Origin of the sequence: Marinobacter gelidimuriae, assembly GCF_000372805.1 — a bacterium.
GTDB lineage: Bacteria > Pseudomonadota > Gammaproteobacteria > Pseudomonadales > Oleiphilaceae > Marinobacter > Marinobacter gelidimuriae.
On record NZ_KB889930.1, the window covers coordinates 55845 to 103108 of the forward strand.

Sequence of the window (47264 nt, forward strand, 5' to 3'; positions counted from 1 at the left end):
ATGCCGTTTCTGGAAGGCGAAGTGGACATTGGCATGATCTGGAACGGTGAAGCGGTGATGGGCAAAGACGTCCTGGAATCGCTGGAATACGTGTATCCGGAAGAAGGCATTATCGTGTGGCTCGACAGCTTCGTCATTCCGAAGAATGCGAAGAACCCAGATGCCGCCCACAAGTTCATCAGCTTTGTGCTGCGCCCGGAAATTGCTGCCCTGATCAGCACCGATATCGGCTATGCGACACCGGTGCTGCCTGCCCGTGAGCTGCTAGACGATGCGGTTGCCAACAATCGCGCCAGCTACCCCGCGGCGGCAGACATGGTGATGATCTACACTCGAGTGATCGCCACAGCCTGAAGGCCGCTTTCTTCGATGTTCTTGGCATCCCTCCGTCTGTCACTCCCGTGCCTCATTGTTGCTGCCCTGTTTTGGTTGGCGATAGGTTCTTCAGTTGCCTCTGCTGCCAGTCAACTGGTCACCGAAGGCTGGGAATATCGCTGGGGCGACTCCCCGATAGACGCCAACGGTGTCCCTACATGGACAGAAACGTCCGCCCTGGATCAGTGGTCCGCCATCGATTTCCGCTCAAACCCGCCCGACCGGAATGGTCGTAATAACGTGTGGTACCGAGTAACACTGCCGGCCGGCCACTGGCACGATCCGGTGCTCTATATATTCAGTGTTGATCTGATTGTGCAGGTCTGGCAAGGCGACCGGCAGATTTATCAGTTTGGTGAGTTCGATGCCGAGGGCCGTGGTACCTTATATTCTAAAAAAATCTCTGATCGTGGCAGGAATGTGTGCACCATTGGTTTGTTGCAGCTGGAAATACCGGAGGACCCTTCTGCCAACACAACCGAATACGGCATTGCCCGTCTTTACTTTTCAATGGACCAGATTATCCAGAAAATCGGGATTACGCTATCCAGAAAAGCTGATGGGGCTGGCCGACAAGGCGCTTTATCGAGCGAAACGAAATGGCCGCAACCGCGTGGAGGTGTCTTCCAGCGGTTAAGGCCGGGCCAGTCAGACCACCAGCACCGGGCACTTGGCGTGGCTGGTTACCCGGTGCGACACGCTGCCTAATAGTATGCCGTCTTTGTCGCTATGGGTGCCGCGGGTGCCCACCACAATCAAGTCAGCTTCTTTGTCTTGGGCGAACTGTACGATCACTTTGGACGGCCGCCCGCTTTTGACAAAACCGCGCACATGAGCGGCGTTCTGCTCCTTGGCATGTTCTTTGGCGTGATTCACAACCTCCTTGGCGTACTCTGAAAGCACTTTGTCGGGGATGTCCATGCTGTCAGGGCGATTGATGGACAAAGACGCCTCAAACAGGCTGTGGTGCTTGTACACGCACAGCAAAAAGATTTCGACGTCAGGACTCAGCTTTTGCAAACCGATGGCTTTATCCAAAGCGGTCATTGAGTTTTTTGAGCCATCGATGGCGACTAATATGCGTTTGAACATTCCGTTGTCTCCTGATCAGGCCGGAAAGGCCAGGTCGCGCAAGAACAGTGCAATCTGCGGGAACGCGATAATCAATCCAGCCGCAACGATTAACATCGCAATGAACGGCGGTGTGCCACGAATTACATCCATATAGGGCCGTTTGAAAATGGCGATGGCGGTAAATATATCGCAGCCAAATGGCGGGGTGGCGGAGCCAATGGCCACCTGCAAGGTGATTAGTACACCCACTAACACAGGGTCTAGCCCTGTGGCCTGAATGGCCGGCGCAAATATCGGCGTCAGCACCAGAATCACCACAATCGGGTCCACAAACATGCAGGCAATAAAGAACGCGACACAGATGGTAACCAGCACACCAACCGGGCCGGCCTCATTGATTCCCACCGATTCCAGAATGGCCTGAGGGATCTGTGCAAACGACAAAATCCATGAAAAACCATTACCCACGGCCACCAGAATAAACACCACGGCGGTGATCAGGCCGGTGGATTTAGCGATGCGATAAATGTCCGGGAGCTTGAGCGAACGGAAAATCAGGAATTCCAGCAAGAAGGCATACAACACGCATACCGCGGCTGCTTCGGTGGGGCTGAAGATACCGCCGTAGATACCACCAACAATAATAACCGGGAAAAACAGTGGCCACAGAGCATCGCGCACGGCGCGCCCGCGTTCGCCCCAGGTAGCCTTAGGTTCGGTGGGCACGTTGTTCTTATAGGCGTAGAACAGGCAATAGAGTGAAAACATGAACAGAATCATTAGGCCCGGGCCCATGCCGGCGATAAACAGTTCAGCTATAGATGTTTGCGAGACAACCCCGTAAATAATCATGCCAATGCTGGGGGGAATCAAAAACGCAATATCACTGGCGTTAATAATCAGCGCCAGGGTAAAAGAATCGGAATAACCCGCCTTCAACATTTTCGGCCGCAGCGGTGAACCCACAGCCACCACGGTGGCCTGGGTAGAGCCCGAAACCGCCCCAAACAGGGTGCAGGAGGTGGCTGCGCTAATAGCCAGCCCGCCTTTGATGTGGCCAATAAACGCCATCACCATATTAATAAGGCGATCAGCCGACTGGCCGCGGGTCATAATGTCTGCGGCCAGAATGAACATCGGCACCGCAATCAGCGACGCGGGGCGAATGCCACCCATCATCTGCTGAATAAAAGTGCCCATCTGGCCGAAGCCGTCGAACATCATTACAAAGCCAACAACAGCAGCGGTTGTCAGCGGGATCATCATCGGAAAGCCCATTAGCAGGAGCCCGATCATAATGACCATCAGTATTGTTGCCATGATTCTTGCCTTTTGTGGTCTGCTCAGGATCTGGTCTGATTCGGGCTGCTTTAAACTTCGGCTTCGGTCTCTGCATAACCGTCCACCACACCGGTGGATAAGTACACGCCTTTACTGGTTAAGTTTTTGACGGCGGTCAACACATACTGGATGCCGGTAACAGCAAAACCGATGGGTGCCCAAACATAGATCATCCAGATGTCTATGCCCAATGCGGGTAGAATCCGACCGCGATCGTACAAAGTAACGATGTAACCGTAGGAGTGGTAGCACAGAAAGAACATCATCGCGGCGGTAAACAGCGCGATAATAATCATTAGCGCTTTTCGGCCCTTAGCGGGAAAGGCGTCGTAAATTGCAGACATGCGAATGTGGCGTCCGTGGCGGGCGGCGTAGCCAATGCCGGCAAAAGTAACCAGAATGATGAGGATGCGGTTGATCTCGCCCGAGAAAAACATGCCTTCGCCGAGTACAAAGCGGGCAATCACGTTCACGCAGGTGTTCAGTGCCATCAGAATGATGCCAGCGGCAAGCATTACGGCCTCGGTTTTGGCAATCCACTCATCGATGGTTCCCAAGAAACCGGGTAGTCCCGAGTCATAATGGCCAGTGTCGTCTAAATCCGGGGAGTTCTCGGTCATGGGCTATGCTCCGGAGTGGCAAAGTCCCGGCCGGTAGGGGAGATGCCCCGGCTGGGCGGGGTTAGTCTTTGAGCCCCGCAGGCAAGTACCCGCGGGGCCCGGGGCTGCAAAAAGAATAACAATCCGTTATTTTTTGATGTCTTCCAGATCCTGCTTGAACTGGTTCAGCAGTTGTTGACCGCTGTCGCCGGCCATTTCAACAAACTTCGCCTCAACCTGTGGGGCGCGCTTGCGGAACTCGGCAATCTGCTCTTCGTTCAGGCGTGTAACAGTAACTTCGTCGCTGCTTGCCTGGATTTTTGCCAGAGCTTCATCGGCCAGGCCGTCGATATGAACAAGAATTTCTTCAAAGGCGAAGTCAGATGCTTTGTTCACCAGTTCTTTGTTTGCATCTGACAGGCCGTTGTAGAAGTTCTGGTTGGCCATCATTGCGGTAGTGAACCAGCCGTGACCGGTAAAGACCAGGTTAGGTGACACTTCGTAAAGACCGCCGGATTGAATCCAGAAAATCGGGTTTTCCTGGCCCTGAATCATGTTGGTCTGCAGCGCGCCGTACACTTCACCCCAGGGCAGGGGCGTAGGCGTGGCACCAAAAGCGGAATAGGTTTCCGACAGAAGCGGATTGGTCATTACACGAATTTTCTTGTTTTGCAGCTCTGCCGGTGTCGTAAAGGGTTCGTCGAGCGTGACGACCATTTCGCCTTCCGGATACATCTGCAGCAACTTCAAGCCGTTTTCTGCGTAAAGCTTAGGGAAGTCTTCGTTGATAGCCTTACTTTCACGGAAAAAGGTAACCACCGTTCCCATGTCGGTAGGCAACAGATACGGGATAAAGAAAATTTGCGCTTCTGGAATCAGGGCCCCGGTAAAACCGGGCGACTGGTTTACAAAATTCAGAATGCCGGCCTGGGTCTGCTCCATAATGTCATCAGACTCTCCCAGTTCACCGAAGCGATAAACCTGCACCGTATTGTCGGAGTTGTCTTCGATGTACTCTTTAAATTTGTAAGCGAAAACGTCCTGAACATCGCCTTCGTATTCTTCGTGGGCATAACGCCAGTTGGCAGCGTTCACCGAGTTGGCTGCGGTCAGGGCCGCAAACGTCAGCGCGGAAAGGCCCGCCAGTTTCTTGAATTTACTTATGCTGCTCATCGCGTAATCTCCGCTTCTTTTTCTGAATTGGTTTTTCTTGTGCCTTTAGACTGGCAAAATAACGAGTGAAGCGCAAGTTTACAGATAAAAACTTAAGCTTCGCTTGCTATCTTTTTCCTGGTCAATAACTTCTTGGTATTAAGGCGTATTATGGCCTTTCAGGCATGCTTTTAAAAAACGTTCAAACTCTTGGGTTATTCGCTGTACGCTGTTTTCGAGCCGGTGGCCATCGTTCAGCACAAGGGCGCTGATGCCTTGCTGTTGCGCCAACTCCAACACAGGCATTACCGGTACAACGTCGTCTTCCCAACCATGAATAATTTGGCTGAAAGTGGCACAAATCTGCGGCCTGGATTGTGGATAGCCCACGAGTGCCAGCGCAGGGGCTAATAGAAAACAGCCCAGTACCGGGTTCATGGCGCTCGTTTGAGCGCACACCCAGCCGCCCATGCTGGACCCTGCCAAAACGGTGCGCTGAGGGTCAGCTCCAGACCGCTTTATGGCTGTCTGCATCTGCTTCAGGCGGGTTGTCGGGTCTTTACTGCTGCGATGGTCTACCGCTTCGGCCACCACGCCCGGGTATTGTTCCGCGACTGCTTTCATAGCTTTAATCTTGGTACTGCCGGGGCCACTTTCCAGTCCGTGGGACAGAAATACATGAAAAATTGGTAATGTCATTGTTTTTCTCCTGAACGTTTATGGATTCCCCGGCGGCAAAGAACGGCGGCGAAGCAAACCGTTGCGGCTACCATGGCGTAAGTTCGTCTACTATTATCAAGCATAACAGGAGACACATTATGTTCAGATGGCCAGTCAGCGTTGTACTGGTTTTGCTGTGGGGAGCTGCGCCGGTTGTGGCAGATGAAACAGCGGGTTGCCCGGCGGTTTTGGATCACGATCTGCCGAAACTTCATTCTAGCGAAAGCGTTAATCTGTGCGAGCTGGCTGCTGGCAAACCAATGTTGGTGGTGAATACCGCCAGTTTTTGCGGTTTCACTAACCAGTTCAAAGGCCTTGAACAGCTGCATCAGCGCTACGGTAAAGAAGGCCTGGTGGTGGTTGGTTTTGCCAGCAACGACTTCCGTCAGGAGGCGGACACCGAAGAGGAAGCAGCCACCATCTGTTTCAAAAATTTCGGCGTTACCTTCACCATGATAGCCCCCGGGCCGGTCACCGGTGCCGGCGCAACGCCTGTGTTCGCCCATATTAATCAACAGAGCCAGCCGCCGCGGTGGAATTTCACAAAATACCTGTTGAACGATCGTGGCCAGGTAGTGGAGTCTTTCTCAAGTAGCGTGCGCCCCGGCGACAAACAGGTAACGCAGGCGGTGGAATCTGTACTCTGACGCAGAAAATGTCCGCGTCGAATGAAGCTGTTTCCCGGGCATCAGCGTACATTTCCCCCAATCAGTATTTGCCCGCGGGTCATTTTCCTGAGGGTACTTCAGAGCTTAAGGCTAACCCGCTGAAATAATCAGAAATAGAAAGGAATCAGGAGAGAATTGTGACTGAAAAAACCGCTGAATTGGTTGCCGCGCCGGACCCTGCCACCAAGCCGGCTGAGCCGTTTAGCCGCACGGTCAATCTGGCCGAAGGTGACGTGCAGCAAAAGCGCGAGGAAATCGAGCGTTGTTTTTGCGACACTTTTGACACCTACGAATCCCTGTTTACAACATTGGCCGTTGACGACGCTTATTTTAAGAAGTCGATACCTCTGCGCCATCCGCTGATGTTTTATTTGGGCCATACAGCAACTTTCTTTGTCAATAAGTTGGTGCTGGCAAAAATTCTGCCCGAGCGCATTGATCCGGCGATGGAGTCGACCTTTGCGGTAGGCGTGGATGAAATGAGCTGGGACGACCTGAACGAAGACCATTACGCCTGGCCTAAAGTGTCGGCGGTTATGGCCTATCGCCAGAAAGTTCGGGCCATGGTGGTGGATCTTATTCGCACCTTGCCCTTACAGGTGCCGGTGGGCTGGAAGAGCCCGTTCTGGCCGATTTTGATGGGTATCGATCACGAGCGCATTCATCTGGAAACCTCATCGGTGCTGATTCGCCAGCAAAAGCTGGAGTATGTGCAGCCGCAGCCAGAGTGGGCGCCCCATACCCAGAGCGGGCAAGCACCGCAGAACGAACTGCTGCCGGTGGCGGCGGGCGATGTGGCTCTGGGCCTTCCAGTTGACGGTGAATATTACGGTTGGGACAACGAATATGGCCGCCATGAAGCCAGCGTAGACGCGTTTGATGCATCAAAATACCTGGTGAGCAATCAAGAGTTTCTGGAATTTGTTGAAGCCGGCGGCTACAGCGAAGATGCCTACTGGGGCGAAGAGGGCCTGGGCTGGCGTGCATTTGCCAAGGCCAGTCACCCCACTTTCTGGGTGTGGCACAATCAATGGTTTCTGCGGTTGATGACCGAAGAAGTGGAAATGCGGTGGGATTGGCCCGCGGAAGTGAATTACCACGAAGCCAAAGCCTTCTGCGAATGGAAAGCGGTGGATAGCGGCCGCCCTGTGCGACTGCCCACCGAAGACGAATGGCACCGCCTGGCCGAAGTGGCTCAAGTAGCCGAAGTGGGCGCTGAGCCTGCTGCGGCGAACCTGCATCTGGATCATGGCGCGTCTTCGTGCCCGGTTACCCGCTTCCGCCACGGCCAGTGGTTCGATGTTGTTGGTAACGTGTGGCAGTGGACTGAAACGCCGATGTACCCGTTTGCAGGGTTTGAGGTGCATCCGTTGTACGATGATTTCACCACACCCACATTTGATAATCGCCACAACCTGATTAAAGGCGGGTCGTGGATATCTTGCGGTAACGAGGCGCGGCTCAGTGCCCGCTATGCGTTCCGCCGTCATTTCTTCCAGCATGCGGGATTCCGCTATGTGGCTTCGGAGGCCGAATTGAAGCACCCCAGCGCGTATTACGAAAACGATGTAACCCTTGCCCAGTACTCGGAATTCAATTTCGGCGAAAACTGGCACGGCGAAGCCAACTTTCCCAAAGAACTGGCGATGGCGGGCATTGCAGCCCTCGACGAGCGCTCAGCGGCTGACCAAAGTGGTGTAAGCTACGGCCGCGCCCTGGATATTGGCTGCGCTTGTGGTCGCACCAGTTTTGAGTTGGCTACCCGCTTCGAGCATGTGGATGGCATCGACTTTTCAGCCAATTTCATCCAGAAAGGGGTGGAGATGGCAGAACAGAAAGTGATTCGCTACGCCCTCCCGGAAGAGGGTGACCTAGTGAGCTACCACGAGCGCACTTTAGAGGAATGGGGCCTGACCGAGTCCGCCGGGCGTGTGGCGTTCCATCAGGGTGACGCTTGTAACCTGAAGCCGTTGTTCAACAACTACGACCTGATTGTGGCTGGCAACCTGATTGACCGCCTGTACGATCCAGCGAAGTTTCTTACTCGCATTCACGAGCGTCTGAACGACAACGGTGTGCTGGTGATTGCTTCGCCCTATACCTGGTTGGAGGAATACACTCCGCGGGACAAATGGGTTGGTGGTTACAAGAAAGACGGTGAAAATTACAGCACTCTGGACGGCCTAAAAGACCTGCTGGCACCGCACTTCCGTTTGATGAGCGAGCCGCGCAGCCTGCCATTCGTGATTCGTGAAACCCGCAATAAATATCAGCACAGCCTGTCAGAGCTGACAGTGTGGGAGAAGGTCACGCCCTGATACGGGAACCAGGGGACAGATTTCAAATCTGTCCCCGATTTACCATTCCCAAATACCGCCTATTGCCGACCCAAACCGCGCTTTTCCAGAAACTCCTTCAGATGCAGGCGCAGCTTGCTGGTGAACAGGGGCTTAAGCTGCTGCGACCAGTTGCTGGATTTATTACCGCCGAGGCGCTCGCGGTAATAGGTTTCCATAGTGGCATCAAAGCCATCAATCAGCGCGTTGTCCTGTTCGCTGTTGTAACTGTCCGTTTTCACGATGACACTAAGTGGCAGGCGTGGCTTCACCTGGGGATCCTGGTCCGGATAACCCAGACACAGGCCGAATACCGGATACACCTGATCGGGCAGGTCCAGCAGGTCGCTAACAGCAGCCGGGTCATTACGGATACCACCGATGTAGCAAATGCCCAGCCCTTCAGATTCCGCTGCCACCACAAGGTTCTGCGCCATCATTGCTGCGTCTATGCTAGCCACCAGCAACTGCTCGGTGGTGCCGGTAATTATCTCGGCGCCAGCTCTTGCGGCAGCTTCGGTCGGGCGCTTCATATCGGCGCAGAACACGAAAAAGTCCGAGGCGGAAGCGACGTAGCCCTGGCCACCGGTCAGCTCTACCAAACGCTCGCGCTTGGCGGTATCGACGACGTGAATCAGCGTGTAAGCCTGCACGTGGCTGGAGGTAGCGGCGCATTGGCCGGCGTGCAGCAGATTAGACAGCAGCTCGGCCGGAATTTTCCGGTCAGTAAACTTGCGGATAGAACGGTGGCGGCTAAGCAGGTCAAGCACCGGGTTGACGGATGCATTGAACGCTTTGTTTTGAATAGCAGTCATGGGGCCTCTTAGGCTGAAAAATACAACAGTACTATGCCAGATGTGCCTATCTGTCGCATCAACTCTCCCAAAACTTGATGGAGGTCAAATCAAGCCCGGCAGTGAATGTTAGCCTGTTCACCAAATACCTCTGACAGCCTTGACGAACCGCTGGAGAATCCATGGACACCATGCGCCGAGCCCTGCTGGGGCAAATGACCAAGCTCACCGTGGGTGCCGCTCTAGTGCCGCTGAGCAGCATTGCTTCTGCGGGCATTAACGACCAACCCCCAAGGCGCGAAGGCGATCCTGCCAAACGCTACCAACCCCCAAGGCGCGAAGGCGATCCTGCCAAACGCTACGCCATGCTGATTGACCTGCGCGCCTGTATTGGCTGCCAGGCCTGCACTGTGTCGTGCCACATTGAAAACGAGGTGCCATTGGGCAGCTTCCGCACTATTGTGTCCCAGTACGAAGTGGAGCACGAAGACAGCGGCGACATAGCCACATTCATGTTGCCGCGGCTATGCAACCACTGTGACTCACCCCCCTGTGTGCCGGTGTGTCCGGTGCAAGCCACCTTCCAGCGTGAAGACGGCATTGTGGTGGTGGATAACGATGTTTGCGTGGGTTGCGGCTACTGCGTGCAAGCCTGCCCGTACGACGCCCGCTTTATCAACGAACACACCCAAACCGCCGACAAGTGCACCTTTTGCGCCCACCGCTTGGACGTAGGTTTGTTGCCGGCTTGTGTGGAATCCTGCGTGGGCGGTGCCCGCATTATTGGCGACATTCGTGACCCAAACAGCCAGATCAGCCAGATGATTGATGAACACTCAAAAGAACTGATGGTATTGAAACCCGAGCAGGGCACCTCTCCCCATGTGTTCTATCTGGGTATGGATGACCGTTTCATATCACGCCCCGACGCCAAGCCGGCACTCTGGGATGTCCGCGACCCACAAGGTGAGGAGATGGGCTATGAATTCCATGGTCATTGAGGTTTTAACACCGCGCTACGCCATGGCCTGGTATCCCTGGGCGGTGCAGTATTTTTTTATGATCGCCATTTCCTACTCGGCGTTGATGCTGACCGTGCCTGGTTTGCTGCTGGGCAAACAGCGGTTTTTACCGTTGGCTAAAATTGCCCTGCTGGTCAGCGTTAGCTGCACTCTGGTGGGCCCGGTAGCCCTGTTGGCAGACTTGCACCAGCCGCTAAGGTTCTGGCACTTCTACACCAACATCACGCCCTGGTCCTGGATGTCTATTGGCAGTTTATTGTTGCCGTTGTACCTGATGCTAGTGGTGGCTTACGCATGGCTGGCCTGGCGCCCCGCCATGCAGGAACAGGCGCAAGGTGAAGGCTGGATGGCCAGGCTGTCCGGTTGGATTGCCCTGGGCCAGTGGCACGCTCCGCGTTGGTTGCTGGTGCTGGCTGGTCTAGGCGCGCTGGTGTTTTCGTTTGGCATCATGCTCTACACCGGCGCCGAAGTGGCGGTTCTTCAATCCCGTCCGCTGTGGCACACCGAGTGGCTACCAGTGATGTTTGTGATCACCGGGCTGATTGCCGCGGCGGGTTTGGTATTGCTGCTGAACCGGTTGATGACCGGCAACGACGAAGACGTGAACCGCCAGGGCCTGACGGTGATCTTTGTTGGCATGATACTGGCGGCGGTGGTCGCGGCCCTGTGGCTGGCCGAGGGCATTACCGGTTATAGCCCGTCGGTTCAGCAAGCCTTTGCATCCATTAAAAACTCGCCCCAGTGGACCGCCGCCGCGGTGTGGGGCTTGTTGGCCGGTATTGCGCTGGCGCTGTCGGCAGCGGTGGTGCTGAAAAAGCAGGTTTGGCTAGGTGGCGCCTGGCTGGTGGGATTACTGGCGCTGCACGTAGGCTGGACCTTCCGCTGGATGGTGCTGATGGAAGTGCAAACCGTAGCCAAAAACACGGCTGGTTACTACCAATACGCCCTAGAAGCCGGTTCTTACGGATTTATGGGCATTATCGGCACCTTTGGCCTGTGGCTGGCGGTTCTGTTGATTATCGACATTCTGGTGCCGTGGAAAAAAGGCATGCAGGTGCGTGCACACTGATTTTCGGCGCCGGCTGCCGCCGCAATAACGGTCGCAGCCGGCGCCCTGAGGAGTTTAGAAATGGACAAGAATCGTCGTAATCTGATCAAAGGTGCTGCCGCCGCAGGCGGTATTGCAGCGTTTGGGGCCGGTTACTACGGCCCGCTGGAAAAAATGGGTAAAGGCCTGATTAACGGCACCGCCGGTAAAAAAACCGCTGATCGCCTGCATGGCAACAGCCTGGCGCCAGAATACAGCGTAGACCCGCAAACCGGGGAGATTACACTCAATCAGGACCAGCGCATCGCGTTTACCGTGTGCTACGGCTGCACCACCAAGTGCGGCGTGCGGGTGCGTATTGATAACAATGAGGAAAAAGTTCTGCGGGTGTCTGGTAATCCTTACCATCCGCTGTCTGCAGACGAGCATCTGGACGAAGATATTCCGGTGCTGGACGCTTTGAGAGGACTAAGCAGTTTTCAGGATCAGGGCCAGCTGAACCGCTCTACCGCCTGTGCTCGCGGCAACGCAGCCATGGCCCAGCTCACCAGCGACAATCGGGTGTTGCAGTGCCTGAAGCGGGTGGGTCCTCGCGGTAGTGGTCAGTGGCAGACCGTTTCATTCGAGCAGCTGCTGGACGAGATTGTGGAAGGCGGTGACCTGTTTGCGGAAGGCGCGGTAGATGGCCTGCGCGCCATTCGCGACGTTGAAACCCCGCTGGACGCCAACAACCCCGAATACGGTCCCAAAGCCAACCAGCTGCTGATGATGGAGGCCACCGACTACGGCCGTTCCGCGCTGCTTAAGCGTTTCGCCTTTAACGCCTTTGGTACCCGCAACTACGGCCATCATGGCGCTTATTGTGGCCTGGCGTTCCGCATGGGTTCTGGCGCGCTGATGAACGATCTGGCTAAATACGCCCACGTGAAACCAGACCTCGCCAATACAAAATTTGCCCTGTTTATTGGTACCGCACCCAGCCAGGCCGGTAACCCGTTCAAGCGTCAGGGCCGCTTGCTGGCGCAAGCCCGTAGTACTGGCTCTTTGGAATACGTGGTGGTAGACCCGGCCCTGAACGCGGCCGCATCCCACGCCGCCAGCGATCGCAACCGTTGGATTTCCATTCTGCCGGGCACCGACACCGCGCTGGCCATGGGCCTGATTCGCTGGATGCTGGAAAATAACGGCTACGCGGCGGATTACCTGGCACTGCCGGGCAACACCGCGGCCAACGCCGCCGGCGAAGCAGGGCACAGCAATGCCACCCACCTGGTGATTGATGACGACAGCCACCCACGGGCCGGCCACTTTCTGCGTTTGTCTGACCTTGGCCAGGCCGAAGCAGGATCTGAAAGCGATCACCCTGTGGTGGTCAATAACGCCGGCGATCTTGAAAGCGCCGAAGCCGCCAGCCGCGGGCAGTTGTTTGTGGAGCGCCAGGTAGATACCGCGGATGGCACCACCACCGTGCGTAGCTCGCTGTTTAAACTGCGCCAACAGGCCCAAGCGTACAGTATTGAAGAATACGCCGACTACTGTGGCATAGAGGCAGGTACCATAAAGGCCCTGGCTAAGCGCTTTGCCCGTTTTGGCCGCCAGGCCGCAGCGGACGTTCACGGCGGCATGATGTCCGGTTCCGGCTTTTACGCCTCCTGGGGCGTGAATATGCTCAACCTGCTGGCCGGCAGTTACAACCACAAAGGCGGCGTGGCCGTGGGTGGTGGCAAGTACAACGGCATGGGCAGTGGCCCGCGCTACGATCTGGACGGCTTCCCCGGCAAGATCGGCCCCAAGGGCGTGTTTTTGTCACGCTCACGCTTCCCTTATGAAAAGACGTCTGAATACAAGCGCCATGTGGCCAACGGTGAATCGCCGTATCCGGCCAAAGCCCCCTGGCGCAAGCTGGCACCGCCGATTCTGACCGAGCACCTGTTATCCGGTATTGACGGCTACCCGTATCACATCAAAGCGATGATCGGGGTAATGGCAAACCCGTTGTACGGCCAGGCGGGCCTGACCGAGATGATTGAAAGCAAGCTGAAAGATCCGAAAAACATTGGCTTGTACGTGGCTGTGGACGGTTTTATCAACGAAACCAACCGTTACGCGGATTACATTGTGCCGGATTCGGTAATGTACGAAGTCTGGGGCTTCACCGGCGCCTGGAGTGGCACCGTGACCAAAATGACCACCGCCTGCTGGCCGGTGGTTGAGCCACGCCAGGCAAAAACCGCCGCCGGTGAGCCGGTCAGCATGGACAGCTTTTTTATCGAGTTGGCCAAACGGCTTGATTTGCCGGGCTTTGGCGACAACGCCATCACTGGCGCCGACGGCAAGAGTTACCCGTTAAACCGTGCTGAAGACTACTATTTAAGGGCGGCGGCGAACATTGCGCTGGCAGGTAAACCACTGGCAGATGCCTCCGCAGAGGACATCCACGCATCCGGCATTGAGCCGTTAATGGAGCGCTTGCAAGGCACTCTGACGGCAGACGAAGTGGGCCCGGTGGCGCACCTGTACTCCCGCGGCGGTCGCTTCGAGAAAATGGAAAAGGCCTACAATGGGCAGAAACTGGGCAATACCTGGAATCGCCCATTGTGCGTGTACAACGAAGAGGTAGGCACCACCATCGACAGTTACAGCGGTAAACGCCTGGTGGGTACGCCTATGTTTCATCCGCCCAGGTTCTGGGACGGCTCGGCGCTGCGGGATCACTTTACCCAGGAAGACTGGCCGCTGTTGGCGTTCTCGTTCAAGTCCAACCTGATGAACTCTTATTCCATTGGTCTGGAACGGCTGCGCATGATCAAACCTTATAACCCGGTACTGCTGCACTATAAAGATGCCGAAAAATACGGTGTGAAACACGGTGACGCCATCGCCATCGAAAGTCCCGGTGGCAAGGTGATTGCCTTGGCTCTGGTGGGTGAGCACGTACACCAGGGTGCTTTGGGCATTGAGCACGGCTATGGCCATCGCGAACTGGGCGCGGGTACTCATGTGATTGATGGCGAGAAGCGCCCGGGCAATGAATACCTGGGCGCTGGCGTGAACCTGAACGATCTGGGCTTTGCCGACCCCACCCGTAAAAGCGGCACCGCCACCTGGCTGGAAAACGTCAGTGGCGCCTCGGTGCGCCAGGGTTTGCCGGTGCGTATCAGCGTGGTGAACGATCTGATCTGATAGATTTAACGCGGTGCTGGTACAAAAGGCAGAGCTTCGGCTCTGCCTTTTGCATTTTTAAAACGGGTGAGTGCCGTGTTACCGCATGGCTTTCAGGCCTTTGGCCCATTTCTCCAGCTCGGCCAGCAGGTCAGTGGCAGACGGGTCAATCAGCTCGTTGAAATGAAACACTTTGAACCTATCTATCAAACCTAGACTGCTTGCGGATCAGGGGCAAACAACAAGCCGTATCAAAGTACGGCTCACTGACGATAAAACACCACTGCAAAACCATCAGGGCTGGGCGCTTCCCATCACCGCCGGCATGTCTTCAGGGCGGGGTAAGCCTTGCTGCATCTGGATGTCGCCATTTTCGTCTTTGTAATAGGTGCTGGGGGTGGCGCTCAGCCCCAGTTCGCCCATCAAACGGTTATTGGCGGTGATGCGTTTGTTGTTGGCACTGACCAGCTGGCGGTTCACCTCTATGCCACCGTTGTTGTAACTTTGCTGGTTGTCGCGCAGCGCGGCCTGGGGGTCGTCTGCGCCCAGAATAGTAGCGGCTTTGGGCAGGCTATCCTCGCGCAGTATGCCCACCATCACGTGGCGCAGCTGCACCTTGCCGGAATCAATCCAGGGTTCTGCAGCCTGACGGAAGCGGTGGCAGTAAGGGCAGTTGGGGTCGGTAAAGGTATACACGATGACCGGCGCATCGGCGCTGCCATCAAGTACCCAGGCGCTGTCTTCCATTTGTGCCCAGGCCTTTTGATTCAGCGGCCCTTGTACCAGTTCCTGGATTTTTGGCTCTGTGAGGTTGTTGCCGTTGGCGTTCAGCATCGGGCCCACAATAATATGGTCGCCGTCAGGAGTCAGGTAAAACGCGACTGGCCGACCCTGCATATCGCCGGCGTAGCCGGTCAGGCCACCGGGTGCGTCGAAACTGTCGGCAATGGTTACGCCGCGGTCAATCAACAGCTGCACCGCAGGTGGGTAGCTGTCCTGGGCGAAAGCGGTGCTACTAACGCCCAGAGTGGCTGCGGCCAAAGCCGACACTAACAATGGTTGCCAGCGGCCCGATGTCCGCAGTGCAAGTGCGCGAGCTGTATAGGTGGCGCTTGTAGAGGTAACGGGTGAAGCCATGGCGGTTTCTCCTTAAGTGTCAGATAGGTTGGTTACGGCTCAAGGAGCCTTAAACGGCTCGAGCCTGCGGGCCAGCGTGGCATTGGACAACTCGCCCATGTGGGCATTTACCTGGCGGCCTTCTGCGTTATAGAACAGGGTAGTGGGTAGGCCGTGGCTGCCTGTATTGCGGCCCAGACTGCCACCGAAATCGGTCATCAGGTTATTCAGGGTTAAGCCCTGCTCTTGCATGAAACGGCGAATCGTTTCCGGTTGCTCACCCTGATTTACAAACACAAAGGCAACACCGGGATTGTCTTTCTGCGCCTGCTCCAACACGGGCATTTCGCGAATGCAGGGCGGACACCAGGTGGCCCACAGATTCACCACCATGGGCGTGCCCGGCGCCAGTTCAGACAATTGTACGGGCTTGCCGTCAAGCGTGGCGAGGCTGGCCTGGGGCAAGCTGGCGGTTTGTTGTTCCATCAGGGCGATGAGCCCGGCAATGGCGCCCCAGCTGATCAGGCCCGCTGTCATGGCAATGGCCAGTGGGCGGCGTATTCGCGCGTGCCGGCGCATACGCCAGGCGATAAAAACCAAGGCTCCGGCAATACCGGCCAGTACACTGAAACCGCCATCGCGAATATCAATAATGCCCAGCAGGTCATCGCGATAGTATTCAAAATAAAGCGCAACAAAGCCAATGCGCGCGGTCAGCAGGGCCACCAGAAAAATATCCGCTAGAGTGCCGGCGATGGGGACACCTTCTTTACGCCCGGCTATAGCACCGGTTATCAGCGCCACTACGAAGGCGAATATCAGCAGCAGATGGCCCATGGGCAAGCTAAGTGGCCCCAGATTCACGGAAAGCATCCTTACTCCTTAAAAATGACAGCAGTTGGCGCGTTGTGACTCGCAACGGAGCGGGGAGTTCCCTGCTGGATACAGTCGCCTTTAGCTGAAGCACTATTACAATAGTGAAAACACTGAGTTGACGATTCACAGCGCTGGCCCCATATTAGCGATTGAACTTGTGAGACACTCCCATGCACCCACGCCATTCCCAAGCTTTGCTGCCAGCCGCCCGCTTCGGTTACGGGTTGTTAGCGTTGCTGCTGGCGGCTGGCAGCCAAGTGGTGGTTTTTCATCCTGTTGCCGCGTATGTTGTTCGCCATCACCCCAGCTTCTGGCCCCTTCTGCGGGCTCCTCCTCTAGCTTAATACCATAACGACTGTTTTTCGCACTGCCCGAAATTCCCGTTATTACGTCTGCCCGCTGCTGTTAAAGCTGCCGGCAGGGGTCGCCTGTGAGGATGTGCCATGAAATCTTTGAAAGCCCGAGCTCTGGTTTATGGCTTGGTTATACTGTTAGGCCTGTTAGCTGCGCTTACAGCACTATTCTGGATTCCAACGTGACCACGCTGATTGCCATCAGCCTGCTGTTTATGTTCGGTAGCGGCCCGGTCCGCGGTTTTGCCGTCACCATTGGCATTGGTTTGTTGACGTCGATGTTCACGGCCATTGCGGTCACCCGCTTGTTGATGGAATGGCGGGTGCGGGCCATGGGTTGCAATCAGCAGTGGTTACGGTGTCCAATTCCAACGTACTTAAGGTGCAACTTGTGCGCCAAAACCAGCCAGTGATAAGGACATGTTGAATGCCGACCGCCATGAATTCTCTGACCGCTCGTGCTGTGAAAGGAATTAGCTACGGCTTATTGTCGCTGCTGTTATTCAGCGCGGCGGCGACCGCTGTAGGTGCGGAGAAACTGTACATTTTTACTGAAAAATACCCGCCCTATAACGACACCTTTTCTGGCAAAGCGGTTGCCCATAATGAAGACGACATCACCGGTATTTGCACTGACATGGTCAAAGCCGCACTGGCTCGGGTTGATTATGATTACATGATGAAAATGCGGGCCTGGAATTACGCGTACAACTGGGTTCAGGGCCGAAAAAATCACGCTTTGTTTTGTACCGCAAAAACCGACGAGCGTGCCAATCAGTTCCAGTGGGTGGGCCCGCTGGCGTCCATTCAGTGGACTTTGTTCGCGGCTCCGGATTCTGACATAACCCTGAATTCGCTGAACGACGCCAAAGACCTGCAGATTGCCGGTTACAAAGGCGATGTCATGTCGGATTATTTAACCGCTCAGGGCTTTAACGTGATTATGGCAGCCTCGGGTGAGGTTAATACCCGCCGCCTGGTGCTGGGCCAGGCTGATCTTTGGGTAACGGACGGTTTGGTTGGCCCGCTGGTGGCCAAGAAAGAATTTGGTGTTAGCGGCCTGAAGCCGGTTCTTACGTTCCGTGAAACGCCCATGTACCTGGCGTTCAGCAATGAAACCGACCCGGCCATTGTGGCAGACCTGCAGCAAGCGCTGGACGAAGCCCGCGCCGCGGGTGAACTGGAGCGTATTGTACAGCGTTACCAGTAAACAGCAGGATGCCCGGCTGAACGTCAACTGCGGCTATCCTTTGCTGTGATGCGCGCCTGGATAACAACCTTATTCACGATAGCCGAAGCACCGGTTGTTCTGCCCGTAAAACTATAGCAAGCTTTGCATTAGTTTTTTCCTTCACAGGGCTGGGCAATGAACGTTTTCTTCAATGCATTGGTGCCGGTTGTTCTGCTGATTACCCTAGGGCACCTTTTTCGCCGCTGGAATTTCCCCGGGCCTGAATTCTGGCCCCAGGCAGAACGCTTTACCTATTACGTTCTGTTTCCCGCCATGCTGGTGTACAAGCTGGGGCAGGCGCACGTAGCACCGTCGGTTTACGCGGATGTTGCAGTTTTGGTTGGTGTAACACTGGCATCCATGACTCTGATACTGGTTATTATCCAACGCTTCTGGCGCTGGAGTGGCCCAGTATTCTCGTCGGTGTTTCAGGGCGCCACCCGCTTCAATTCCTACGTCGCACTGGCGGCGGGGGGTATGCTGCTGGGCGATGAGGGCCTGGCGCTGACCGCCATCGTGATGGCTATTATGGTGCCCATGCTGAATCTGCTGTGCATCGTTATGTTTTCGCTGACGACTGCTGGCCAGCGGATACAGCTTCTGCCCGTGCTGCGGATGATCATTACCAACCCATTGATTGTCGGATCGCTGTTGGGTATTACCTGGAGTTACTTTGAGTTGGGCTTTCACCCGCTGTTGGCAGGCACCCTTGGGCCACTGAGCAGCCTGGCCTTGCCTATGGGCCTGATGACGGTGGGTGCTGGCCTGCAACTGAACGTGTTGCGCGGCGCTTCGATGCCGTTTGTGATGTCGTCAATTCTTAAGTTACTGGTGATGCCTGTGATTGCCGCGGGCATCGGCTACGTTCTGGGCTTTGAACTCTTGCTGGTGCAGGTCATGATTCTGCTGGCAGCCTTGCCCACAGCCACCTCGGCTTATATTCTTGCGCGCCAGCTGGGCGGTGATGCACCGCTGATGGCCGGTATCATCAGCGGGCAAACCCTGTTGGCCGTGTTGTCTATTCCGCTGGTTCTTAATTTCCTCTGGTAGGATGACGTGGTTTATTTGATGCTGACGATGGTGGCTGACATAGGTGCAGTTTTTGCGTTTTAATGATTTTGTTAGGAGGCGCGAGGCAATGAATACAAAAGCAGACAGTGGTTACACCTTGGTGGATTTTTCTGCGACCTCGCCCGCGCCTGAGTGGTACGCGGTTAACGACGGCGTCATGGGTGGCGAATCCCGCGGGGGACCAGAAATTGTGGATGGCCAGCTGGTTTTTTCCGGACAGATATCGCTGGAGAACAACGGTGGTTTTTCGTCGGTGAAAAGCAGTGGCCACCAGTTTGACGTGAGTGCCTTTCATTCGCTGCGACTGCGGGTGAAAGGCGATGGTCGCAGTTACCAGCTCAGACTTTATATCGACGCCCGTTATGGCCATTCACCCATTGCCTATACCGCCGAGTTTCCGACACTCGCAGGCGAGTGGACGGAGCCGGTTATACCGATTGCCCAGTTGAGCCCGCGTTTTCGTGGCCGCGCGCTTTCCGGCCCACCTCTGGATGTTGAACAGGTAGAAGCCATTGGCTTGCTACTGGGCGACAAGCGCGCGGGTGCGTTCGAGTTACGGGTTGAGTGGATCAGGGCGGAATAAGCCCGCCCACACTATTGTGTGGGCATCATACGGTAAAGTTTTCGATAAACAACTATCGATTGCGTTGCAGCCAGCGGTCCAGTTTGTCCGCAAATTCTTTGCGGTCGCTCGGGCCGAAGGGCGCCGGGCCGCCGGTAACCTGGCCGGCGTTGCGCATCTCTTCCATAAAATTGCGTATTGCCAGGCGTTGGCGAATATTCTCTTTGGTGAATGCCTGGCCTCTGGGGTTGAATACGTCTGCCCCCTTTTCAATGGCTTCTGCGGCCAGGGGGATATCTTGTGTGATCACCAAATCCCCGGCTTTAAGTTGATCCATAATTTCATTGTCTGCCACGTCAAACCCCTGCATTACTTGGCGGGTGTGAACAAACGGACCCGGTGGCAATGGAACAACGTGGTTGGCAATGAACGTGGTTTGTACCTTCCAGCGCGCTGCCGCGCGACAGATAATGTCGCGAATGGGCACCGGGCAGGCGTCGGCATCAACCCAGATGGACATAGCAGGCTCCTGAGTGTGTGAACGTTATAGGTGAGTGGTTTAGATAGATTGCCAAATTTATTCTAATCCGAGGAAGATCACTTTGCAGAAAAATAAACCTGTTCCGGCGTCATACAGCGCTTCGGGCCCAATCTGCAACGGTGCGACTCACAGTAGATTGTGGGAGAAATTCCTGTTCTAGCCGTCCTTTTATAGAATTCGATAGCTGATCATAAAGTCTTACTTCATCGAATGTCAGCCCCGTCGCGGGTATTGTTTCTGCTCGTTGTGGTTCTGGAACTGCTCTCCCATCCGAAAAAAACTCAAATGTGGCCTGGTCCATTAACAAGGCTTGCAGCTCGGGTTGGTGCAGTCTGGCGCGAGCCAGCATGGTTAAACCCCATGTGTCGATGTCTCCCCAGTACGCAATCTTTTTTTTCTTCAGCCACGCTACGCGCATCCACGTTAAATTAAGCCCTGCGCCCAGTATGGCTATTGTGTTTTCAAGCTTTGGGAGTTGATGAAGGCAGCGTTCGTTTTCAATGATTAAAATGGCTGTGCCCGGCAATGCTTTTTGTATGAGTTCCTGTGCTCTGATTCGGAGTTGTGAAAAAGGCAGCAGTTGGCCATCAAGATCGACAATCAGCAGCCAATGGTGACCCTCATCTTCCGCGTTCAGGAAGGCTTCCAGCCCCTGCTCGTTCACTTGGCCATCGAACAGGATATCCAGCATCTGGATAATGAGTTGGCGGTTGCGTTCAAAAAACTTGCTGTCGATTCCAGCCACCGACAATGCCCTGAGAGGTTTGCCTTCAGCGCAACCCGGAGTCAAACGGGAAGTCAGTCTGGCTGCCTGAATTACCTCGTTTTCTGGTTTGTCGAGCACCAGGCGGCGCTTGCGAATGATAGTAGGAAGAAAGCGTTCCTCTATTGTTGATATTTCCGATGCCAGTCTTCTAAGACATTGATACTCAAACCGAACTTCGGAGTTATTTGTTGCCTCAACCCAATCACTGGGTGAATGCAGAATCCAGGTTAGGGGGACGTCAATGTCTTCACTTGCGTTGCGAAAGCGCTGGGGCTGCCACTCAACTTTCCCTGCGCTCACGCTGCGCCAACGCTGGAGGTGCTGGCGTACTTTGTTGAGATCTTCTGTGATTGCCCGACCGCTCGGTTTGCCAATCGAAAGCCGAAGCGGCCAGCTATTAGCGCTGAGGAGGCGCTGTTCCCGAAGGTCGGCGTTTTGCCATTGCCTGGCGAGTTTTATGGCCAGGTCAGCCGGGGATTTCATCGAGTTTCCGAGTCATTTTTTCAGCGGCGGTCTCGAGTTCTTCCCAGCTCAGGGAGGTCAGCGTTGCTTGCATGTCTTTGCGGTGAACCAATACCGCCGAGCGGGTGTGGGCTCGAAGCAGCCGCATTTCTTTGTTGGGTGTCACAAACAGTGGGTGTAAGCCAAACTCGTTGAGCGCTGAGATAATTCGACCAGCTACGGCGTGCGAACTTTTTGAAAATGCTTCATCCAGAACAATAGTGCCAAACAAAGGTTGGGTAGTGCCGTCTGGGCACAGGGCATAACTTAACGATGCCGTCAGGATGTAGCTGGCGATGATTTCTTTTTCACCACCGCTGCCGCCTTGGGAGCCGGTTCGAGTTTCGATAACCTTTGCGGTTTCCCGGTCCAGCACCGAAACGGCAAATTGCAGACGGTAACGCGGGTCTAGCAGGGCGCGCGCGCCGACGGTGCGTTTGTTGTCGCTGGCGTCGCGGAGTAATGCAACCATGTTTTCCAAGGCCAGAAAATGGCTTTCGCCCAGGTCGTCCTTCAAGGCATTAGCCCTTAACTGGCGTTGGGCTTTTTCCAGGGTGCGCAGGGTTTCGTGGGTGACGCGCCTGGGCTCAAGTTTCAGATATCGGCCGGGCTGAAAGTCTACCCGCCTCAAAGTTTCATTAAGATCTGCGATGCGCTCTTCAATAACCGCGACTTCGTTCTGGATGTGGGCAAGTAGTTGAGTAACGCCTTGATCAGATGACTGGTTCAGGTAGTTCAGGAAACGCTCCAGCTTTTCGGGCAAGGCTTCTTCCTCAAGAACCCTCAGCCTTTCCAGATATTCGGGTATATCGCGAATCTCACTGCCGGTTTCCGCGAGCGCGCCGGTGTCGATTGTCTTAGCTTTTTCCATGAACTGGGTAAGGTTCAATTCGTATCCTTGTACCTTTTTGTTCAGGGCTTTGATGTGTTTATCCAGCCGGTCGCGTTCAGCGCGTTCCAGCGGATCCAGTTTTTCATTTTGATCTGATCCGGGCGTGGTGAAGTGTTTGTTGGCCAACGTCTGTTCTTCATTTGTCAGCCCCTTGCCGATTCGCTCCAGCATCTCCGCGCAGCGGGCGATCGCCGTCTTTCGCTTTTCCTCCAGAACGCCGCAATGAACGCGCTCTGCGGCAAGCTCCTGCTGTATGTTCTCGAGTCTGTTATTAACCTGTTCGTATTCTCGCCGGGCCCTTTCAACATCGGAATCGGGCGCTGTCAGCATTTCAAGACGCGCGCAGAGTTCTTTCAGCTCGGCTTCTGCGCTCGGCAGATCAATGTCGTTAAAGCGGGTGTCGGTGAGCCTGGCGTTCAGATCAATGTTCACCTTGGTATCGCGCAGGGTCTTCTGCGCAGCGGTCAAATCATGTTGAGTCTGGAGCTCATTGTGCTTGTTCTGGCTAAGCTCCTGAGCCAGCGCAGCCAGTCGATCCCGATTATCGAAACCGGTCATCCAATCTTTGTCTAGCCGCTGATTGTCGCGCTTTTCAAAAAAGCCGCGTTTGCCGGACATCAAACCTTGTACGGTTATGCCGTGTGGCGTTTCGCGCAAGTCTTCGGGGGCGGCTACGCAGTGACGATCAATGCCCGCCAGTAAGTGCTTAAGCGCTTCGCGATTGGGGTGGGGTTTGAAGTTCAGCTTGTGGGTAAAGCCATCGTCCATAAATTGTGCCGGTGCTTGTGGTGTTCGTGCGTCCAGCAAGCGTACGTGAAGGCGATTGTCACGATGGTTGATCCAGTCCAGCGCTGTTTTCATGGCGGCAGGTGGCACTAAAAGCCGCAGCCGATGGCCCCCGAGAGCACGCTCTATGGCTCCGCGCCAGGCCTTTTGCTCAAGCTTTACTTCCACCAGCTCAGCGACAAAAGGCAGGCTTTCGTCTGGAAGATTCAGCGCCGCTGCTAATTCACTGCGAAACTCCTGAAATCGACCTTCGATGTTGGAGCCGGGGCGGGCCTTGATGCGTTGCATTTCGTTTTCGAGTTCGGTGATGCTATCCGTGGATTTACGGTGCTCTATCCCCAGCTGCAGAACGGTTTCGCCCTGTTCGTCTTGCAAGGAGGCCAGTATTTTTTGCTGTTCTGCGCATGCCTGCTGGTTGGCTGCCAGTGCTTCGGATGTCAGCTGCTGCCGTAGACCAAGGCTTTTTGCCAACTTGAGATAGTCATTGGCGTAGCGTTTGCGTTCGTCTGCCCAGCGTTTCTGCAGGTCTATTTGCTCTTTCAACTGCTCAATGCTGGCACCACCGGCTTGTAAGTATATATCTTTGAGCGTTTCTGCTTTGCTTTTGAGCGTCCAGGCGCTTGTCGCAAGCGCCTGGACGCCAGAGTAGCCCTTATCAACCTGGCCCTTCAGCTCGCTCGCCTTGTTCGTCCAGAGTTGGTAGCCCGCCTGGGCAAACCAGGCTGGCAGCACCTCAAGCAGAGTTTGCTGTGTGCTGAGCTCTTCATGTGCCGCCTGATGGCTCTTGTGCGTCTCAGCAACCGGAGTCAGCGATTGGTACTGGCGCCGAGCTGTTTCCAGTTCGGCGTGAATAGCCGCCAGATTATCAAACTCGCCGGCTACTTCGCCGGCGCGATCGAATGCGGCACGGTCATCCAGCACCAGTTCCCGGAAGATTTCGTCAATACTGTTGAGTTGCTTGAGCCCGGCGGCGCGGTTCAGCAGAGTGAAGGCATTTTCGCCAACCTCGAAGAAACGCCGAACCTGAGCCAGATAGGCCTTCTTGCTCTCGTTGATCTGGATGCCGCTGATGTCTCTGACATGCTGCTTAAGTGCGGGGCCGCCACCTTCATGGTGAATCTTCAGCCAATCGTCCAGCCCATGGTCATCGCGCTCTGAAAAGAGCCAAAGCCGTTTTAAATCGCTGGCGGCGGAGCTGCTGCCCTCAACCCAGAACAGGGCGCCGATACGGACAGCTTTTTCACCATTGTGGAAGCGGGCAGAAACGCCCGTCACGGTTTTACCGGGGCGGGCAATGTGGCTGTTGTCCCCGGAGTTGTTACCGGCACCGGAAACGCCGCGAATATAGGAGATTAGGTCGCGGTCACTCTCATGCCCTCCGGTGGACGCCAGGTTGTAGCGCGGCTGGTGGGTTAGCAGCGTCATTAGCGCATCCACCAAGGTGGTTTTCCCGCTTCCAGTGGGGCCAATAATAGCAGTGCCCCTTGGGTCCAGGTCCGCGCAGTGACGACCGCCAAACGGGCCCCAGTTATAAAGTTCGAGGTGGGTAAGAATGAACGTGGACGAGGGCCTGACCTCAACGGCAAACATGTCATTTTGCGCCAGTGTCATGGGGTTTTCCCTCCGGCGCCAGCGCCCTGGCCCGCTAGCTTGCGAAAGTGATGTAACAGATTCTGCAAGTTTTCAGGATTCGCCAGGTGGGTAATGATGGGCCTGATAATCACTCGCTCGCTGGTGTCGATGTCCGAGACGATGCCATGATTTTTCAGATTATCCAGCAGGTTTCGCAAACGTTTCTGCTCGCGCGCGTCACTGCCTGTGTCGCCAAGGTATAATTGCATCTGGGGCAACAACTCATCCAGCTCGATTACCGCATCGCTGGCACCGATGCCTGATTCTTGCTCATGGGCGATGAAATGCTGCCGCAGAATCGCAATGAGCAGTGATTGTTCCATCGTCAGGCGCTGTCGGCGCATCAGAGGATGAGACCATTCGTCGTTTTCTTCAGAGAAAAGCTGATCCGACACCACCAGAAAAGCCAGGCCGCGTATGTCATCAATTTTTAGATTCAAATCCAGCGGTTCAAGAATGTTATTGATGGCTGCCGTCTGGTTAATGGCTACCTCGTAGAGATTGGGCTTCCGATCCGCCTCGATCAGACCGTATTTGAGCAGTTCCTGCGCGGCTGATTTTAGATTCGTAGAGGTATATCGAGCTGTCGATTCAGGGAGGCTCAGCGGGTCGGAATTGTTGACTGATTTGGACATCGCATCTTGGCCGTGCCCATCAGGGCCTGGATCTTCTGCCTTGGCGGTCAGGCGGTCAAAAATATCAGGCATCGCGTTATAGTTCCCAATCAATGGACTGCACGGCGGCTTGTGTCAGAGCCAGCTTCGGGGTGTAAAATCGCAGCGTTTTGCCACTGCTGTCCGTTATATCGACGGTTTCTTTTTCATCGGAAATCGCCACTTCTGCCTCCCGTGCCATGCTTAACCAAAGCGCGAGCGTTTCCAGGTCATGGGTTGGGGGCATGTGGCTGGCCAGATCGGCTATGCTCATGGGCTTACCAGTAACTTTGAGCAATTCTACGGTTTCCCAAAACAGCGCTTCCCGGTCGAGACCATCGAAGGCACGCCAAAAATCATCGTCTATGTCGTTCAGGTTTACACTCTGTTCTGCCAACTCCAGGCCCTTCGTCTCATCTTCATTCGCGGCTTTGAATCTCAGCTTCTCGACCAGCGGCAAACTGGGAATTGCTACGGCGATAGGGGGTAGGGGTGTTTCACTTTTTCGGATGGAGTGGCTGGACCAGTCGATCTCAAGCGCTGCGTTGAGAATTCCGTTCAGCAATTCCCCAACTCTGTGATTTTCCGCTGCCAACCCCGTTTTCAGAAAGCCTTTTACGTCACGTTCGCTGCGGGCTCGGGCCTTGATAACGGTTGCGGACTCCTGCACCAGGCGAATTACCAGCCAGCGTAAATCATCATGTTGTCGCCGGCTAAGGGCGTTATGTGCCGAGGGATGCTTGAGGATTTTGCGCAACCGCAGTTTCATGTTGTCGAGTTTTGTGGAGCGGCTGAGTTGGTCATGAAAACCGTGAAACACTTTGCCCTCGGCAGTTTCCAAAAGAGTGTCGTGGCCGTCCAGAAGCCGATCCACAATTTCGCCGCGGTGGTGCTGTTCGCTAACAATGGATTTGCGCAGGCGCCGGTCTGCGTCACGATAAGAGTCCTCAACTCGGCGGAAATCCGCGCGCAAGCTAGTGGCCAGGTTAAACACTTCGCGTATGCCTTCGGCTGCTGCAGCGCCTTCCAGCACTTTGAATTGTCCGGCCTCGACCTCGGCAAGTTCGAGCTCAAGATTTTTTATTTTTTGCCGGATGTGGTCGGCACGACTCTGTGCATCGGGGTTGAGCCGGACCTCGAGACTCTCGATTTCCCGCTGAACGGTCGCCAGACGGGATGCAGTTGATGTCATGATGCGTTCATCCAGACCCTCAACAAAAGCAAGCGCCTTTTGCAGTGCGTCAGTAGCGATCAGTTTACCTTCCCGCTCAATAATTAAACCGCGTCGAATCCAGGTGCGTAATTCCCGACGTGCTTCCCCGGCGGGGTCATCGGTTTTCAGACCAAATTCCTCATTATTCGCGTGCTGAGCCAGAATGTCGGTGAGTGCCTGCTGGGCGTCTTCAAAAAGGACATCAGTATGATTTTGCTCAAGCAGGGACTGCAGGCAGCTCAGAACCAGCGGGCCTCTGCTGGCAGACAGCAGCTTCCAGGCTGGGTGCTGGTGCCGGAACACCATGTACGCTTGGGTTCGGGCGTGCGTATTGTCATTCACGGGTATAGCTCCATAACGAGCTGGTATTTGACGTAAATACTAACATTCGAGCACGCTGGTCGCATTTGATAAGTTTATCCTGGGCTAAAAATGAGGTATCCAGCTTTCCTCGCCCCGGCTTTTTTTACGAAACAGGTCGGGGGATTCGACCCGAAACCAGAAAATGCGTAACGGGAAACTCTATGGCCGTAGACGAGCCATCGGGTTCGATCATCAGGATTGAGACTTTTTCTCGCATTGCGGAACCGATTGCCTGCGTAAACCGGTAGTCTGCAGGGCTTACAAGCTGATCGCGCACATCCTGCCAGTCTTGGGATTGCAGTTGCACCCCATTGTTCGTTTTTACAGAAAACTCAAAAATTGTGTGCTGTGATTTCAATGGTTTAGGGAACGGAATCTGCACGTGGTGAATAAACACGAACCGGTAAAAGGCGGTTTCCGCTAGTGCCGTTTTAGTATCCGCAGCTCCGTAGAACAGGCTTTTCTCGAAGGTTCTGCCAAAACGGGACCCATAATCCAGAGAGGGATAGCGGAAGGCGTTTTGAGCAGGTAGTGAAGATGATCAATAAAACTCGCCACCGCCGAGCGGGGCATCCCGATTTTCGTCTAACTCAGTCGAGATCTTAACAGCTTCACCCTTAGGCGAGAACTTGATGGCATTCGAGATTAAATGGGTGAGTGGGTTCTGCGTGAGGCGGGGCGTCAATTGAGTGTCTGGCAGGCTGCGGGGTTCACCGACGCGTGTGTTTCCGTCAATGTCTCCGCGATACAGTTACAGCGCCAAGACCTTGTCACGATTGTTGACCAGGTGTTGAAGGATAACGGGCTTCGCCCTTGGCAGCTGGAGCTCGAAATTACAGAAACCGCTCTGATGAGAATTCGGCCGGAAGTCATCGGCGATTTGAACGCAATGCGTCGAAAAGGTGTCACTATTTCACTGGACGATTTTGGTACCGGTTACTCTTCTTTGAGCCTTTTGCAGGAGTTGCCCATAGGCAAACTCAAAATCGATAAAAGCTTCGTGCGAGACATGCTTGTGGACCCGAAAGATGCAGCCATTGTTTCGGCTGTTCTGTTTATTGCTAAAAGTCTGGGGCTACAGTCAACCGCTGAGGGTGTCGAAACGCCCGAGCAAGCGGCTCGCTTGGCGGAGGAGGGGTGTGATCAACTTCAGGGCTACCTGCTATGCCGGCCGTTGCCGGTGGCAGAGATGACCGAGTTTTTGAAGAGCAGAAAAACCATTGAACTCCGCGAACAATACTGAAGACGCATTGATATTCGTTTGCACATAACAAAGTGGAGGACACTATTTCTAAAATAGTAACCTCGTCTTCAAGGCAGATTCAACGGCTTGAAAGGGAGTCCGGCGAAATTGCCGGTGTGCTCAAGGTAATTCAGTAAATTGCAGGTTAGCGCAATGAGCGGTCTTTCATAATACGCGGCACAACACCCAACAGTTTCGGAGCGGTTGCTTCATAGAGTTTGGCAACGGCAGCACGATCGTGTTTCGCTACGCGGCCAATCAGCGCGTTTCGCTTGGCGTTCGATGAGCTGATGCGTAGGTAATACGTTTAGGCTTCGCTTTTTTCCAATTCGCGCCTGTTGTCCCTGGCGGTAAAGGCCCAACCAACGGCGGCCAGTAACATCAAACCTGTGATGATTGGCGAGACATCGCCGAAGCTGACGACTGCCCCAATAACAGATGCTACAGACAGTATCGCCGATATCTTCCAAGAGTAAACACTGGTGCCACTCCCTCTTTCAGACATGCTCATGTTTTGCCTCCGGGAAAAGTCTCTACTATAGCCGGTTCGCAGCCATTAAGGGCAGCTCTTTGGCATAACGAAAACCGGCCATCACTGAAAAGATGTGATAACCGAATAGTTAATGCTGGAATGGCTTGTATAGGTGCGAGAGCTTAAGTCGCAAGCTCCGCAAGACATGCCTCGACGATTGCCAGGCCTTCGTCTAGCACCTCTTCTTCAATGGTGACCGGCATCAGGAAACGAAGTGTGTTGCCGTAAAAGCCACAGGCAATAAGGATTAATCCCTTCTCGCGCGCCAACTTGCACATGGCCGCCGTCAGTTCCGCGTTTGGTTTATCGGAATGCTGTGACCAGATCGAAGGCCGCCATAGAACCCAGGTGACGCACATTCTCAACACTGGCAAATTGCTCCTGCCATTGTGTGAAGCGCTGCCCAAGCTTCTCGCCCAGAGCCATGCTTCGCGCCAGAATGGCTTCTTCTTCGCTAACGCCAAGAGACGGCACCGGGTAGGGCGCACGGAACACGTTACCCTGCATAGGGAATCACGATCTGACACGTGTGCATCAGGTTTGCTACCTGGGCCTGTACCGCCGCCACATCCCAAATCACAGAATTCTCTGCACGATCCGCAAAGTGTGTGGCGGGGCTGGCCGCGCCGTTAGCGACATATTTGTTTTTAGTTCATTCAATTGCGCGTTGTTCATCAACTTTTTCCTTATCAGTCGGCAGCGGTGCTTAAAGACCGCCCACACACACGTATTTCAGCTCGGTAAACTCGTCTAGCCCGTGACGGGAACCTTCACGCCCAAGCCCAGACTCTTTTACTCCGCCGAAAGGCGCCAGCTCCGTTGAAAGAATACCTTCGTTCACGGCTACCATGCCGTACTCCAGCCCTTCCATAACGTGCCAGATACGCCGGTAATCTTTTGCGTAAAAGTAAGCGGCCAGGCCAGAGTTTGTGGCATTCGCCATAGCGATGGCCTGTTCGTCGGTGTCAAAGCGGAATACCGGTGCTAACGGACCAAAGGTCTCTTCCTGGGCCACACGCATGTCACTGGTGGCATCTGCAATGATGCTCGGCTCAAAGAAGGTGCCGCCCAGGGCATGGGCTTTGCCGCCGCATATTAACCGCCCGCCCTTTTCCAGTGCATCAGCAATATGTGCTTCGACTTTCTCAACCGCGGCCTGGTTGATCAGCGGCCCTTGCAACACACCTGCGTCCAATCCATTGCCAACTTTTAGCTGTTTGACGCGTGCTGCAAGCTTTTCGACGAAGGCGTCATAAACGCCGGACTGAACCAGAAAACGGTTGGTACAGACGCAAGTCTGCCCGGAATTTCTGTACTTTGAAGCAATGGCACCTTCTACCGCAGCATCAAGATCGGCATCATCAAACACGATAAAAGGCGCGTTGCCACCCAATTCCATAGACGCTTTTTTAACGGTACCCGCGCACTGGGCGAGTAGCTTTTTGCCAACCGCCGTAGAACCTGTGAACGAGAATTTGCGTACGCGGGGATCGGTGGTCAAGACATCGCCCACGGCGGCCGGCTGGCTGGCCGTGATCACGTTAATGACGCCGGCAGGAAACCCGGCAAGTTCCGCTAAACGAACAAGTGCCAAAGCTGTCAGGGGGGTCGCTTCTGCGGGTTTGATCACGACTGTGCAGCCTGCGGCTAACGCCGGGGCGCATTTGCGGGTAATCATCGCCAGCGGGAAGTTCCAGGGTGTTACCGCCGCGACCACGCCGATTGATTCCCGAAACACCAGAATACGCTTATCGACACCGTGGCTTTGCAAGGTTTCGCCAGCCATACGCTTTGCTTCTTCAGCGTAGAATTCCACGAAGGAGGCCCCGTAGGCAACCTCACCCCGTGACTCCACAATTGGCTTGCCTTGTTCCAAGGTCATCAGCCGGGCGAGGTCTTCCTGGTGAGCCATGATGGTTTCAAACCAAGCGCGCAAACGCTTTAGGCGCTAAACCACGCCCTTTGTTTTTAGCGCTTCTATCTCACTGGCGGACTTTTGCAGCACACGCTCAAGCACTGCGTCAGTGTCTTCCCCCAGCGTTGGCTGCGCTTTATGGTATTCAATCGTCGTTTTCGAGTACTTGATCGGATTGGCCACCCCTTTCACCGGGCCATGAGCGGAATCGAGTGTTATCTGCATTCCGCGCGCCTGGACTTGCGGATCATCGAATACCTGGGCGATATCCTGAATCGGACCGCAGGGTACGCCAATCTCGTTGAGAAGTACTGTCCACTGTTTGAGCGTGCGTGTTTTGGTTGCATTCTCTAACAGCTGGATAAGTTCGACGCGGTGTTTCACTCGTTCGGAGTTCGTTGCAAAACGCGCATCTTGGGCAAGCTCACTATGATTAATGATCTCGCAGAAGCGCTGAAATTGCCCATTATTTCCGATGGCAATAATGATCTGCTGGCCGTCAGAAGTGGGAAATGGCTGATAGGGCACGAGGTTGGGGTGGTAATCACCGGTGCGTACCGGGGGTTTGCCACTGCAGAAGTAGTTTTGCGCCTGATTGGCGAGCCAGCTCACCTGTACATCAAGCAGCGCTATATCGATATGCTGCCCTTCACCTGTTTGTGTTCGGTGGTACAACGCGCCCAGTATGGCGATGGTGGCGTTCATGCCGGTGGTTAAATCCGCGACTGCCACACCAACGCGTTTGGGGCCGGCGCCAGGCTGATCGTCTGCCGCACCGGTAATGCTCATTAGTCCGCCCTGGGCCTGAATCAGGTAATCGTAACCCGGCATTTCTGCCATAGGCCCGGTGTGCCCGAAGCCCGTGATCGAGCAATAGATCAAGCCTGGATTAAGCGCCGATAGCGTGGCGTAGTCCAACCCCTTCCTCGCAAGACCACCGCTTTTGAAGTTCTCGACCAGGATGTCGCTTTGGCAAGCGAGTTCGCGGATCAGCGCCTGACCTTCAGGTTGACTGATATCCACCGTTAGTGAATGTTTACCGCGATTGGCCGCGAGGTAATAAGCAGACTCGCGGGTTTCCTGACCATCTTCGGCCCGGAGCCAGGGCGGCCCCCAGTGGCGCGTATCATCGCCGCTATCGGGCTTTTCGATTTTGATGACCTCGGCCCCCATGTCCGCCAGAATCTGGGTCGTCCAGGGGCCAGCCAACACGCGGCTAAGATCAAGTACGCGCAACTCTTTTAAGGGACCTGCCATGGTGCACACCTGCCGTTAGAAAAATCAGAAAAAGGCTTGGAGTCCGGTTTGAGCCCGACCCAGAATCAGCGCATGTATGTCATGCGTGCCTTCATAGGTGTTGACCGATTCCAGATTCACCATGTGGCGGATCACGCCGTACTCATCCGACACGCCGTTGCCACCGTGCATATCACGGGACTGACGAGCGATGTCCAGTGCCTTGCCACAGTTATTGCGCTTGATCAGCGAAACCATCTCTGGTGCCCAGTTGCCGCTATCCATCAAGCGACCCACCTGCAACGCTGCCTGCAAGCCCAAGGTGATCTCGGTCTGCATGTCGGCGAGTTTTTTCTGAATCAATTGGTTAGCCGCCAGTGGACGTCCAAACTGCTTGCGGTCCAGGGTGTACTGACGCGCTGCGTGCCAGCAGAATTCAGCCGTGCCCATTACGCCCCAAGCGATACCGAAGCGGGCTTTGTTCAGGCAACCAAACGGGCCTTTCAGGCCGCTGACGTTCGGCAGCAAATTCTCTTCTGGTACAAACGCATTATCCAACACGATCTCGCCGGTAACAGACGCACGAAGAGACACTTTGCCTTCGATTTTCGGCGTACTGAATCCTGTAGTGCCTCGCTCGACGATAAAGCCTTTAATCTGGTTGTCATGGGCAGCGGATTTTGCCCATACCACTGCAATATCGGCAATCGGACTGTTGGTGATCCAGATTTTGGCGCCGGTGAGAGAATAGCCACCGTCCACTTTCACAGCACGGGTAATCATCGAGCCGGGGTCGGAACCGTGGTCTGGTTCTGTCAGACCGAAACAGCCAACGAGTTCGCCGCTGGCAAGTTTGGGCAAGTACTTGTGCTTCTGGTCTTCCAAGCCGTAGGCTTCGATGGGGTACATCACCAGCGATGACTGCACGCTCATGGCCGAGCGGTAGCCGGAGTCAACGCGCTCAACTTCGCGCGCAATCAATCCATAAGAAACGTGATTAACGCCCGAGCCACCGTATTCCGGTGATACCGTTGCACCCAACAAGCCGAGTTCGCCCATCTCGCTCATGATCTCGCGGTCAAAACGTTCCTCGCGAAATGCTGACAGAACACGCGGTTGGAGTTTTTCCTGGCAGTAGTCATGGGCAGCGTCGCGAATCTGGCGCTCTTCATCAGTCAACTGCTGTTCCAGCAATAGCGGGTCGTCCCAATTGAAATGGCTCATCGTCAAAACTCCTAAACAGATAACGGCGGTGGGTGGTGCAAGGAATACTTAAACAAAATATCGACATTTTGTCAAAACGTCAAAATATTTTAAGTGTGCGACATCCGTTTGGCATCCCCACTTTCGAATCGGCATAACATCATCCAGCTCTATTGCCACGGTACTGCAGAAGCGTCCCTTCCCATCTGGAAAGAAGAAGCTGCCCGCTCTGAGCGCAACGCCCGCGCCGTGGAAATCCTGATCCAGAACGCCAAAGTGAAAGGCCGTCTCAGTGAGTAAGATTACCCGCTATCTTCGTTTCCAGGATGGGCTTTCCGAATGGGTCGGCCGAGCCACCTCCTGGCTAACGTTAGGTATCATCGGTGTACTGCTGTATGAAGTTGCTTCTCGCTATATTTTCAACGCCCCCACCGTGTGGGGGCACGAGCTGGCAACGATGTTTTTCGGCGCGTTGAGCATTCTGGCCGGAAGTTATACGTTGCTTCATCGACAGCATGTGTGCAGCGACGTTATCTATCGTTTATTTCCGGTGCGTGGGCAGGCCTTTTGCGACGTGATCGTGTTTACGTTAGGTATTCTCATTTTGGCTGTTTTTTTCAAAATGGCTGCGGAGTTCGCATACCGCTCATGGCTGATAGGCGAGTACTCCAACAGCAGCATATGGCGCCCATTGGTATGGCCCATCAAAGCAACAATCCCTGTTGCTGTTGGACTTTTGATCCTGCAGTCCATAGCAGAGCTTGTTCGTGCCTTAGTCCGCCTTTCGGGCGTGCCTTTTGACGACCCGAGAATTGACACGGGCGAATAGTAAAGGCTCCCTCGGTAAGACAGGCAACGCGATGATGTTAAATTGTGACGCAATAAGAAACACATTCAGGTATACCCTGAAAGGGCTTTTCCGATGACAAATTTAGACCCCATTACCATCACCGCCATCATGTTTTGCTCCATGATCGTGCTGATGGTAATCGGTGCTCCGTTGGCTTGGGCACTCATGATTTCAGGCATGGGCAGTGCCTATTTGATGTTCGGCCCTGGCGGGCTGCAGTTTCTGCTCTCGTCAGCCTTCAGCACTATGGACAACTTTCTGCTGGTTGCACTCCCTTTGTTCATATTTATGGGACTGGTGCTGGAGCGCTCAGGGATCACTGACGATCTTTTTGAGATGATACACAAACTGATGGGCCGGCTTCCTGGCGGTCTTGGTGTAGGTACTGTTTTGATCTGTGCCCTTATCGCCGCTATGGCTGGCGTCTCGGGTGCGGCGACCGTAAGCCTGGGTATCATTGCACTGCCTGCAATGCTTAAACGCGGTTACGACAAAAAGCTGGCTACTGGCACTATTATGGCCGGCGGGGCACTCGGCTTTTTGATCCCCCCGAGCGTGGTGATGATCGTCTATGCTTTCCTTGCACGCGAATCTGTGGGCAAGCTGTTTGCTGCGGGTTTGATGCCGGGCCTGATGCTGGCGGGCATTTACATGGCATACATACTCATTCGCTGCCGCTTGAACCCGGCACTCGGTCCCGCAGCGCCGGTAGAAGAGCGCTTTACCGCTAAAGAAAAATTTATCTCTCTGCGCCACCTCATCTCCCCCGGTATTCTGGTCACAACGGTACTGGGCTGCATTATTGGTGGTGTTACGTCTCCGTCTGAGGCGTCTGCGGTAGGCGCTGCCGGAGCACTCCTCATAGCAGCCATGCACGGGCGACTGAGTTGGAGTTTGCTGCGTTACGTTATGCTAACCACGACAAAAATCACTGGTATGCTGTTGTGGATTGCGATAGCGGCGGTATTTTTCAGCCGGATTTACATGGGGTTAGGTGCTGACATGATTGTCAGTGACTTAATCGATGCGTTCTCGCTGTCGCCCTATGTTGTCATCATTATAATGCTGGCCACCTTCTTCGCGCTGGGGATGTTTCTGGATGACTTTGCCATCCTGTTCATCACCATCCCGATTTACGTGCCAATCGTGCGCGATCTGGGTTTCGATACCACCTGGTTTGCGGTGCTGTTTGTTCTCAGTATGCAATCAGCGTATTTAACGCCCCCCTTTGGCTACAATCTTTTCTACATGCGATCGGTGGCGCCTAAATCCATCACCATTGTGGATATTTATTACGCGGCGCTGCCTTACGTCGGTTTGCAGCTTATTGGCCTTGCACTGGTTGTGGCTTTTCCGGCCATTGCGCTGTGGCTACCCGGTTTGTTGTTCTAACAAACGCATTGTCTGCTCCACAGGTAGTACAAAAAAAGGGGAGAACAATATTGTTCTCCCCTTTTTTTGTACTTGGCCACTGTCTCAAAATGCAGTTTTCAGGCAATATCCTGCTGCCTCATGACTGCAGTAATAATCGGCACAGGCGTCATCAGGTGTTCGCGCATCATCTTCTCGGCCTCTTCTTTGCGGCGTGCAAGAGTAACCTCCACGAGCGCAGCGTGCTCCTGGCGCTTTTTTTCTAAGGCCTCGCTGGAAAAAACGGTTTCTTTCAGCCAGACATGGCGATAGCGCTGAACTTTATCAAAAAGCCCGTCGCGCACTTTCATTAGCTGAGGAGAACGGCAACCGCAAACCAGAGCGGCATGAAACTGGCTGTGGCGGGCATCCCATACTTCCAGCAGTGAGCCGGGGGTATGGGTTTTACTCACTTTCGCGAGCTGATAGTTTCGGGCCAATATGTCCGCTTCCCAGTTGTCATCACCCCGTTCAATCGCCAAGCCAAGCATCATGGCTTCCAGCTCTGCACGCGCATCGTAAATATCATGCAATTCTGCAAGCGACATAGGAGAAACGCGATAGCCTCTCTGACTGATGGCCACGACTAATTGCTCGGCTACCAAGTGCGACAAGGCTTCGCGTAGCGGCCCGATGCCAAGGTCGTAGCGCTCCTTTAAGATGCTCATGCGTAGCTTCTCGTCGGGGTGGAACTGACCCTTGATAATGTCATTCTTTAGCAGCTTGTAAGCGCGGACACCGAGGTTTTCTCTGATATCCGCCCGCTCTTCCTGAGGTGTTTTCGGATTCATGGTTGATTCATGGTTAACAGATTCGAAAAATTGACTTCAAATCATAACATAATTCGATTGAAAGCAATGGAGTGGACTCACCGGTCCAGAAGTTCCACCCAATGCTGCACCGGTACCTGCGCCTTGGTTTCCAAGTGGAGCTGGCAGCCAATGTTGGCGGTTACGATGCGGTCAGGTTGGTCCAGGGTCAGCGCTTCGAGTTTATTTTTCAACAGCTTCTGACTCATTTCCGGCTGCATGATGGAGTAGGTGCCTGCGGAACCGCAGCACAGGTGTTTGTCTTTGGTTTTTGCCAGGTCAAAACCGACTTTGGTCAGCACCTGTTCTACCAGGCCATTTTTCTGCATTGCGTGCTGCAGGGTGCAGGGGCAGTGGAACGCTATTTTGTCGGTGGAAGCCTGCAGATCGAGTTTGCCCAGGTCTTCGGCCAGCAATACTTCACTGATGTCTTTCATCAGTTCACTGACGCGCTTGGCTTTTTGGGCGTACACCGGGTCGTCGCGAAGCAGGTGGCCGTAGTCTTGCACCATGGCCCCACAGCCAGAGGCTGTCATCACAATGGCCTCGGCTCCGGCTTCAATGGCGGGCCACCAGGCGTCGATGTTGTTGCGCATGAAGTTTAAACCTTCCTCATGGGCCGACAGGTGATAACTGACGGCACCGCAACATCCGGCTTTCGGAGCCTCTACCAGAGTAATTCCAAGCTTGTCCAGCACCCGCGCTGTTGACGCATTGGTAGTGGGGGCAGCGGAGGATTGCGCGCAACCGGCCAGCCCCATCATCACCCGAGGGTGGCTGGCCGTGGGCCAGGGTGAGGCTTTGCGTCGCGGCGGCACCTTGGCTTTGAGGGCTTCTGGTAGTATGGGCCTGAACGTTTGCCCAAGCGCCAGCAGCGGCCCGAAACGGCTGCTGTACGGCAGTACTTTGCGCAGCGCCAGCCGCAACATCCGTTCGCTGCGCGGGCGTTCCAGCTTCTCCTCGATCACACCACGGCCAATGTCGACCAGGCGGCCGTATTGAACACCGGAGGGGCAGGTGGTTTCGCAGGCGCGGCAGGTCAGGCAGCGGTCCAGGTGGTCCCGGGTTTTGCTGGTGACTTCAGCGCCTTCCAGCAGTTCCTTAATCAGGTAGATGCGACCCCGAGGGCCGTCACGCTCGTCATTGAGTTCCTGGTAGGTCGGGCAGGTTGCGGTGCAAAAACCGCAATGGACGCATGCCTGCAATATGGATTCGGCTTCCAGGCCTTCCGCAGTGTTCTGAAATTCAGCAACAAGGTTGGTCTTCATTGAGCACCTGCTAGGTTACAACCAGCTGTAGAGCCGCCCGGGATTGAAAAGGGCGTCAGGATCAAAGGAATTTTTCAGTCGTTTCTGGATGGCTTGCAGGGCGGGCTGCTGGTGGTGCATAACTTCGCCAGTGCGGTCACCGCCGCGATACAGGCTGACCTGTCCGCCGGCTTTCTCGGCATGGGCTTCCATGGTGGCCATTTCGCCATCGCCGCGGTACCAGCGCTGGGAGCCCGCCCAATCCAGCAGCCAGGGACCTTTTAACGGTGGCGTTGCCGCGGTGGAGTTTATGGAAAAGCGCCACAGCGGCTGCTCGCCCGCAAAGAATTCTAATTGCTGATTGCGCAATTGCTGCCAGAAGGTGTCGCCGTCTGCCATTACCGGTATATCCCAGTGCTTGGCCGTGGCTTCCACCGCAGACTGGGCGCCGGACAGTCGTAAATACAGCGTACCATCAAGCCAACAGGCGCCGGATAAAGGCTTGGGCTCGGCGGCCCGGGCGTTCATAAAACGTATGGCTTCGGAGTGTTCCATTTCCCGTGACAGGGTCAGGGTGATTGCCGGTCTCGGTAAAACCTTGAGACTGATTTCTGTCATGACGCCAAGCGTGCCCATGGCGCCTGCCTGGGTGCGTGAGACGTCGTAGCCCGCGACGTTTTTCATCACCTGTCCGCCAAAACGCAGCTTTTCGCCTTTGCTGTTAATTAGGTTGACGCCTAGCACCTGATCACGCACCGAGTTCCACCAGGGGCGACCCGGGCCGGACTGGTTGCAGGCCAGGGTGCCACCGATGGTGGAGCGGTCGCCAAAGTACGGCGGCTCGAACGATAGCATCTGGTTTTTCTCCGCCAGCGCGGTTTCGATTTCGCTCAGCGGCGTACCGGCGCGGACGGTTAAAACCAGCTCCAACGGCTGGTAGTCAACAATGCCGCTATGGCCGCCAACGTCCAGTTGCTGGGCGCTGATTTCGCGGCCCATAAACTGTTTGCTGCCACCGCCTACGATGGCCAGTTTGTGGCCCTCGGTACGGGCGTCGTTGATCTGCTGCTGAAGGTGTTTGGTGATATCAGGCATGCTGCACTTCCGGGGCCTGTGGTTTAACGTTAATGGCTCGGTATTCCTGACAATTGCGCAGGGTGGGTACACCCTTGCCCGGGTTTAAGGTTCCCTGGGGGTCGAAGGCGCTTTTGACGGCATTAAGCTGTTCAATTTCGGGGTCCGTAAACTGCAGGGGCATCTGGCGAATTTTCTCCACGCCAACGCCGTGTTCGCCGGTAATGCAGCCGCCCACCTTAACGCAGAGCTCGAGGATGTCGCTGCCGAAGGCTTCTGCGCGCTCCAGTTCGCCCTCTTTGTTGGCATCAAACAGGATCAGCGGGTGCAGGTTGCCGTCACCGGCGTGAAATACGTTGGCGACGCGCAGGCCAAATCGCTTTGACATGTCTTGCATCTCGTTCAGTACTTGACCGAGGTGCGCCCTGGGAATAGTGCCGTCCATGCAGTAGTAGTCCGGAGAAATCCGGCCCATGGCAGGAAAGGCGTTCTTGCGGCCTTTCCAGAGCAGAGCCCGTTCGGCATCGTCTTTTGAGGTACGAACGGAGGTGGCGCCAAAATCCCGGAACAGCGCTTCGGCTTTTTCGATGTGTTCCTGCACTTCTTCCTTGGTACCGTCTACCTCGCACAGCAGCAGGGCGGCGGCTTCCACCGGGTAGCCCGCGCCGGTAAAGGCTTCCACGGCTATGATGGCATGGCTGTCCATCATTTCCAGCCCGGCGGGGATGATGCCCTGGGCAATAATGCCGCCGACGGCGGCGCCTGCTTCATCCACCGTGCCGAAGCCAGCCATAATGACCCGCGCAATTTCCGGGGTTGGCAGCAGCTTTACCTGTACTTCGGTAATGATGCCCAGCAGGCCTTCAGAGCCGGTAATCAGCGCCAGCAGGTCCATGCCGCAGCTGTCCAGGCCATCGCTGCCGATCACCACACGCTCACCGTCTACGGTAACCATCTCGACGCTTAGAATGTTGTGGGTGGTAAGCCCGTATTTAAGGCAATGCACACCGCCGGAGTTTTCACCCACATTGCCGCCGATGGTGCAGGCGATCTGGGAGGATGGGTCTGGCCCGTAGTAGAGACCAAAGTCGGCGGCGGCTTCACTGATGGCCAGGTTACGCACACCGGACTGCAGGCGGGCCGAGCGCGCGAGCGGATCGATATGCAGGATGCGGTTGAACTTGGCCAGCGACAGCACCACACCGCCAGCGTCAGGCATGGCGCCCGCACTCAGGCCGGTGCCTGCGCCGCGGGCAACCACCGGAACCCCGTGCTGGTGGCACAGGCGCATTACCTGTTGCACCTGTTCAACGGTCTCGGGCAGCACGACCAATAGCGGCATTACGCAATACATTGACAGGCCGTCACACTCGTAAGGCTTGAGCGTCTCTTCGTCGGTAATGACGAATTGTGGATCAATGAACTTCCGAAACATCTCTGCCAGTTCGGTTTTGCCAGGCTTGCTGGCGGCAGTGTTTAACGGTTTGCTGTCAGTGTTCATTACGCGACTCCGGCCCTGTGTGGGGCAGTTCTCTTTATATCTACGTCCTGCTCACAATGACGTGCTACGTGCGACCAGCATTAAGGTGATCAATGCCGGCCTGGGCACAATCCATATCTTGTTGCGGTGAACCGGAGCTTAGGCCAATGCCGCCGACCACTTCGCCATCTATAACAACAGGCAGACCGCCACCGACCACGCACAAACGCCCACCCTGCGAGGTATGAATACCGAATACCAGGTTGCCGGGTACGCAGGCGGCGTTGTATTCGTGGGTAGCCTTGCGGGCAGCGGCGGCGGTGTAAGCCTTGTCTTGAGCGACGATGACACTGCTGATTTTGCCGCCATCCATACGCTCAAAAGCGATCAGGTTACCGGACTCGTCGGTGATGGCGATACACATTGGGATGCCGATTTCCCGGGCCTTGGCGGCGGCGCCTTCGATCAACAGGCGGGCGTCTTGCTGGTCCAGTCTTTTCAATGTGATCATTTTGTATTTTCCTTAAACGGTTAAGTTGGCCGCTATCTAGCGGCCTCGATTTTCTTAGGTGCCAGCCGTCAACCGTACACCAGATTCGGCAGATAGGTGACGATGGCCGGGAAGACTATACACAGAAACAGACCCAGTGCCTGTAGCCCCAGGAACACCAGCGCCGACCGGAAGATGGTTGCCATCGAGATTTCCGGGGGGCATACCCCGCGGAGATAGAAGAGCGCATACCCGAAAGGCGGACTCAGGAACGACATCTGCATATTCACCAGATACAACACCCCGAACCAGAGCACCACGTCTGAGCTGTCAATGCCGGGGAAGCCGAACAGACCGTCAAAAGTCAGTGCTTCAACAATCGGAATAAAGATTGGCACGGCCAGCAAAAGTATACCCACCCAGTCCAGGAACATGCCCAGAACCACCAACAGCAGCATCAGCAGGCACAACACGGCGTACGGCGACAGGCCGATGCCCAGAATGGTTTCAGTGATGAATACCTGGCCACCTTGCAGGATGTAGAAGCCTACAAACACCGAGGCGCCGAACATAATCCACAGCACCATGGCAGAAGCTTTGGTGGTGGTAACAGAGGCATCCCGCAGCGCAGCAATAGACAGTGCGCCGTGTTTCCAGGCCACAATCATGGCGCCAAATGAGCCAATACCTGCAGCTTCCACCGGTGTTGCCACACCGCCAAACAATAAGCCCAGCACCAGAAACACCAGCACCAGCGGCGCAATCAGGCTTTTCAGTAGGCGCAGTTTTTCACCCATGGAAACCCGCTCTTCCAACGGCACCGGTGGCCCGAGCTTTGGATTAAGCCAGCTGCGGATCAGTACATAGGCGATGTAGGTCGTTGCCAGCATTAGGCCCGGTATGATCGAACCCAGGTAGAGTTCGCCCACAGATTGCTGAGCGACCACGGCATACAGAATGGCCAGAATTGAGGGTGGGATCAGAATGCCCAGCGTGCCGCCAGCCATGATCGAACCCAGTGCGATCTTGTGATCGTAACCGCGTTTCAGCATGGCAGGCAGGGCAATGATGCCCATGGTAACCACCGCGGCACCGATAACACCGACCATTGCAGCCAGAATGGTAGAGGCCAAAATGGTGGCTACCGCAAGGCCGCCACTCAGGCCGCCCATCCATTTATAGACCACACTGAACATTTCCTCGATCAGCCCGGCTCGTTCCAGCATAGAGGCCATGAAGATGAACAGAGGAATGGCCGCCAGGTCAGAGTTGGTCATCATCGGAAAGATACGGCTTGGCACAATGTTGAGCATTGCCGTGTCGCCAACCAGATACACAAACATCACGCCCAGGCCGCCGGTTACAAACGCCAGTGGCAGGCCCATCATCAGGGCAACCATCAGCGAGCCAAACATCAAATACGTCAGTGGCCCGATTTCAACACTGGCCAGGCTCCCGGCAAGGCGGAACAGAAAAAACTCATCACTGTATGGGTCGAAAAACAGGATGTTGATCATTTCGATACAAATAACAAAGCCGATCCCGACAGTCGCCAGGATCATCAGCCAGGTGCCCAGCTTACCGATAAGAGGGTTTTTCGGTGCAGGGTTGGCGTTGGCAGCTTGAGTGGACATTAAGATGCCTCCCGGCCAAGACGAATAAAGACTGAAATGTCTTTCAGCAGTTTTGAAATACCGGCCAACAGAATCAGCACCGAGCCCAGCAGCATGACGCCCTTGACCGGCCAATACTGGATGCCCCAGGTTTCAACGGTGGTTTCGCCCATGGAGTAAGAGTTGCTGAAGTAGGTCCAGGAGGTCAGTACCAGCACCAACGCAAACATGAAGAAGAACATGGATGTGAAAATATCCATACCCACTCGGCCGCGCACGGGCAAATAGTTGTAGACCACGTCTACCCGCACATGGGAGCCATGCAACAGGGCAAAGCCGCCCGCCAGAAGGTATTGCATGCCCAGCAGCAGATAGCTGGCCTCATGCACCCAGATGGTCGGGGTATTGAAGATGTAACGCATGACAACTTCGAAGAAATAGAAGCACACCGCGTTAACGGTCCAGAATGAAATGAACAGACCGGTTTTGTCACTCATCCAGTCTATGGCACGAGTGAACAAGCTCTCGTCTGAGGGCCGGTAGGCAGATGCGGAAGGATGTTCCTGGAGTTCCCCTCCAACCGGAATTTCCGGTTCTGTCGCGGGTTGTGGGTCGGTATCGCGCCAATGACCCAGTGCAATCATTATAAGCGGCATAAACGCAAGCCAGCCCCAATACAGCCAATGGGGCATTACAAAGCCAAAGCCTTCCAGGTCAGACATGATGAACTACCTCTGGTTATACCCAGATGTTGTAATGGAAAAAAGGGAGAGCACATGCTCTCCCTGGATTGGACGCTAAGGGTGTTACTTCATGCCCTTGATGTCTTCCTCAGTGATGTAACCAACGGTGTCGTTCATCATGTACTTGAGCTGCATGTCGAAGATCTCGCGGGCGTCTTCGCTCTTGTTAGCCCAGCGATACCAGACCGGAATCGCGGCACGACGGAATTCCTGCAGGTCTTCCTGGCTCAGGCGGGTAACGGTGGTACCCGCTGCCTTGAACTTTTCCATCGCCTCAATGTTGCGCTTTTGGATAGCCAGGTAGTGTTTCTGGGAATAGATACGAACTTCGTCTTCCACCGTTTGCTGCAGCTTGGGATCCAGCGCGTTCCAGGCTCGCAGGTTAACGGTCAGGTCCATCAGGTCAACCGGCTGGTAGACCGACATAACGCCGGGAGGCCCCATAAGAATGTATTTGGTAACCTGGGAAAATCCCAGGTCCCAGTTTACGGCTGGCCCTACATAGTCAGCAGCGTCTATGGTGCCTTTCTCCAGCGCCGGGAAGATGTCGGAGCCGGGTAGGCTGACTGCTGCCACACCGAATTTGGCGAATACTTCTGCCACCATGCCGCCGGGCAGGCGCATTTTCAGGCCCTTCAGATCGGCAAGACTGTTAATCGGCTTCTTGGAGTGAATGATATTGGCGTCGTGCTGAATCGGTCCGACGTAGAACAAGCCAAATTTCTTATAAATTTCACGTGTTTTTTCCAGCATGCCCAGGGAATAGAACATGGTGTCCCACTGGTGTGGCTGATCGGGGCCGGCCGGATAAGACGACAGGAATACCGACGCTGGAATTTTTCCCGACCAATACAGGGTAAACGGGTTCATGCCCTGCAATACGCCGTTACGCACGGCTTCGAACAGGCCGTTATTGTCGGCTGCCACCGCTTTGGCAGGGAAACAAGTGAACTTGAGCTCACCGCCCGTTTTCTCTTCCATGCCGTCACACCATTCTTTGAACAGGTCGTAACCGACAGTGCCTGCGTCCCAAACGGACTGGATTTTCCAGGTAGTCGCTGCCTGAACGCTGCTGGCGAGCAGTGTTGCACTTATGGCGGCGGACACCGCGAGGGTTTTCAGGAAGCCACGGCGGCGCGCCGAGCCTTTGTTCTCGATCTTGTAGGTGATGTCAGTCATCGTAGAAACTCCAGATGCAGGGCTTTGTTGTTGTTTATACCACTCTGTACGATTGGCACCGGACGAATTACTCGCGGGTGCAACGCTTTGCAAAGTGACTGTAACCTAATGTTCGATTCGAAGCAGCATTCAAGTCCAGCGCTTTACTTGCTGGTCAGACCAGTTTTTGTAGACAGGCACGCAGGCATCCGCCATATTCTTTGGCAGGCGCGCTATCCGCAAACCTAAATTTTTTTTCATGGAGAGCTGGTCTGACCAGTTAATTTGAGTGATGCAGGAAAGACCTATTTCCATGTCGCGGGCGGTTGCGTATCGCCTTGAACAACTGATTCTCGACGGCAGTCTTGCGCCGGAGCAGATGATTCCCTCCGAACGGCAGTTGGCAAGCCGCTTTGGGGTTTCTCGCGCCATCGTTCGGGAAGCCCTTCATGAGCTTCAGGGCAGGGGCATCATTCGAACACAGCATGGCAAAGGTTCCTTCGTGTCGCATATGGTGCCGGAGCCCGAGGACAACGGCCCTTTGATGCAGATGTTCATGGAGCACTCCCGCACCCTTTATGATCTGTTCGAGGTGCGACAGGAGCTGGAGGGGAAGGCCGCGTATCTGGCGGCAGAACGCGCCACAGAAAAAGACCAGTACCAGATTACCAAAGCCTTCGAAGCCATGGAGAAAGCCGACCCGCTCACCAATGCGGACCTCGACCATGCCTTTCATCGGGCCATTGTGAACGCTTGCCATAACCCGGTGCTGATTCACGTGCTCAACAGCTTGAAAGACCTTATGTTGAACTCGGTGCAGGCGTCGGTGGCCAACCTTAGCCACCGGGATGCATTCAAGCAGCAGATCGACAAACATCACCGCCAGATCTACCATTCAGTCATCAGCCGGCAAGCCAAGTGGGCCCAAAAGGCCGCTATGGCGCATGTGGCTCATGTTGCTGAAGCGCTCAGAGCCATCGAAACGCAGGAGAATGGTCTAATCCGATCTTCAATCACGCCATCCGCCGTTCGCTAATTCTGATATTCCTGGATGACATTTAATGCAGTTAATTAATGGAATCACTTTGCTACTGATCTACCAGCTGGCAGGCGAAGTGAGTGTTCGGTTGCTGGGGTTGCCGGTGCCTGGCCCGGTGATGGGCATGGTCATGCTGTTTATAACGTTGATGATACGGGGGCGGGTGGCCAAGGCCGTTGAGCCTGCGTCTACTGCCCTTCTGGGCCACCTTTCGCTGCTGTTCGTGCCAGCCGGGGTGGGGCTTATTGTTCACTTCAATCGCCTTGGCAACGAGTGGTTGCCCATCAGTGTCACCCTGTTACTCAGCACCATTATCACCATGGCGGTCACCGCTCTGGTGATGCAGTGGGTCACCCGGCTGACGGCCAGGCGAGAACCGAACCATGATTGAACCAGACCTGAACAGGATATGGGTTTATCTGTCTGCGTCACCCCTGCTGGGCTTGACCATGACCTTGGTGGCCTACAGCCTGGCGCACCGTCTTTATCTTCGCTCGGGTTCCAACCCTTTGCTAAACCCGGTGGTGACGTCGGTTACGGCACTTATCCTGTTTCTGCTGGCGACGGACACGTCCTACGATGATTATTTTGATGGCGCCCAGTTCGTTCACTTTCTGCTGGGCCCCGCCACCGTGGCGCTGGCTATTCCTCTGTACCAGCAATTCAACAAACTGAAACAGGTTTGGCTGCCGGTCACCGTGGCTTTGGTAACCGGCGTGGTTGTTGGTGCGTTCAGCTCGGTGGCGATTGCCCGACTGTTGGGCGCCAGCCTTGAAACCCAGTTGTCACTGGCCCCTAAGTCGGTAACGGCGCCGGTAGGCATGGCGATATCGGAACAGATCGGAGGCCTGCCTTCGCTCACAGCGGCTTTGGTGGTGGTTACCGGTATTATTGGCGCCGTTATCGGCTCCAAGCTATTCGATTTGATGGGTATTCGAGACGACAGTGTGAAAGGTATTGCTATGGGCATGACGTCCCACGGTATCGGCACCGCGCGGGCTTTCCAGGTCAGCGCCCAGATGGGCGCATTCTCTGGTCTTGCCATGGCGCTGTCGGCTTTCCTTTACTCGGTTTTTCTGCCGTGGCTGTTGAGTGTTTCCGGTGTGCTTGGATGACTCGTTACTTCATCAAAAGCCAAGGCTACGGACTCAGTTGAGACGAACGGGTGTCCGGAATTATTGAATTACTACAAAAGCTTACTGCTCAGTTGAGTGGCAGCTAACGTCTGACTATTGACCCGGCGAAATCATTGCAAGCTCTGAAAGGCACTTTTCACGTGGGCAGCCAACGCGTCATTGAGGGGATTGGAGCCTCTGCGCACGAGTGCCAGCTGATAACGGCCTATCTCTGGCAGGTCGTCGCTGACAATCTGTTTGAGCGGTAACCGCACAAGGCTCAGGGGNAANGGCGCAACGGCAAGGTCTGCAATCATCGCAGCTTCCTGGCCGGAGCAGTGCTCGCAGGTGTAGGCGATCCGGTAGGGAGTACCAGCGTTCTCCAGGGTGCGTAATGTCATCTGGCGCCATGCGCATCCCTCGTGAGCCACCGCAATCGGCAGGGGCCTGTTCAGATACGCAGACGAACCCTCCTTGCCTGCCCAAACCAGTGGTTCCTCATGCACAACCTCGCCACGAAGGCCCCTAACGCGTTCTGACACAGTCACCAGCACCATATCGAGCTCTCCCGCATCCAGCTTTGTCAGATTCTGCTTGCTTGAGCCGACAACAACATCCACCAACACAGCCGGATAGGAACGCGCAAACTGGGCGAGTATCTCGGGTAGAATCCGGGTGCCAACATCATCTGAGGTACCAAAACCCACCTTGCCTTCCAGCGCGGGTGCGATGAAATGCTCTACCGCTTCCTGGTTGAGTCGCAATAACCGACGGCTGTATGCCAGTAATACCTCACCGTCGTTGGTCAACCGAACCTGACGCGGCTCGCGAACAAACAGACGTTTGCCCAGGGTTTTTTCAAGTTGCTTGATTTGCATGCTCAACGCCGAAGGCGTTCGGTGGACGACTTTTGCCGCAGCGGTAAACGTTCCACACTCTGCAATCGCGACAAACGTTCTAAGCACCTCATTATCGAGCAGCGGCATCGTCACCTGATTACATCTCCTAAAAAAGCATTGGCATCTGACTTAAGTATATCTGAAGACAGAGTTAAATTCTTTTCGTTTGATTGAATGCAGAGAGGCCGCCACTATACTTGCTCAATGCAATGAGGCAGGCGCGTTTGCAGCAATGTCATCAACTTAAGCCCCAAAAGTCCATCATGACCCTCTGAGTCACCAAGATTACCAATCGTGAGACAGCCTATTATTGAATCGACAGGCGATTAAAATCAGAGTCTAACCCGAAATCAGCTCCAAA

General features: G+C 55.0%; 44 protein-coding genes and 2 pseudogenes (1 of these 46 only partly in view). 17 read left to right on the forward strand and 29 right to left on the reverse strand.

Annotated features, from left to right (window positions below):
- Nucleotides 1–354 carry the 3' portion of an extracellular solute-binding protein gene (locus tag A3OI_RS0116440; protein WP_228703019.1) on the forward strand. The gene continues 42 nt to the left of window position 1, outside the view, so only the last 354 of its 396 coding nucleotides appear in the window; the start codon falls outside the window, past its left edge; its stop codon occupies nucleotides 352–354.
- Between the two features lie 15 nt (nucleotides 355–369).
- A complete protein-coding gene (locus A3OI_RS23245; protein ID WP_018405337.1) occupies nucleotides 370–1083 on the forward strand; it encodes a hypothetical protein in 714 nt (237 codons plus the stop codon).
- On the opposite strand, the gene A3OI_RS0116450 is transcribed toward A3OI_RS23245, so the two are convergent.
- From A3OI_RS0116450 to A3OI_RS0116470, 5 genes are all read right to left on the reverse strand, one after another.
- Complete coding sequence (locus tag A3OI_RS0116450) at nucleotides 1024–1467, reverse strand: universal stress protein (protein WP_018405338.1); 444 nt, start codon at nucleotides 1465–1467, stop codon at nucleotides 1024–1026. The two genes, A3OI_RS23245 and A3OI_RS0116450, sit on opposite strands and share 60 nt — an antisense overlap.
- Before the next feature lie 15 nt (nucleotides 1468–1482).
- A complete protein-coding gene (locus A3OI_RS0116455; protein ID WP_018405339.1) occupies nucleotides 1483–2769 on the reverse strand; it encodes a TRAP transporter large permease in 1287 nt (428 codons plus the stop codon).
- Nucleotides 2770–2819: 50 nt separating this feature from the next.
- Complete coding sequence (locus A3OI_RS0116460; RefSeq protein ID WP_018405340.1) at nucleotides 2820–3410, reverse strand: TRAP transporter small permease; 591 nt, start codon at nucleotides 3408–3410, stop codon at nucleotides 2820–2822.
- A gap of 126 nt (nucleotides 3411–3536) precedes the next feature.
- Nucleotides 3537–4562 (reverse strand): TRAP transporter substrate-binding protein, encoded by a 1026-nt coding sequence (locus A3OI_RS0116465; protein WP_018405341.1) that lies wholly within the window; start codon nucleotides 4560–4562, stop codon nucleotides 3537–3539.
- A gap of 138 nt (nucleotides 4563–4700) precedes the next feature.
- Nucleotides 4701–5240 carry a YqiA/YcfP family alpha/beta fold hydrolase gene (locus tag A3OI_RS0116470; RefSeq protein ID WP_018405342.1) on the reverse strand — a complete coding sequence of 180 codons (540 nt, stop codon included), beginning with the start codon at nucleotides 5238–5240 and terminating at the stop codon, nucleotides 4701–4703.
- A 119-nt stretch (nucleotides 5241–5359) separates the two neighbouring features.
- Here A3OI_RS0116470 and A3OI_RS0116475 point away from each other — a divergent pair, with 119 nt between their 5' ends.
- Nucleotides 5360–5908, forward strand: a complete 549-nt coding sequence (locus A3OI_RS0116475; protein WP_018405343.1) for a glutathione peroxidase — start codon at nucleotides 5360–5362, stop codon at nucleotides 5906–5908.
- Between the two features lie 158 nt (nucleotides 5909–6066).
- Nucleotides 6067–8247: a 5-histidylcysteine sulfoxide synthase gene (gene ovoA / locus A3OI_RS0116480; protein WP_018405344.1), complete on the forward strand. Its 2181-nt coding sequence runs from the start codon at nucleotides 6067–6069 to the stop codon at nucleotides 8245–8247.
- A gap of 59 nt (nucleotides 8248–8306) precedes the next feature.
- On the opposite strand, the gene nfsA is transcribed toward ovoA, so the two are convergent.
- Complete coding sequence (nfsA, locus tag A3OI_RS0116485; RefSeq protein WP_018405345.1) at nucleotides 8307–9080, reverse strand: oxygen-insensitive NADPH nitroreductase; 774 nt, start codon at nucleotides 9078–9080, stop codon at nucleotides 8307–8309.
- A gap of 161 nt (nucleotides 9081–9241) precedes the next feature.
- On the opposite strand from nfsA, the gene dsrO reads away from it, so the two are divergent.
- The 3 genes from dsrO to A3OI_RS0116500 are packed head-to-tail and all read left to right on the forward strand — an operon-like array spanning nucleotide 9242 to nucleotide 14312.
- A complete protein-coding gene (gene dsrO, locus A3OI_RS0116490; protein WP_018405346.1) occupies nucleotides 9242–10060 on the forward strand; it encodes a sulfate reduction electron transfer complex DsrMKJOP subunit DsrO in 819 nt (272 codons plus the stop codon).
- On the forward strand, nucleotides 10041–11150 hold the full coding sequence (nrfD, locus tag A3OI_RS0116495; RefSeq protein WP_018405347.1) for an NrfD/PsrC family molybdoenzyme membrane anchor subunit: 1110 nt from the start codon (nucleotides 10041–10043) through the stop codon (nucleotides 11148–11150). Before dsrO ends, nrfD begins: the two co-directional genes overlap by 20 nt.
- A 60-nt stretch (nucleotides 11151–11210) precedes the next feature.
- Complete coding sequence (locus tag A3OI_RS0116500; protein WP_018405348.1) at nucleotides 11211–14312, forward strand: molybdopterin-dependent oxidoreductase; 3102 nt, start codon at nucleotides 11211–11213, stop codon at nucleotides 14310–14312.
- 273 nt (nucleotides 14313–14585) lie between these two features.
- Here A3OI_RS0116500 and dsbG read toward each other — a convergent pair whose 3' ends face one another.
- A complete protein-coding gene (gene dsbG, locus A3OI_RS0116510; RefSeq protein WP_018405350.1) occupies nucleotides 14586–15428 on the reverse strand; it encodes a thiol:disulfide interchange protein DsbG in 843 nt (280 codons plus the stop codon).
- 39 nt (nucleotides 15429–15467) lie between these two features.
- Nucleotides 15468–16280, reverse strand: a complete 813-nt coding sequence (locus A3OI_RS0116515; protein WP_018405351.1) for a TlpA disulfide reductase family protein — start codon at nucleotides 16278–16280, stop codon at nucleotides 15468–15470.
- A gap of 538 nt (nucleotides 16281–16818) precedes the next feature.
- Between A3OI_RS0116515 and A3OI_RS22880 the strand changes: the two genes are divergently transcribed.
- The 4 genes from A3OI_RS22880 to A3OI_RS0116535 all read left to right on the forward strand — a co-directional run bounded on the left by A3OI_RS22880 (nucleotide 16819) and on the right by A3OI_RS0116535 (nucleotide 19521).
- Complete coding sequence (locus A3OI_RS22880; protein WP_177313728.1) at nucleotides 16819–17049, forward strand: hypothetical protein; 231 nt, start codon at nucleotides 16819–16821, stop codon at nucleotides 17047–17049.
- Between the two features lie 14 nt (nucleotides 17050–17063).
- Nucleotides 17064–17846 (forward strand): substrate-binding periplasmic protein, encoded by a 783-nt coding sequence (locus A3OI_RS0116525; RefSeq protein WP_018405353.1) that lies wholly within the window; start codon nucleotides 17064–17066, stop codon nucleotides 17844–17846.
- Between the two features lie 156 nt (nucleotides 17847–18002).
- Nucleotides 18003–18917: an AEC family transporter gene (locus A3OI_RS0116530; RefSeq protein ID WP_018405354.1), complete on the forward strand. Its 915-nt coding sequence runs from the start codon at nucleotides 18003–18005 to the stop codon at nucleotides 18915–18917.
- Between the two features lie 88 nt (nucleotides 18918–19005).
- On the forward strand, nucleotides 19006–19521 hold the full coding sequence (locus A3OI_RS0116535; protein WP_018405355.1) for a CIA30 family protein: 516 nt from the start codon (nucleotides 19006–19008) through the stop codon (nucleotides 19519–19521).
- Between the two features lie 52 nt (nucleotides 19522–19573).
- Here A3OI_RS0116535 and A3OI_RS0116540 read toward each other — a convergent pair whose 3' ends face one another.
- The 6 genes and pseudogenes from A3OI_RS0116540 to A3OI_RS24730 all read right to left on the reverse strand — a co-directional run.
- Entirely contained in the window at nucleotides 19574–20020 is a 447-nt protein-coding gene (locus tag A3OI_RS0116540; protein ID WP_018405356.1) for a YaiI/YqxD family protein, read from the reverse strand.
- Between the two features lie 109 nt (nucleotides 20021–20129).
- Nucleotides 20130–21290, reverse strand: a complete 1161-nt coding sequence (locus A3OI_RS0116545; protein WP_018405357.1) for a Wadjet anti-phage system protein JetD domain-containing protein — start codon at nucleotides 21288–21290, stop codon at nucleotides 20130–20132.
- The gene (locus tag A3OI_RS0116550; protein WP_018405358.1) at nucleotides 21274–24597 is read right to left on the reverse strand and encodes an ATP-binding protein; all 3324 of its coding nucleotides are present in this window, start codon (nucleotides 24595–24597) and stop codon (nucleotides 21274–21276) included. The genes A3OI_RS0116545 and A3OI_RS0116550 overlap by 17 nt, the downstream gene beginning before the upstream one ends.
- Nucleotides 24594–25325, reverse strand: a complete 732-nt coding sequence (locus A3OI_RS0116555; RefSeq protein ID WP_018405359.1) for a DUF4194 domain-containing protein — start codon at nucleotides 25323–25325, stop codon at nucleotides 24594–24596. The genes A3OI_RS0116550 and A3OI_RS0116555 overlap by 4 nt, the downstream gene beginning before the upstream one ends.
- Before the next feature lie 4 nt (nucleotides 25326–25329).
- Nucleotides 25330–26826: a DUF3375 domain-containing protein gene (locus tag A3OI_RS0116560; RefSeq protein WP_018405360.1), complete on the reverse strand. Its 1497-nt coding sequence runs from the start codon at nucleotides 26824–26826 to the stop codon at nucleotides 25330–25332.
- A 124-nt stretch (nucleotides 26827–26950) separates the two neighbouring features.
- Nucleotides 26951–27361, reverse strand: a pseudogene (locus A3OI_RS24730) (RES family NAD+ phosphorylase); the annotation flags it as partial.
- 135 nt (nucleotides 27362–27496) lie between these two features.
- On the opposite strand from A3OI_RS24730, the gene A3OI_RS0116570 reads away from it, so the two are divergent.
- Nucleotides 27497–28090, forward strand: a complete 594-nt coding sequence (locus A3OI_RS0116570) for an EAL domain-containing protein (protein WP_018405362.1) — start codon at nucleotides 27497–27499, stop codon at nucleotides 28088–28090.
- Between the two features lie 307 nt (nucleotides 28091–28397).
- Here A3OI_RS0116570 and A3OI_RS0116575 read toward each other — a convergent pair whose 3' ends face one another.
- From A3OI_RS0116575 to A3OI_RS0116600, 6 genes and pseudogenes are all read right to left on the reverse strand, one after another.
- Nucleotides 28398–28601: a hypothetical protein gene (locus tag A3OI_RS0116575; protein WP_018405363.1), complete on the reverse strand. Its 204-nt coding sequence runs from the start codon at nucleotides 28599–28601 to the stop codon at nucleotides 28398–28400.
- Between the two features lie 143 nt (nucleotides 28602–28744).
- Nucleotides 28745–28900 (reverse strand): hypothetical protein, encoded by a 156-nt coding sequence (locus tag A3OI_RS23470; protein WP_218185847.1) that lies wholly within the window; start codon nucleotides 28898–28900, stop codon nucleotides 28745–28747.
- A 25-nt stretch (nucleotides 28901–28925) separates the two neighbouring features.
- A complete protein-coding gene (locus A3OI_RS23475) occupies nucleotides 28926–29129 on the reverse strand; it encodes a hypothetical protein (protein ID WP_026224260.1) in 204 nt (67 codons plus the stop codon).
- Nucleotides 29130–29328: 199 nt separating this feature from the next.
- Nucleotides 29329–30570 (reverse strand): annotated as a pseudogene (locus A3OI_RS20615) (NAD-dependent succinate-semialdehyde dehydrogenase); the annotation flags it as partial.
- Nucleotides 30571–31794: a CaiB/BaiF CoA transferase family protein gene (locus A3OI_RS0116595; RefSeq protein WP_018405365.1), complete on the reverse strand. Its 1224-nt coding sequence runs from the start codon at nucleotides 31792–31794 to the stop codon at nucleotides 30571–30573. It abuts the pseudogene before it with no gap.
- A gap of 24 nt (nucleotides 31795–31818) precedes the next feature.
- Complete coding sequence (locus A3OI_RS0116600) at nucleotides 31819–32997, reverse strand: acyl-CoA dehydrogenase (RefSeq protein ID WP_018405366.1); 1179 nt, start codon at nucleotides 32995–32997, stop codon at nucleotides 31819–31821.
- 271 nt (nucleotides 32998–33268) lie between these two features.
- Here A3OI_RS0116600 and A3OI_RS0116605 point away from each other — a divergent pair, with 271 nt between their 5' ends.
- A complete protein-coding gene (locus tag A3OI_RS0116605) occupies nucleotides 33269–33805 on the forward strand; it encodes a TRAP transporter small permease subunit (protein WP_018405367.1) in 537 nt (178 codons plus the stop codon).
- Nucleotides 33806–33898: 93 nt separating this feature from the next.
- Entirely contained in the window at nucleotides 33899–35218 is a 1320-nt protein-coding gene (locus tag A3OI_RS0116610) for a TRAP transporter large permease (protein WP_018405368.1), read from the forward strand.
- Between the two features lie 98 nt (nucleotides 35219–35316).
- Here the strand turns inward: A3OI_RS0116610 and csiR are convergent, their stop codons facing one another.
- The 8 genes from csiR to dctP form a co-directional block, all read right to left on the reverse strand.
- Nucleotides 35317–36027: a DNA-binding transcriptional regulator CsiR gene (csiR, locus tag A3OI_RS0116615; protein WP_018405369.1), complete on the reverse strand. Its 711-nt coding sequence runs from the start codon at nucleotides 36025–36027 to the stop codon at nucleotides 35317–35319.
- A 77-nt stretch (nucleotides 36028–36104) separates the two neighbouring features.
- Complete coding sequence (glcF, locus tag A3OI_RS0116620; RefSeq protein WP_018405370.1) at nucleotides 36105–37313, reverse strand: glycolate oxidase subunit GlcF; 1209 nt, start codon at nucleotides 37311–37313, stop codon at nucleotides 36105–36107.
- 15 nt (nucleotides 37314–37328) lie between these two features.
- Nucleotides 37329–38387 (reverse strand): glycolate oxidase subunit GlcE, encoded by a 1059-nt coding sequence (gene glcE, locus A3OI_RS0116625; RefSeq protein ID WP_018405371.1) that lies wholly within the window; start codon nucleotides 38385–38387, stop codon nucleotides 37329–37331.
- Nucleotides 38380–39867, reverse strand: a complete 1488-nt coding sequence (locus A3OI_RS0116630; protein ID WP_018405372.1) for an FAD-linked oxidase C-terminal domain-containing protein — start codon at nucleotides 39865–39867, stop codon at nucleotides 38380–38382. Before A3OI_RS0116630 ends, glcE begins: the two co-directional genes overlap by 8 nt.
- A gap of 64 nt (nucleotides 39868–39931) precedes the next feature.
- A complete protein-coding gene (locus A3OI_RS0116635; RefSeq protein ID WP_018405373.1) occupies nucleotides 39932–40357 on the reverse strand; it encodes a GlcG/HbpS family heme-binding protein in 426 nt (141 codons plus the stop codon).
- Between the two features lie 68 nt (nucleotides 40358–40425).
- Nucleotides 40426–41970, reverse strand: coding sequence for a TRAP transporter large permease (locus A3OI_RS0116640; protein WP_018405374.1), 1545 nt, complete (start codon nucleotides 41968–41970; stop codon nucleotides 40426–40428).
- A complete protein-coding gene (locus A3OI_RS0116645; RefSeq protein WP_018405375.1) occupies nucleotides 41970–42671 on the reverse strand; it encodes a TRAP transporter small permease subunit in 702 nt (233 codons plus the stop codon). Before A3OI_RS0116645 ends, A3OI_RS0116640 begins: the two co-directional genes overlap by 1 nt.
- A gap of 84 nt (nucleotides 42672–42755) precedes the next feature.
- Nucleotides 42756–43871, reverse strand: coding sequence for a TRAP transporter substrate-binding protein DctP (gene dctP / locus A3OI_RS0116650; RefSeq protein WP_018405376.1), 1116 nt, complete (start codon nucleotides 43869–43871; stop codon nucleotides 42756–42758).
- A 292-nt stretch (nucleotides 43872–44163) separates the two neighbouring features.
- On the opposite strand from dctP, the gene A3OI_RS0116655 reads away from it, so the two are divergent.
- The 3 genes from A3OI_RS0116655 to A3OI_RS0116665 are packed head-to-tail and all read left to right on the forward strand — an operon-like array spanning nucleotide 44164 to nucleotide 46004.
- Nucleotides 44164–44886 carry an FCD domain-containing protein gene (locus A3OI_RS0116655; protein ID WP_018405378.1) on the forward strand — a complete coding sequence of 241 codons (723 nt, stop codon included), beginning with the start codon at nucleotides 44164–44166 and terminating at the stop codon, nucleotides 44884–44886.
- Between the two features lie 25 nt (nucleotides 44887–44911).
- Entirely contained in the window at nucleotides 44912–45280 is a 369-nt protein-coding gene (locus tag A3OI_RS0116660; RefSeq protein WP_018405379.1) for a CidA/LrgA family protein, read from the forward strand.
- Complete coding sequence (locus A3OI_RS0116665; protein ID WP_018405380.1) at nucleotides 45273–46004, forward strand: LrgB family protein; 732 nt, start codon at nucleotides 45273–45275, stop codon at nucleotides 46002–46004. The genes A3OI_RS0116660 and A3OI_RS0116665 overlap by 8 nt, the downstream gene beginning before the upstream one ends.
- Nucleotides 46005–46135: 131 nt before the next feature.
- On the opposite strand, the gene A3OI_RS0116670 is transcribed toward A3OI_RS0116665, so the two are convergent.
- A complete protein-coding gene (locus tag A3OI_RS0116670; protein WP_177313729.1) occupies nucleotides 46136–46990 on the reverse strand; it encodes a LysR family transcriptional regulator in 855 nt (284 codons plus the stop codon).
- Nucleotides 46991–47264 lie beyond the last annotated feature (274 nt).

What these genes read in the sequence shown, in the direction of transcription:
- glcE (WP_018405371.1), bottom strand. Translation starts at nt 38,387, where the DNA reads ATGCCTGATATCACCAAACACCTTCAGCAGCAGATCAACGACGCCCGT.
- A3OI_RS0116640 (WP_018405374.1), bottom strand. Translation starts at nt 41,970, where the DNA reads ATGTCCACTCAAGCTGCCAACGCCAACCCTGCACCGAAAAACCCTCTT.
- A3OI_RS0116600 (WP_018405366.1), bottom strand. Translation starts at nt 32,997, where the DNA reads ATGAGCCATTTCAATTGGGACGACCCGCTATTGCTGGAACAGCAGTTG.
- nfsA (WP_018405345.1), bottom strand. Translation starts at nt 9,080, where the DNA reads ATGACTGCTATTCAAAACAAAGCGTTCAATGCATCCGTCAACCCGGTG.
- A3OI_RS0116630 (WP_018405372.1), bottom strand. Translation starts at nt 39,867, where the DNA reads ATGAACACTGACAGCAAACCGTTAAACACTGCCGCCAGCAAGCCTGGC.
- A3OI_RS0116570 (WP_018405362.1), top strand. Translation starts at nt 27,497, where the DNA reads ATGGGTGAGTGGGTTCTGCGTGAGGCGGGGCGTCAATTGAGTGTCTGG.
- A3OI_RS23475 (WP_026224260.1), bottom strand. Translation starts at nt 29,129, where the DNA reads ATGCAGGGTAACGTGTTCCGTGCGCCCTACCCGGTGCCGTCTCTTGGC.
- A3OI_RS0116595 (WP_018405365.1), bottom strand. Translation starts at nt 31,794, where the DNA reads ATGGCAGGTCCCTTAAAAGAGTTGCGCGTACTTGATCTTAGCCGCGTG.
- A3OI_RS0116450 (WP_018405338.1), bottom strand. Translation starts at nt 1,467, where the DNA reads ATGTTCAAACGCATATTAGTCGCCATCGATGGCTCAAAAAACTCAATG.
- A3OI_RS0116515 (WP_018405351.1), bottom strand. Translation starts at nt 16,280, where the DNA reads ATGCTTTCCGTGAATCTGGGGCCACTTAGCTTGCCCATGGGCCATCTG.
- A3OI_RS0116455 (WP_018405339.1), bottom strand. Translation starts at nt 2,769, where the DNA reads ATGGCAACAATACTGATGGTCATTATGATCGGGCTCCTGCTAATGGGC.
- A3OI_RS0116655 (WP_018405378.1), top strand. Translation starts at nt 44,164, where the DNA reads ATGTCGCGGGCGGTTGCGTATCGCCTTGAACAACTGATTCTCGACGGC.
- glcF (WP_018405370.1), bottom strand. Translation starts at nt 37,313, where the DNA reads ATGAAGACCAACCTTGTTGCTGAATTTCAGAACACTGCGGAAGGCCTG.
- A3OI_RS0116645 (WP_018405375.1), bottom strand. Translation starts at nt 42,671, where the DNA reads ATGTCTGACCTGGAAGGCTTTGGCTTTGTAATGCCCCATTGGCTGTAT.
- nrfD (WP_018405347.1), top strand. Translation starts at nt 10,041, where the DNA reads ATGAATTCCATGGTCATTGAGGTTTTAACACCGCGCTACGCCATGGCC.
- dsrO (WP_018405346.1), top strand. Translation starts at nt 9,242, where the DNA reads ATGGACACCATGCGCCGAGCCCTGCTGGGGCAAATGACCAAGCTCACC.
- A3OI_RS0116460 (WP_018405340.1), bottom strand. Translation starts at nt 3,410, where the DNA reads ATGACCGAGAACTCCCCGGATTTAGACGACACTGGCCATTATGACTCG.
- A3OI_RS0116575 (WP_018405363.1), bottom strand. Translation starts at nt 28,601, where the DNA reads ATGAGCATGTCTGAAAGAGGGAGTGGCACCAGTGTTTACTCTTGGAAG.
- A3OI_RS0116555 (WP_018405359.1), bottom strand. Translation starts at nt 25,325, where the DNA reads ATGCCTGATATTTTTGACCGCCTGACCGCCAAGGCAGAAGATCCAGGC.
- A3OI_RS0116530 (WP_018405354.1), top strand. Translation starts at nt 18,003, where the DNA reads ATGAACGTTTTCTTCAATGCATTGGTGCCGGTTGTTCTGCTGATTACC.
- dctP (WP_018405376.1), bottom strand. Translation starts at nt 43,871, where the DNA reads ATGACTGACATCACCTACAAGATCGAGAACAAAGGCTCGGCGCGCCGC.
- A3OI_RS23245 (WP_018405337.1), top strand. Translation starts at nt 370, where the DNA reads ATGTTCTTGGCATCCCTCCGTCTGTCACTCCCGTGCCTCATTGTTGCT.
- A3OI_RS0116550 (WP_018405358.1), bottom strand. Translation starts at nt 24,597, where the DNA reads ATGACACTGGCGCAAAATGACATGTTTGCCGTTGAGGTCAGGCCCTCG.
- A3OI_RS0116500 (WP_018405348.1), top strand. Translation starts at nt 11,211, where the DNA reads ATGGACAAGAATCGTCGTAATCTGATCAAAGGTGCTGCCGCCGCAGGC.
- A3OI_RS0116660 (WP_018405379.1), top strand. Translation starts at nt 44,912, where the DNA reads ATGCAGTTAATTAATGGAATCACTTTGCTACTGATCTACCAGCTGGCA.
- A3OI_RS23470 (WP_218185847.1), bottom strand. Translation starts at nt 28,900, where the DNA reads ATGTGCAAGTTGGCGCGCGAGAAGGGATTAATCCTTATTGCCTGTGGC.
- A3OI_RS0116535 (WP_018405355.1), top strand. Translation starts at nt 19,006, where the DNA reads ATGAATACAAAAGCAGACAGTGGTTACACCTTGGTGGATTTTTCTGCG.
- A3OI_RS0116465 (WP_018405341.1), bottom strand. Translation starts at nt 4,562, where the DNA reads ATGAGCAGCATAAGTAAATTCAAGAAACTGGCGGGCCTTTCCGCGCTG.
- A3OI_RS0116610 (WP_018405368.1), top strand. Translation starts at nt 33,899, where the DNA reads ATGACAAATTTAGACCCCATTACCATCACCGCCATCATGTTTTGCTCC.
- A3OI_RS0116525 (WP_018405353.1), top strand. Translation starts at nt 17,064, where the DNA reads ATGCCGACCGCCATGAATTCTCTGACCGCTCGTGCTGTGAAAGGAATT.
- A3OI_RS0116540 (WP_018405356.1), bottom strand. Translation starts at nt 20,020, where the DNA reads ATGTCCATCTGGGTTGATGCCGACGCCTGCCCGGTGCCCATTCGCGAC.
- dsbG (WP_018405350.1), bottom strand. Translation starts at nt 15,428, where the DNA reads ATGGCTTCACCCGTTACCTCTACAAGCGCCACCTATACAGCTCGCGCA.
- A3OI_RS0116470 (WP_018405342.1), bottom strand. Translation starts at nt 5,240, where the DNA reads ATGACATTACCAATTTTTCATGTATTTCTGTCCCACGGACTGGAAAGT.
- A3OI_RS0116475 (WP_018405343.1), top strand. Translation starts at nt 5,360, where the DNA reads ATGTTCAGATGGCCAGTCAGCGTTGTACTGGTTTTGCTGTGGGGAGCT.
- csiR (WP_018405369.1), bottom strand. Translation starts at nt 36,027, where the DNA reads ATGAATCCGAAAACACCTCAGGAAGAGCGGGCGGATATCAGAGAAAAC.
- A3OI_RS0116665 (WP_018405380.1), top strand. Translation starts at nt 45,273, where the DNA reads ATGATTGAACCAGACCTGAACAGGATATGGGTTTATCTGTCTGCGTCA.
- A3OI_RS0116635 (WP_018405373.1), bottom strand. Translation starts at nt 40,357, where the DNA reads ATGATCACATTGAAAAGACTGGACCAGCAAGACGCCCGCCTGTTGATC.
- A3OI_RS0116545 (WP_018405357.1), bottom strand. Translation starts at nt 21,290, where the DNA reads ATGAAATCCCCGGCTGACCTGGCCATAAAACTCGCCAGGCAATGGCAA.